Annotated in this window: 40 protein-coding genes, 7 tRNA genes and 1 pseudogene; 5 read left to right on the top strand and 43 right to left on the bottom strand. The window is 41.6% G+C overall.

Going from position 1 to position 45,085, the window contains the following annotated elements:
- The first annotated feature begins 297 nt into the window (after positions 1-297).
- Positions 298-1,317, top strand: a complete 1,020-nt coding sequence (locus BET01_RS07860; RefSeq protein WP_120196254.1) for a right-handed parallel beta-helix repeat-containing protein — start codon at positions 298-300, stop codon at positions 1,315-1,317.
- Positions 1,318-1,399: 82 nt separating this feature from the next.
- Here the strand turns inward: BET01_RS07860 and yicI are convergent, their stop codons facing one another.
- The 33 genes and pseudogenes from yicI to hypB form a co-directional block, all read right to left on the bottom strand.
- On the bottom strand, positions 1,400-3,652 hold the full coding sequence (yicI, locus tag BET01_RS07865) for an alpha-xylosidase (RefSeq protein ID WP_120196255.1): 2,253 nt from the start codon (positions 3,650-3,652) through the stop codon (positions 1,400-1,402).
- Positions 3,653-3,740: 88 nt separating this feature from the next.
- Positions 3,741-4,568, bottom strand: a complete 828-nt coding sequence (locus tag BET01_RS07870; protein ID WP_120196256.1) for a carbohydrate ABC transporter permease — start codon at positions 4,566-4,568, stop codon at positions 3,741-3,743.
- A complete protein-coding gene (locus tag BET01_RS07875) occupies positions 4,568-5,446 on the bottom strand; it encodes a carbohydrate ABC transporter permease (protein ID WP_120196257.1) in 879 nt (292 codons plus the stop codon). Before BET01_RS07875 ends, BET01_RS07870 begins: the two co-directional genes overlap by 1 nt.
- A gap of 94 nt (positions 5,447-5,540) precedes the next feature.
- Positions 5,541-6,860 carry an ABC transporter substrate-binding protein gene (locus BET01_RS07880; RefSeq protein WP_120196258.1) on the bottom strand — a complete coding sequence of 440 codons (1,320 nt, stop codon included), beginning with the start codon at positions 6,858-6,860 and terminating at the stop codon, positions 5,541-5,543.
- A gap of 222 nt (positions 6,861-7,082) precedes the next feature.
- Positions 7,083-7,706 carry a nucleoside recognition domain-containing protein gene (locus BET01_RS07890; RefSeq protein ID WP_120196297.1) on the bottom strand — a complete coding sequence of 208 codons (624 nt, stop codon included), beginning with the start codon at positions 7,704-7,706 and terminating at the stop codon, positions 7,083-7,085.
- 142 nt (positions 7,707-7,848) lie between these two features.
- Positions 7,849-10,548 carry a cation-translocating P-type ATPase gene (locus BET01_RS07895; RefSeq protein ID WP_243117155.1) on the bottom strand — a complete coding sequence of 900 codons (2,700 nt, stop codon included), beginning with the start codon at positions 10,546-10,548 and terminating at the stop codon, positions 7,849-7,851.
- 15 nt (positions 10,549-10,563) lie between these two features.
- Positions 10,564-11,205: a helix-turn-helix transcriptional regulator gene (locus BET01_RS07900; protein ID WP_158585006.1), complete on the bottom strand. Its 642-nt coding sequence runs from the start codon at positions 11,203-11,205 to the stop codon at positions 10,564-10,566.
- 151 nt (positions 11,206-11,356) lie between these two features.
- Positions 11,357-12,478, bottom strand: a complete 1,122-nt coding sequence (locus BET01_RS07905; protein ID WP_120196261.1) for a sialidase family protein — start codon at positions 12,476-12,478, stop codon at positions 11,357-11,359.
- Positions 12,479-12,806: 328 nt separating this feature from the next.
- Positions 12,807-13,928, bottom strand: a complete 1,122-nt coding sequence (locus tag BET01_RS07910; protein ID WP_120196262.1) for an NAD(P)H-dependent flavin oxidoreductase — start codon at positions 13,926-13,928, stop codon at positions 12,807-12,809.
- The gene (locus tag BET01_RS07915) at positions 13,928-15,652 is read right to left on the bottom strand and encodes an acetyl-CoA carboxylase carboxyltransferase subunit alpha (protein WP_120196263.1); all 1,725 of its coding nucleotides are present in this window, start codon (positions 15,650-15,652) and stop codon (positions 13,928-13,930) included. Before BET01_RS07915 ends, BET01_RS07910 begins: the two co-directional genes overlap by 1 nt.
- Before the next feature lie 21 nt (positions 15,653-15,673).
- Complete coding sequence (locus BET01_RS07920; RefSeq protein WP_120196264.1) at positions 15,674-17,026, bottom strand: acetyl-CoA carboxylase biotin carboxylase subunit; 1,353 nt, start codon at positions 17,024-17,026, stop codon at positions 15,674-15,676.
- An 8-nt stretch (positions 17,027-17,034) separates the two neighbouring features.
- Positions 17,035-17,457, bottom strand: a complete 423-nt coding sequence (fabZ, locus tag BET01_RS07925) for a 3-hydroxyacyl-ACP dehydratase FabZ (RefSeq protein WP_120196265.1) — start codon at positions 17,455-17,457, stop codon at positions 17,035-17,037.
- A 65-nt stretch (positions 17,458-17,522) separates the two neighbouring features.
- Positions 17,523-17,999: an acetyl-CoA carboxylase biotin carboxyl carrier protein gene (accB, locus tag BET01_RS07930; protein WP_120196266.1), complete on the bottom strand. Its 477-nt coding sequence runs from the start codon at positions 17,997-17,999 to the stop codon at positions 17,523-17,525.
- A 10-nt stretch (positions 18,000-18,009) separates the two neighbouring features.
- The gene (gene fabF, locus BET01_RS07935) at positions 18,010-19,248 is read right to left on the bottom strand and encodes a beta-ketoacyl-ACP synthase II (RefSeq protein ID WP_120196267.1); all 1,239 of its coding nucleotides are present in this window, start codon (positions 19,246-19,248) and stop codon (positions 18,010-18,012) included.
- A gap of 83 nt (positions 19,249-19,331) precedes the next feature.
- Positions 19,332-20,072 (bottom strand): 3-oxoacyl-[acyl-carrier-protein] reductase, encoded by a 741-nt coding sequence (fabG, locus tag BET01_RS07940; RefSeq protein ID WP_120196268.1) that lies wholly within the window; start codon positions 20,070-20,072, stop codon positions 19,332-19,334.
- A gap of 16 nt (positions 20,073-20,088) precedes the next feature.
- A complete protein-coding gene (fabD, locus tag BET01_RS07945) occupies positions 20,089-21,006 on the bottom strand; it encodes an ACP S-malonyltransferase (protein ID WP_120196269.1) in 918 nt (305 codons plus the stop codon).
- Between the two features lie 16 nt (positions 21,007-21,022).
- Complete coding sequence (gene fabK / locus BET01_RS07950) at positions 21,023-21,946, bottom strand: enoyl-[acyl-carrier-protein] reductase FabK (RefSeq protein WP_120196270.1); 924 nt, start codon at positions 21,944-21,946, stop codon at positions 21,023-21,025.
- On the bottom strand, positions 21,946-22,179 hold the full coding sequence (gene acpP, locus BET01_RS07955) for an acyl carrier protein (protein ID WP_120196271.1): 234 nt from the start codon (positions 22,177-22,179) through the stop codon (positions 21,946-21,948). Before acpP ends, fabK begins: the two co-directional genes overlap by 1 nt.
- A gap of 69 nt (positions 22,180-22,248) precedes the next feature.
- Positions 22,249-23,214, bottom strand: a complete 966-nt coding sequence (locus BET01_RS07960; RefSeq protein ID WP_120196299.1) for a beta-ketoacyl-ACP synthase III — start codon at positions 23,212-23,214, stop codon at positions 22,249-22,251.
- Positions 23,215-23,354: 140 nt separating this feature from the next.
- Positions 23,355-24,212 carry a 16S rRNA (cytidine(1402)-2'-O)-methyltransferase gene (gene rsmI / locus BET01_RS07965; RefSeq protein ID WP_120196272.1) on the bottom strand — a complete coding sequence of 286 codons (858 nt, stop codon included), beginning with the start codon at positions 24,210-24,212 and terminating at the stop codon, positions 23,355-23,357.
- A 38-nt stretch (positions 24,213-24,250) separates the two neighbouring features.
- Positions 24,251-24,988: a tRNA1(Val) (adenine(37)-N6)-methyltransferase gene (locus tag BET01_RS07970; RefSeq protein WP_120196273.1), complete on the bottom strand. Its 738-nt coding sequence runs from the start codon at positions 24,986-24,988 to the stop codon at positions 24,251-24,253.
- Positions 24,978-25,886 carry a PSP1 domain-containing protein gene (locus BET01_RS07975; protein ID WP_120196274.1) on the bottom strand — a complete coding sequence of 303 codons (909 nt, stop codon included), beginning with the start codon at positions 25,884-25,886 and terminating at the stop codon, positions 24,978-24,980. Before BET01_RS07975 ends, BET01_RS07970 begins: the two co-directional genes overlap by 11 nt.
- Before the next feature lies 1 nt (position 25,887).
- Positions 25,888-26,877, bottom strand: a complete 990-nt coding sequence (gene holB, locus BET01_RS07980; protein ID WP_120196275.1) for a DNA polymerase III subunit delta' — start codon at positions 26,875-26,877, stop codon at positions 25,888-25,890.
- Between the two features lie 127 nt (positions 26,878-27,004).
- Positions 27,005-28,078, bottom strand: coding sequence for a dienelactone hydrolase family protein (locus tag BET01_RS07985; protein WP_243117156.1), 1,074 nt, complete (start codon positions 28,076-28,078; stop codon positions 27,005-27,007).
- An 81-nt stretch (positions 28,079-28,159) separates the two neighbouring features.
- A complete protein-coding gene (locus tag BET01_RS07990) occupies positions 28,160-29,782 on the bottom strand; it encodes an extracellular solute-binding protein (protein WP_120196276.1) in 1,623 nt (540 codons plus the stop codon).
- 40 nt (positions 29,783-29,822) lie between these two features.
- Entirely contained in the window at positions 29,823-30,734 is a 912-nt protein-coding gene (locus tag BET01_RS07995; RefSeq protein WP_120196277.1) for a carbohydrate ABC transporter permease, read from the bottom strand.
- 11 nt (positions 30,735-30,745) lie between these two features.
- The gene (locus BET01_RS08000) at positions 30,746-31,702 is read right to left on the bottom strand and encodes an ABC transporter permease (protein WP_120196278.1); all 957 of its coding nucleotides are present in this window, start codon (positions 31,700-31,702) and stop codon (positions 30,746-30,748) included.
- 157 nt (positions 31,703-31,859) lie between these two features.
- Positions 31,860-34,049, bottom strand: coding sequence for a helix-turn-helix transcriptional regulator (locus BET01_RS08005; protein ID WP_120196279.1), 2,190 nt, complete (start codon positions 34,047-34,049; stop codon positions 31,860-31,862).
- Between the two features lie 289 nt (positions 34,050-34,338).
- Positions 34,339-35,391 (bottom strand): DUF5692 family protein, encoded by a 1,053-nt coding sequence (locus tag BET01_RS08010; RefSeq protein WP_120196280.1) that lies wholly within the window; start codon positions 35,389-35,391, stop codon positions 34,339-34,341.
- A 15-nt stretch (positions 35,392-35,406) separates the two neighbouring features.
- A complete protein-coding gene (locus BET01_RS08015) occupies positions 35,407-35,751 on the bottom strand; it encodes a hydrogenase maturation nickel metallochaperone HypA (RefSeq protein ID WP_120196281.1) in 345 nt (114 codons plus the stop codon).
- A 26-nt stretch (positions 35,752-35,777) separates the two neighbouring features.
- Positions 35,778-36,395 (bottom strand): annotated as a pseudogene (locus tag BET01_RS08020) (FAD-dependent oxidoreductase); the annotation flags it as partial.
- A complete protein-coding gene (locus tag BET01_RS22220; RefSeq protein WP_279221927.1) occupies positions 36,355-36,480 on the bottom strand; it encodes a hypothetical protein in 126 nt (41 codons plus the stop codon). The pseudogene BET01_RS08020 and the gene BET01_RS22220, both read right to left, overlap by 41 nt.
- A gap of 33 nt (positions 36,481-36,513) precedes the next feature.
- Complete coding sequence (gene hypB, locus BET01_RS08025) at positions 36,514-37,176, bottom strand: hydrogenase nickel incorporation protein HypB (protein ID WP_120196283.1); 663 nt, start codon at positions 37,174-37,176, stop codon at positions 36,514-36,516.
- Positions 37,177-37,377: 201 nt separating this feature from the next.
- Between hypB and BET01_RS08030 the strand changes: the two genes are divergently transcribed.
- A complete protein-coding gene (locus tag BET01_RS08030; protein WP_120196284.1) occupies positions 37,378-38,088 on the top strand; it encodes a FadR/GntR family transcriptional regulator in 711 nt (236 codons plus the stop codon).
- 362 nt (positions 38,089-38,450) lie between these two features.
- On the opposite strand, the gene BET01_RS08035 is transcribed toward BET01_RS08030, so the two are convergent.
- On the bottom strand, positions 38,451-39,047 hold the full coding sequence (locus tag BET01_RS08035) for a hypothetical protein (RefSeq protein ID WP_120196285.1): 597 nt from the start codon (positions 39,045-39,047) through the stop codon (positions 38,451-38,453).
- A gap of 215 nt (positions 39,048-39,262) precedes the next feature.
- On the opposite strand from BET01_RS08035, the gene BET01_RS08040 reads away from it, so the two are divergent.
- The gene (locus tag BET01_RS08040) at positions 39,263-39,976 is read left to right on the top strand and encodes a response regulator transcription factor (RefSeq protein ID WP_120196286.1); all 714 of its coding nucleotides are present in this window, start codon (positions 39,263-39,265) and stop codon (positions 39,974-39,976) included.
- The gene (locus BET01_RS08045; RefSeq protein ID WP_120196287.1) at positions 39,957-41,348 is read left to right on the top strand and encodes a HAMP domain-containing sensor histidine kinase; all 1,392 of its coding nucleotides are present in this window, start codon (positions 39,957-39,959) and stop codon (positions 41,346-41,348) included. Before BET01_RS08040 ends, BET01_RS08045 begins: the two co-directional genes overlap by 20 nt.
- 152 nt (positions 41,349-41,500) lie before the next feature.
- Here the strand turns inward: BET01_RS08045 and BET01_RS08050 are convergent, their stop codons facing one another.
- Together BET01_RS08050 and BET01_RS08055 are read right to left on the bottom strand one after the other, a co-directional pair.
- Complete coding sequence (locus BET01_RS08050; RefSeq protein WP_120196288.1) at positions 41,501-42,082, bottom strand: guanylate kinase; 582 nt, start codon at positions 42,080-42,082, stop codon at positions 41,501-41,503.
- Positions 42,083-42,127: 45 nt separating this feature from the next.
- Positions 42,128-43,627 (bottom strand): aminotransferase class I/II-fold pyridoxal phosphate-dependent enzyme, encoded by a 1,500-nt coding sequence (locus BET01_RS08055; protein WP_120196289.1) that lies wholly within the window; start codon positions 43,625-43,627, stop codon positions 42,128-42,130.
- A gap of 419 nt (positions 43,628-44,046) precedes the next feature.
- Between BET01_RS08055 and BET01_RS08060 the strand changes: the two genes are divergently transcribed.
- Positions 44,047-44,277 (top strand): hypothetical protein, encoded by a 231-nt coding sequence (locus tag BET01_RS08060; RefSeq protein WP_120196290.1) that lies wholly within the window; start codon positions 44,047-44,049, stop codon positions 44,275-44,277.
- An 89-nt stretch (positions 44,278-44,366) separates the two neighbouring features.
- Here BET01_RS08060 and BET01_RS08065 read toward each other — a convergent pair.
- The 7 genes from BET01_RS08065 to BET01_RS08095 form a co-directional block, all read right to left on the bottom strand.
- A tRNA-Lys gene (locus tag BET01_RS08065) sits at positions 44,367-44,439 on the bottom strand.
- Between the two features lie 3 nt (positions 44,440-44,442).
- Positions 44,443-44,515, bottom strand: a tRNA-Phe gene (locus tag BET01_RS08070).
- A gap of 43 nt (positions 44,516-44,558) precedes the next feature.
- Positions 44,559-44,632, bottom strand: a tRNA-Met gene (locus BET01_RS08075).
- 51 nt (positions 44,633-44,683) lie between these two features.
- Positions 44,684-44,765: transfer RNA gene (locus BET01_RS08080), tRNA-Tyr, on the bottom strand.
- Positions 44,766-44,785: 20 nt separating this feature from the next.
- Positions 44,786-44,858 (bottom strand) — tRNA-Thr (locus tag BET01_RS08085).
- 31 nt (positions 44,859-44,889) lie between these two features.
- A tRNA-Val gene (locus tag BET01_RS08090) sits at positions 44,890-44,962 on the bottom strand.
- A 23-nt stretch (positions 44,963-44,985) separates the two neighbouring features.
- Positions 44,986-45,059 (bottom strand) — tRNA-Asp (locus BET01_RS08095).
- Between the last annotated feature and the right edge of the window lie 26 nt (positions 45,060-45,085).

Here is a 45,085-nt window from a genome sequence, read left to right on the forward strand (position 1 = left end):
GGATACATTCCGAATCACAGCGCTGTAAGGCATCTGTTAATAACAGAAATCTTGCGGCGCTGTTTTAATTTTTTTACGTTTTTTTAACAAGTGTATTCCATTTTTTCATAATAGGTATGATTTTACAATTAAATATTGACAATACCATCTATTTATTTTAGTATGAAACTATATATTTTGCACAAACACGGACATCTCAGGGATTCTCAGGCTAACTTATGTTTTTTTATGTTTTTGCTGGATCTTCTTGATCAAATAATTGGTCAGGAATCTAGATATAAAGAAAGGGGTTATTATATGAGAAAGAGAAAAAGCATCATCAGTGTTGTCACTACCTGTTTTATGGTAGCAAGTTTAGCGTACTTTAGTCCGCTCCCAGCAAATGCAGCATCTGCTGCGTATTATGTATCCACAAGCGGCAACGATTCAAACAGCGGACAAACAACAGACAAGCCTTACAAAACCATTGACAAGGCCATTTCTAAAGCGTCTGCAGGCACCACCATTTACTTAATGGGAGGAACCTATTCCTCATCCACTACATTTAAGCTGAGCGCCAAAGGAACTTCCGGTGCCCCAATTAAAATTGTAAACTACAATGGCCAGAAGCCAGTTGTAGACTTCTCCAGTCAGCCATATGCTGACGGCTCCCGTGGATTCCAGATTACTGGAGATTACTGGAACATTTCAGGTGTTAATATTCAAAATGCTGGAGATAATGGCATTCACATCAGCGGCAGTAACAATCAGATCAGTGACTGCTTTATTACCAAATGCGGAGATACTGGTCTTCAGATGAGCAATGGCGCATCCAATAACAAAATCGTTAAAGTAACTTCTACTTACAACTACGACAAAAAGACAAACGGCGAGAATGCAGATGGTTTTGCAGCCAAATTAAGCATCGGGCCTGGAAATGTATTCCAGAACTGTATTGCTCTAAACAATTCCGATGACGGATTTGATTTCTACTCTGCTGGAAATGCCGTTAAGGTATATAACTCCGAAGCTTCCTATAATGGGAACAACAGCGGAAATGGACAGGGCTTTAAGGTTGGTGGTAATTTCACAGCTGACAATCATTATCTAGAAGGCTGTGTTGCAACCGGCAACAAAGCAAGAGGATTTGACCAGAATAATAACACGGGTGCCGTTACCCTTAAAAACTGTACCGCTAATAACAATAACGTAAACTTTAATTTCCCCAAAGCTCCTAATTCTGGTAAGCACAACTTTACTGGATGTATTTCAAACGGTGGAAAAAACAAAGACGTAATTGTTGGTGCTAATGTGGTAAACTGTTCCTTTAAGAATTAAGTAGCTTTTAATATCAAAAAAGCAGTGCATGTAGTAATATATGCACTGCTCTTTTTTTGCAACGTTTCATGCAATATGGTCATTATTCAATCACCACTATGACCGCTTTATCTCCAAGGGTTTCATAAGACCAATTTCCATTCCCCCCCTCCACATGGAGGAAGATGACGTCGCCCTCTCTCCTTGCTTTAGCCGTCATAACAATGTTTCCGTCCAAATCTGTGACCGACGTACTTGTTTTCGCTCCGTCCTCAAACACGGACAGATACAAGGTCGCTCCATTGCTGTAATTATAATCTGGCCTGTCATCACAGCCACCCATTGCCAGTATGGAATTTGGTCTTACCAGAAGCGGCATGGTAAAAAAGTCATGATGCTCTTTCTGCCATCCTCCTCCCTCAATGAACTGATCGGTCAAAAGATTATACCATTTGCCCGCCGGAAGATAGTAATCCACTTCCCCACTTTCCTTAAAAACAGGTGCTATGAGCAGGGAATCTCCCATCATATACTGCTTATCCAGAGCATCACACCCACGGTCTTCTGGAAATTCCACAAACATGGGCCGCATCATTGGGATGCCCTCCTCATGAGACAGCACCGCCTGGCGGTAAAGGTAGGGCATGAGACGGCATTTTAGCTTCACAAATTTCCGTAATACTTCACATGCCTCATCGTCAAACAGCCACGGCACCCGGTAGGAAGAAGAACCATGGAGACGGCTGTGGGAACTCATTAGACCAAACTGGCACCATCTCTTGTAAACATCCGCCGAAGCAGTGGATTCAAATCCGCTAATGTCGTGGCTCCAGAAACCAAAGCCTGCACAGGAAAGAGACAAACCGCTGCGTAGGGTTTCCGCCATGGAGGGATAATTTGCAGAGCAATCACCACCCCAGTGAACAGGGAATTTTTGTGACCCTACGGTTGCAGAACGGGCAAACAATACAGCTTCTCCCAAGCCTCGTTCCTTTTCCAAAAGTTCAAACACTGCCTGATTATAAAGATAGGTATAGTAATTATGCATTTTTACAGGATCAGAACCATCAAAATAAGCAATATCCTTAACCGGAATCCTTTCGCCAAAATCGGTCTTGAAGCAATCTACTCCCATATGAAGAAGTATCTTTAACTTTCCCTGATACCAGGAAACAGCATCCCTATTGGTAAAATCCACCAGCCCCATCCCTGCCTGCCATAGGTCTGTCTGCCAGACATCTCCATTGTTTTTCTTCAAAAGATAACCTTGTTTCATTCCCTCAGCAAAAAGTGGTGACTTTTGGGCGATATAAGGATTGATCCATACACAGATTTTAAGCCCCCTGTCATGGTAGCGCTTTAGCATTTCTTTCGGATCCGGAAACGTCTTTTGATCCCAGGTAAAGTTACACCATTCATATGCCTCCATCCAAAAGCAGTCAAAGTGAAACACATGGAGCGGAATGTCACGGTCTGCCATCCCTTGAATGAAGCTTGATGTAGTTGCTTCATCGTAATCCGTTGTAAAGGATGTGCTCAGCCAGAGCCCAAACGACCAAGCCGGAGGCAGAGCCGGTTTCCCGGTCAGTTCTGTATATGTTTGAATAGTCCCTTTTGGAGTTCCACCATTAATCACATAATAGTCAAGGCGTTCTCCTTCTACTGAAAACTGAACCCGTTCAACCTTTTCACTGGCAACTTCAAAGGATGCATCCCCCTCATTGTCCAAAAGGATGCCATAACCTATATTGGTAATATAGAAGGGAACATTTTTATATGCTATTTCGCTGGCAGTTCCCCCGTCCTCATTCCACATCTCAACAGTCTGACCGTTTTTAACAAATGGTGTGAACCGTTCTCCTAAACCATACACAAACTCATCTACATCAAGTGCCAACTGCTCTACCATAAAACGGCGCCCTGAGTCTCCATTTGACATACAGGCTATATTGTGAAATCCGGTGTTCGTCAGCTTCCGGTCCCCGTCATAGAAACAAATTCCCCAGGAATCCGGCCTCTTATCAATTACAGCCTTGGTTTTTCCAGTCCTGTAGATGATTTCTTCCTCCGTCTCTTCCATGTGAATGACTGGATTCTCGTCGGTTATTTCTGCAAATGGTCCCTTGTACTGCGTTCCTTCAAAATGGCTGACAGAGACCTTAATCACATTTTCCATTGGACTTGACAGACGCACGGTCAGCATCCCCAGGTTTAGACAATCTCCTCTTTTTTCTATATGTCTTGCTGGGGCATACACCGTCAAGCAATTCCCCAGTATTTTGCTGTCCCCATATTCAATTGCATAAAGCGGAGTAATCTCATCACGTATCTGCCAGTACCCCTTCGTAAACTTCATATTGATTCCCCTTTCCCACATAACCTTATACCAACTATGATTACACGATCTTCTCTACCTATGAATCATGTTGATTTTCTTCTGTCACTCACCCTTTTACAGACCCTGCCGACACACCGCCTACGATGTATTTCTGCCCGATGATAAATACCAGTAGTACGGGAGCCAGAGTGAGAATAATATCTGCCGCCACCAGATTCCAGGAATATTCAAACGCTCCAAAGAAATTATAAACTGCCAAAGTCATAGGCCATTTTCTAGAGTTGTTCAGATAATAAAGAGGCATGGTAAAATCATTCCAAACAGACATAAAATCAAGCACAAATAAGGTGGATACAATGGGTCTTAAAAGCGGTGCTATCACCCTAAGAAACAACTGACTGGGCTTACATCCGTCAATGACCGCAGCTTCATCAATTTCTCTTGGTATTGTCCCGATAAATCCATAGGCTAGAAACAGGCTTAAGGGAATGTTAATAGCTGCATAAAGTAAGATGATGCCTATCTGAGTATTCACCAGGTGAAGTGCCTGCAAGACCTTCATAAGAGCTACATTATTAATGGGCAGGGCAATTCCAGATATAATGAAATAATAGAGAAACCGATTGATTCCCTTGGGATTTCTTGATATAACAAAAGCCGCTGCCGACACCACGATTACTACAATAAGTACACTAAATACTGCATACAAAAGTCCATTAAAGAAGGAAGAAAGCAGCTTCCCCTGTTCAATTACCGTTTGATAGTTTTCAAACATCCATTCCTTAGGTAGGGATAAGGTCATCCGGTTTGCCTCACCAGAGGTCTTAAAAGAATTTAGAAACAAAACAACAAGAGGGATGATAACAATCAAACTGATGAGCATAGCCACAACATTGCCCAATATGCGGCCTATGATTTTCCCTGTTTTTCTCATTATACTTCCACCTCCTTATGTTCCATGGACTTAATAATAAAATATAACAAGGCTAAAACCACAAAGAACAAGACGCTTGATAAGGTAGTTCCCATCGCCAGATTCCCTTTGGAAAACTCCTTGTAGACCGCCGTGTTAATTACGCCGGTTGCATTACCAGGGCCGCCGTTTGTGAGGGAATAAATCATATCAAACACTCTTAACCCATAGGTCACATTTAACACGGTAATATTAACTAAAACCGGTTTTAAAAGAGGTAGGGTAATAGACCAGAATTTCTGGAAAAAGCTTGCGCCGTCCATGCTGGCTGCTTCGTAATATTCTGGAGAAACCGATAATAATCCAGCAATCACTACCACCATGATATACCCCATGCCTTTCCAGGTATCAACGGTCATGACGGTAGGAAATACCATAGTAAGATCAGTCAGCCAATTTTTTGCCAATCCATTTAACCCAAGGCTTCTTAAAAAGTTGTTTAAAAAACCCGTAGTGGGATGCAGCATACTTCGAAATACAAGACCTGCCACCAGGTAAGACATTACCTGAGGGGAAAAGATAATCATGCGGTGAAAATTCTTAAACCGGATGAAATTCTGGGTCAGCAAAAGTGCCAAAGCAAGGCCAAATAACGTTTTCATAATGGTTGTGACAACGGTAAACAAAATAGTATTGCCGATATATTTTAGATATTCAGAATTTCCCTGAAACACTGCTTTATAATTGGCAAGTCCCACAAAATTAATTTCCTTGCTGAAATTATTCCAGTCCGTAAATGAATAAGCAATTCCTAAGATACCAGGAACAAAACACAGCAGAAAAAAAAGAAAAGCAGCCGCTCCTGCAAAATACCATGGATATAATTTCCTTTTGTTCATCATTCCCTCCATTTCGTGTTTGTTGAAAGCACATTCAAGTAAGGGGGATCTGATCTCTCCCCCTTACCCCTATCTCCCACCAAGAAAAGGAGTACTACTTCACCCAGCCAGGATCTTTTTGTAGTTTTGCCTGTTCCGTACGTCTATCTTTTAAGGTCTTTAAAACCTCCTCAGGCGTCAAAGCCCCTGTATACATGGCCTCTAAGTCCTTTCCTACATCCATCCACTGACTATCAATATAATTTACAGAGGTCTGCACCACATTAGCCTTTTTCAAAGAATCTAAAAATGCCTGATCCTCTTTTGTGTATTTACTTGTGATCTCCGGCCAACAGAGAGCACTTAATTCCGGCTGTCCTATCAGTCTTTTTTTCAGGTTTTCGGGCCTTGCAAGGAAATCAAAAAACTGCTTGGCTTCTTCTGAATATTTGCTGTCTTTGTTAATAAAATAAGCATTGCTTGCAGGGTTCACACCAATTACATGGTTATCTCCCCAAGGCATAACAAAGGCACGTAATTTTTCCGTTGCTTTAAAATCTGGATATTCCTTTTCAATCTGTCCACGGAATCCAAGTTCTGCAATGGTCATGGCGCAACGTTCCGTTGCCATGGCTTCCTTGGCATTTTCCCAGGCATTGCTCAAATAATCATCACCAAAGTACCCAGCTTTCGCGCATTCATCTAATTGCTTAATAATTGTTAGAAGGGCTGGAATTCCATCCAAATCGATTTTATTATCATTTAATTTATCATACATATTAGGGTCCTGATTAAGCCAAAGCCCCCCGGTTTCAAATAGCGGAAGCACCTGATGCCAACCATTGGTGGTTGCCTCATAAATTGGTGTATAACCTGCCTCCTTAATCTTTTGGCAGACCGTTTTAAATTCACTATATGTAGTTGGAACAGAGAGCCCCAGTTTGTCAAAGATATCTTTGTTATATAAATAAAAATACATCTTTGCCCCTGGAAATGTAATACCGTAAACCTTATCCTTTACGCTAACGGCAGCAAGCGTGGTTTTCTCAATGCGGTTTACCCACGGCTGCTCTGTAAGCTCCACACTATACTGATCCATATGAAGACTGGAAGCCAGACCTATGGGAGTGTCTACACAAATGATATCAGGGGCTTCTCCGGAATCTAACTTAACTTTAATTAAATCCCTCCACTGGGCATCCGGGGAAATCTGAAAGTCAATTTGAATTCCCGTTTCATCCTCAAAGTCTTTTGCAAGATCTTGTACAATGCCAGAGGTTGGAAGTCCACTTTGATGGCTTCCAAAGGTTAATGTCACATTCTTCTTCCCATTTGCGCCAGAGCTTCCCTCTTTTGTCCCGCACCCCGCAATCATTCCCACAGCCAGCCCTGCCGCCAGTGTAAGGCTTACGATTTGTTTCACTTTCTTTTTCATCGCTTCTTCTCCTTTTGGCTTAATTCTCTCATGAAAATCGCTAATATCTTACTCATTAAATATGTTCCTTTTGAAGGAAGAGCACGTTCCAGGTTTGGTAATCACAGACAGCCGTATGTCTCATCCTGACGGTCTGGAGCTTGCCCAGTATTTACAGAAAAATCACCCCGGTATTAAAACCAAGGTAATTCTCCTGCTGCCTAAGTATTTTTCTTTTCCTTATTAACGGTCCAGAATCTTACATGCCGCAATTCCCACCAGTGTAGAGAAGAGAGTGGCAGCCAAAGCAGGACCTACGATTGCCGTGGGATTGGCACTTCCATACTGACTGCGGTAGGCAATCATGGTAACGGGAATTAGTTGCAAAGAAGAGATATTAAGGATTAAAAAGTTGCACATCTCATTGCTTGCAGTTCCCTCAGGGACAGGTTTTCTCTTTCCCGTCTTTTTTCCCAGACTTTCATCCCTTCTCCTGTCATCTTCAAGTTCCTTTAAGGATTCCATTGCCTTTAGTCCTGCAGGCGTCGCAGCCCAGCCAAGCCCCAATATGTTAGCTATGATATTGGTGGCGATATAGGTCAACGATTTATGGTTTTCTGGTATTCTTGGAAAAAGGAATCGCAACACCGGTCCCATTTTTTTTGACATTCGTTCGATTAAACCAGATTTTTGCCCAATCTCCATAATTCCAGTCCAAAAGGACATGATCCCAAGCATGGTAATGCTTAACATGACGGCTTCCTTTGCTGAGTTTAAGGCTCCGTCTGTCACTCCACTTAGATTTCCATTAAATGCCCCCCACAAGACCCCTACAAGGATCATAAACGCCCAAAGATAATTTAACATCAGTTTTTCCATCTACTTTTATTCCTTGATTTATCTTATTCCTTCCAGTTAATCCTTATGTATCTTAAAATAAATGAAACAAGGGTCCAGCTCTTAATAAGAGCTGGACCCCAAATCACGGAATCTCTATTATATAATTAAATTAGAAAGAATCATCACGTCTGATCTTATGACGGATCACTCGATGTTTGTATTCACGGTATTCCCTGATGTTTGTCTGGTTATCAATCAATTTTCCAATCTCAGCTACTATGGTAGGGATAAGAGAAAGTCCAGCTGCGACCAGCCAATGATATCCACCAATTGCGGTCAGATTAAAGATCTTTCCAACAGAAGGAACAGCTACCAGGAAGCTGAATATAGCGATCATAGCAACGGTACTATACACGACAGGAGGATTATCCCTAAGTGTTCTCTTAAAGATGGATTGTCTGCTTCGTACGGTATATAAGTGAAGGATTGAGGTCCAGCCTAAGATTAAGAAGGCTACGGACTGACCCACTGCCTGAGATGGTCCCATGTTACCCGGAAGCACCCAGAAGGTTGCAATATAATATCCCACTAAAACAACGGCTGAACAGGCGATGGTCTGCTGAATAATAACAGACAGAAGTCCTCCGCTTAAAAAGCCTTCATTCCTACGAATCGGTTCCCGGTCCATAAGACGAGGATCAGAACGTTCTCTGGATAGGTAAAGTCCTGGAATACCGTCACCCAAAACGTTGACCAAAAGAAGCATGATCGGGGTAACTGGAATTCCCCAGCCCTTTAGCTGAGCAACTAACATAATAACAATCTCAGAAATATTGCAGACTAACAAGAAGTAAATAGTCTTTCTAATATTGGAATAAACATTTCTTCCTTCGGATACTGCGTCAATAATGGTTGCAAAGTTATCGTCTGTTAAGACCATATCAGAAGCACTCTTAGCCACCTCTGTTCCGGTGCGTCCCATGGAAATTCCTACATCGGCAGCCTTTAGTGCAGGAGTATCATTCACTCCGTCTCCAGTCATGGAAACGACTTCTCCGTTCTCCTGCCATGCCTCTACAATACGGATCTTATCTTCTGGAGAAACTCTGGCATAAACGGAATAATGATGAATATCCCTACAAAGCTCCTCATCGGAGATGTCCTTTAACTGCTGTCCGGTTAGAACCTTTTCATTCTCCCCAAGAATTCCGATGTTCCTAGCGATCGCACTTGCTGTCACTGCGTGGTCTCCAGTGATCATAACGGTTCTGATTCCTGCCATCTTAGCTCGTTCTACCGCTACGGCTGCTTCCGGTCTGGCCGGATCAATAAGACCAATCAAACCGCATAAATGAAGATCCCGTTCGATTTCCTCCGGTTTATCCATGGAAGGAAGCTCATCCACATGCCGAAAGCCCAAAGCAAGTACTCGTAAGGCTTCCCCAGCAAAAAGCTCATGCACATGGGAAACTGCCTTTTCCATCCCCTCATCAAATGCATTGAGAGGCAGGCGGTCTAGGGCACCTTTGGTTAAAATCAAATATCCGCCGGCTACATCTTCTAAGACAATGGTCATCATCTTACGTTCCGAAGAAAAAGGTATCTCACCTACCAAACGGTATTGTTCTGTAATACTTTTCTTTGAGAGTCCCTTATCATGAAGCAGCCTCATAATGGCTTTTTCTGTTGGGTTTCCCATAATGGTCATGGTTCCGTCTTCTTCCATCTGAACCGTAGCATTGCTTGCAAGGGCAAATCTGGTGATAAGTTCTTTTTCCCTTTCACCAAACTCCTCATTAACTCCAAAGGGATCTTCTCCTGGTATCCAGAGTTTTTCGATGGACATACGATTCTGGGTTAACGTTCCCGTCTTATCGGAACAGATTACAGAAGTGTTACCAAGGGTTTCCACCGCAGAAATCTTACGAATCAAGGCATTTTTATTTACCATGTTTTTAACGCCCTGAGAAAGAGATAATGTTACAATTAGATTTAGGGTCTCTGGTACGGCTGCTACTGCTAGAGTTGCCGCAAGAGTGATCATAGTCCAGAAAGATTCTCCCTGTAACAGACCAATAAGAAGAAGAAAGAGTGCCGCTATAATGGCTATCATACTAATGGATTTAGCTACCTTTTCAAGACGTCTTTGAAGCGGTGTTTTAATCTTTTGTGAATTGTTAAGGTATCCTGCGATTTTCCCCATCTCACTGTGCATTCCGGTCCCGGTGACTACGGCCACTCCATGACCGGACGTCACATGACATCCGGAAAATACCATGTTAAGCTGATCTCCCAGCGGCACACCGCCCTGAAGTAGAAGATCTGCATTTTTTTCAGAAGGTTCACTCTCACCGGTTAAGGCCGATTCATCCACCTGTAAATTGGTGCTGATAATGAGTCTGGCATCGGCTGGAACAATGCTTCCAAGCTGAAGGAGAATCATATCCCCTGGTACCAGCTCTTCCGTGCTCATTTCCTTTTGTACTCCATCCCTTAATACCAAACAGTCTGGAGAGTTTAAACTAGTCAATGCTTCCAGTGCCTTTTCGGCGCTGCGTTCCTGCGTAATTGCAAGTACCAGGTTTAAAATTACAATTGATACAATTACCACAGGCTCTATAAAGCCATGCCCATCCTTAATAGCCATGCATAAGGACAGCAATGCTGCGAGTAACAGGATAATCGTTGAGATATCCTTAAGATGATGCAAAATGTCTTTGATCAAGCTTGTTTTTTCCTGCTTATCAAATTCATTCCTTCCATATTTCGTTTGGCGGTTTACTGCCTCTATTTCTGACAGACCTGTGTTTTCGTTTGCATTAAAATGTTCTAGTGTTTTGGACACACTGGCTTCATACCAATTTTCCACACCATCATCCTCCTTTTAATCAAGCGTTGCATTCACGGGTTTCTTAATCTCCTCCTCTAACACCTTTTCAAGTTTTCGCTCCATAACCTGTGCACATTGATTCAATTCTTCATCAATCCGCTTTGTTGCATGGAATGCGGCATCGTAAACCACTCTAGGCTTATAATGCACTGCCTTACGAATGACTTCTTCCGGCACAGAACTTTTTTTAAGCTCCTTTACTGGAACTGCGATATCTTCTTTCAGATTCTCATAACCGTATAAGATTCTTCTAACCTGTACACAACAATGATTCATCACGCGAACAATATCATCTGCCATTTCAAGCTCCACTGACTTTTCCAGGGTCTCAATCAGAGAAGATACCATCTCCTGGACCTCTGGCTGAGGAAGCTTTTCCATGATACGAAACAAGGTCTCCGATCGTTTTAACGATATGACCTCATCCCTTTTATAGCGATATTCGGTTCTCCCCATAAGAAATTCCACGGTCACACTGAAATAATCTGCCATTTGTCTGGCGAATTCAATATCAGGCGCTCGTTTCTCATTTTCATAATTATTAATCGTCATCCGGCTGACGCCAAGCTCTGTTGCCAGCTTTTCCTGACTAAAATGCCTCTCCTCTCGGAGGGTCTTTATGCGTTTACCTATCACGAGTCTCACACCTTTCCCATCGTTAATTATAAAGTAAAAAGATAACAAAGTAAATCTATTTTTTTATATGATATCAAACGTTATCATTTTTTAATAATATTTATACTTATTTTACAAAAAAAAACGCCGGATATCCATCCGGCGTTAAATTTTATTCTTTTTCTGCAAATCTCTTTTCACCTATGATATCAGCTTCCGTAAAACGCATGTATTTGATACATGCCCTGCCTTTATAGGAAAATACCAGATGAAGGTCCTCGTTATGACCCTGCATCAGATACGGGGTCTCGTACTGTCTGTTGTTGATCTGATTCTCTACTCCCACATAACCTTCTCCCAACTCCACATACCGGATTAACGGCCAGGTAATGCCGTTATCCTCTGACAGCGCCACCGCAATGGGGTAACCGCTTTCTTTTTTGTCAGCTTGGCTGTCCACGCCAATTTGGTTATAAGCAAGAGCAATTCGTCCGCTTTTTAACCGCAGTGCGCTGATACCGGTATTGTTGTTTGGAAGTACCGTCTTAACAGGTGCTGACCAGGTGCTTCCCCAGTCAAAGGATTCGCTGCGATAGATCACATCTGCAAGACGACTTCTCATAAATGAGATAAGATGTCCGTCCTCCAGCTCCACTACATTTGCCTGAATCCTTCCCTGGCTCTCCGGCATAAAAACCGTCTTCCAGGTAATTCCTTCATCATCGGAAATCCGAAAGATGGAAGGATCACCAGATAACCCTGTATTTGAATCTCTTGAGATCCAGTTTGAGAAGATCAACCTTCTGTTCTTAAGCATGAGAATGGGCTGGCTGCATAAGCTTCCGGTATCCGGAATAAGACCTTTTGGCTCTTCCCAAGTTTTTCCCCCATCAAAGCTTTTCTGATAACGAATCATGGCGGTGTGGTGCATATCGCTTTTTCCAGACACCTCCACGGACTGAGCGGTATAGACAACCCATACTGCATTGTCTGGGCCCAGGAATAAAGATGGATTCTGTTCACAACGTTTTGAATCTCTGGACACTTTAACCGGCTTATGCCAGTGATCGTCTCCTTTTTTTAGCTTCGCGCAGACAATACTCTCATCTGCACTGCCTTCTTTCGATCCGGCAGACCAAACACACAAAAGATCTCCTCCCGGAAGCTCCAAAATGGAAGGGGCTTTTACAAACTGATAAGAGCCTGAAGGGATCAGGGCTTCCAAGGTACCCATATTAACGTTATGATAGATGGTTCCATCCGGTGTAAGGCCCGGTAAATGTTTGAATTCCATTTGCTTAATCCTCCCTGTACAATATAATCCTTACCGGATTCTTCCGGTCGACTGCCAAAGGCTTAATAATCAGCCTGAAAACGGACAATTTGTGAATTGTTTTGAAACGAAGTAAACCTCCTCTATCTTTTATATGTAGATTTTGTAACCTTTTATTCTTAATGCTTCTATTGTAACTTATTGTTTTGGTAAAATGCAATAAAAAATACATTAAAACTTTTTATATTTTCGACATTTTTCCACATTTTATGATAATATTTTCACATACAAAAAAAAGAGAGGCTTATAATAACCTCTCTTTCCTTAATATAAGCTTATGGTAAAAGCATCAATTTTCGCCTACCAGTTCCTTCATAACCTCATCAACGGTCACAAGCTTTTCCGCCCGGTAGGCATTGCTTCCACAAAACAATAATCCCTCTTCGGTCCGACCTTCAGCGGAGTCCACCAAAGCCTTTGTAATACAGTAAGGAATGGTAGTTCTATCACACCTCTCCAGACACTGATAGCAGTGTTCCAAACGGAAGGGAATCTTTCCTACGCCATCTAAAAACGGATTAACAATGGCCCTTCCAGGCATTCCCACAGGACTTTTGGTGATAACGATATCTTCTTTTTTCGCATTGATGTAAGCCTGCTTATATTCCATGGGTGCATCACATTCAAAGGTGGTAACAAATTTAGAAGCCACCTGAACACCGTCAGCTCCCAGATCAATCTGGTGCAACACGTCTTCATGAGTATAGATACCGCCTGCAGTGACCACTGGAATTACCTTGTTATATTTATCACCATACTCTTTAACCAGACGTATGATCCCTTTTATTTCTTCTTCATATTCTTCACGCTTATAGGTGTGTTCCACATCATTCGTATCAGCCCCAAGCCTAGTTAAATCATCTTTGGAAAATCCAAGATGACCTCCAGCCAAAGGTCCTTCTATAACCACTAGATCCGGTGCCTGATGATACTTTCGGTCCCACAGCTTACAGATAACCATCGCTGATTTTACTGTGGAAACAATGGGTGCAATCTTCGTCTTAAGCTTGATCCCTGCCTCTTCCGCTGCTTCTGCCACATACTCAGGAAGGCCAACCGGAAGACCAGCTCCGGATATAATAAGATCCGCTCCAGCCAAAACGGCCTTTTTCACATAGCTGGCATAATTCATTGTCGCGACCATAATATTAAAACCAATAATTCCGTCTGGTGCGATTTCTCTTGCCTTTATCATTTCAGTTCCAATGGCCCGCAAATTCGCTTCCAGGGGATTCTTCTTAAAGTCTGGCTCCCGAAAACCGATCTGTGCCGTTGAAATAATTCCGATCCCTCCGGACTTTGCCACTGCTCCAGCTAAAGATGAAAGGCTGATTCCAACTCCCATCCCTCCCTGGATCACCGGATTCCTTGCCACTAGATCTCCTATTACCAAAGGTTTTAATGTTCCCATTACATTCTCCTAAATCTTTCATATCTCTGATTTGCAAGCTCTTCTTTACTTTTTAAAAGGTACGTGAGGAAAAATTCCTCCATGGCCTTATCCATTTCCTTTGCTACTATGGAGATGTTTTCTCCACTTGCAGGCTCTTCCTCTGGAATGACCCGTTCAATTAAGCCTAATTCCAAAAGATCCTTTGCGGTTATCTTCATGACTCTTGCCGCATCGTTTGCTTTTTTGCTGTCCTTATAAAGAATGGAGGCAAAACCTTCTGGAGAAAGAATGGAGTAAATGGCATTTTCCATCATCCACACTTCATTTCCAACCGCCAGTGCAAGAGCACCGCCGCTGCCGCCTTCTCCGATTACAATGGATAAGACAGGGACTTTTAAATCTGCCATCTCAAATAAATTCCTTGCAATGGCTTCTCCCTGACCTCTCTCCTCTGCTTCTAGTCCACAGAATGCACCAGGCGTATCCACAAGGCAGATAATAGGCCGCCCAAAGGCTTCTGCCTGCTTCATGAGGCGAAGAGCCTTACGGTACCCTTCTGGTGAAGGCATTCCAAAGTTGCGCTTAATGTTATCTTTTGTATTCTTTCCCTTTTCCTGGCCAATGACCGTGACCGGCATTCCATGAAAAGAGGCGATTCCGCCTATAATGGCACCATCATCCTTATAAAAACGGTCCCCTGCAAACTCCATAAAATCAGCAAACAGTGTTTTGATATAATCCGATGCTACTAGGCGGTCTGACCGCCTAGACAAAAGGACTGTGTCCCAGGCATTTCTTTTATTCTTTTTCAGACGAATGGTCTTCTTTTTTCCACCATCCTCTTCAGAAGAACTCTGTTTATCCACATAAAACTCTTTTACACTGTAAGGTTTGTGGAGCTTTAAGATCCGGGTTAAGGTTTCCTTCATCTCATTTCTAGGAACGATTTTATCAATAAATCCATGCTCAAGAAGAAATTCTGATCTTTGGAAGCCTTCCGGCAGCTTCTGGCCGATGGTCTGTTCTATGACCCTTGGGCCTGCAAATCCAATGAGTGCCCCTGGCTCCGCAAGGATTACATCTCCAAGCATGGCAAAGCTGGCGGTTACCCCTCCAGTCGTTGGATCCGTTAGAACACTGATATAGAGCTGACCTGCTTCATGATGACGCTTTAAGGCTGCTGAGGTCTTTGCCATCTGCATTAAGGATACGATTCCCTCCTGCATTCTGGCACCTCCGGAACAGGCAAAAAGCACAACTGGAAGCTTTAAAAGAGTTGCCTGCTCCACTGCTCTTGCAATCTTTTCTCCAACCACATGGCCCATACTGCTCATGATAAAACGGGCATCCATAACACCTAAGACTGCCTTAATTCCACCAATTTCACAGATTCCTGTGACAATGGCTTCCGAGAGACCAGTCTTATCCTTTGCTGCTGCCACCTTCTTCTCATAGCCAGGGAAATCTAGTGGATTGGTGAATTCGATTTCCTTATCCCATTCCGTAAAGGTTCCTAAATCTGCTGTCATATCAATTCTCTGATACGCATGGAGACGGAAATAACCGCTGCATTTGGAACAGATATAATAATTATTTTTCACATCCTCAGAATAGATCGGCTGATTACACTTATTACACTTCTTCCAAAGCCCTTCTGGGATGTTAGGTTCCTCTGTTTTATCCGGAGATTTGTATTTACTGTCAATCAGTGTATAGGTCTTCTTAAACATGTTTCTTAACATAAGATACACTCCTTTTTTTCTTTACCGGATATAATCTGGAAAATACTTGGGGATGAAATCCGTATCGATGTCTCCGTCACGGTAAGCATCGTGACTTAAGATATCGAACTGAAAATCCACATTGGTTTCGATCCCTTCGATAATTAGTTCCCCAAGGGCACTTCTCATCTTAGAAATAGCTTCCTCTCTATCTTTTCCATGAACGATGAGCTTCATCAACATGGAATCGTAATTAGCAGGAACTCTATATTCGTTGTAGATATGGGTATCGATCCTGACGCCATTTCCGCCAGGTGAATGTATATTCTTTATAAGACCAGGACAAGGCATAAAATGCTTCGCTGGGTTCTCTGCGTTGATTCTGCACTCGATTGCATGACCCTGTATGCGGATATCCTCCTGAGACACGCTTAAAGGCTCTCCTGACGCAATCCGGATCTGCTCCTTGATAAGATCAAGGCCCGTGACCATCTCAGTCACTGGGTGCTCTACCTGAATCCTGGTGTTCATCTCCATAAAGAAGAAGTTTTTATGTTTATCCAAAAGGAATTCAATGGTTCCTGCATTCTCATAATTCACTGCTTTTGCTGCCCGAACCGCTACCTCTCCCATCTGTTGTCTCAGCTCATCAGAAATTGCTGCTGACGGAGATTCCTCCAGCACCTTTTGATGGCGCCTTTGAATGGAACAGTCACGTTCTCCCAAATGAACCACATGACCAAACTTATCAGCCATAATCTGGAATTCAATATGACGAGGCTTTTCAATGTATTTTTCGATGTACATGGTATCATCGGAAAATCCCTTTATAGACTCCATCTGGGCGTTATTAAAGTTGGATTCAAAATCCTCCAGCCCATTGGAAATTCTCATGCCTTTTCCGCCACCGCCAGAAGATGCCTTAATCATAACAGGAAATCCAATCTTTTCTGCCATGGCTTTCGCTTCCTCTACGTGATGGACTGCTTCCTTGCCGCCGGGAACCACTGGAATATTTGCTTCCATCATGGTTTTTCTTGCTTCTGATTTGTTTCCCATTTTATTAATGACATGAAAGGAAGGGCCAATAAACGTGATGTTGCATTTTTCACATAACTCGGCAAATCTTGCATTCTCAGAAAGAAATCCAAAGCCCGGATGTATGGCATCCGCTTTCATGGCAACAGTAGCCGTAAGAATGCGTTCCATATTTAGATAGCTCTGAGTGGAAGGAGCTGGCCCGATACAGATAGCCTCATCCGCTAATAACGTATGAAGACTATCCCGGTCTGCTTCCGAATACACGGCTACCGTTTTAATACCCATTTCCCGGCAGGCTCTTATAATACGAACCGCAATTTCGCCCCGGTTGGCAATTAGAATCTTATCAAACATACATACACCTACCCAATCATAAATGTCATTTCTGCGATGGCTGCGACTTTACCATCCACGGTTGCAATTGCCCTTCCGATTCCTACCGGGCCCTTGCGCTTTATAATTTCACATTCCAGTTTCAACTTATCTCCTGGCAATACCTTGCGTTTGAATTTCGCTTTGTCAATGCCACCGAAAAATCCAACTTTTCCTTTATTCTCTTCCAGACTTAACATTGCCACGGATCCAACCTGTGCCAATGCTTCAAGAATTAAAACTCCAGGCATAACAGGCATTTCTGGAAAATGTCCCTGAAAAAATGGCTCATTATAAGTAACACATTTATATCCCGTTGCTCTTTCTCCTGGCACTAGCTCCTCGATGACGTCAACCAGTAAAAACGGATGTCTATGAGGTATGATCTCCTGAATTTCCTTTATTCCTAACATCTTATCTCTCCTTATGTTCAAAAGAGAGGCCAACACTCTGGGCCTCTCTTATATTTCACATCAATTTACCGGATACGGAACAGAGGCTGACCGTACTCTACCACATCTTCATTTCCTACTAGTACCGCTTCCACTACGCCGTCATATTCACATTCAATCTCATTCATCAGCTTCATGGCTTCGATGATTCCAAGGACCTGCCCCTTCTTCACCAAATCACCTGCCTTAATAAATGGATCTGCCTCTGGAGAACCGGCATTATAAAACGTACCAACGAGAGGAGAAGCCACTACTTTGTCAGAACTGATTTCGCCATCCATGGTTCCTTCTGTCATGCCATAGGAATTATCCGGAATCTTACCTCCTGGCTGACATACTCCCATGGTTTCTGGTGCCGCTGTAAGGAATGGAGCCCCGGTCACCGTAACGATCTCTTTTTCTTTTTTAATGGAGAGTTTTAAATCGCCCTCTTCCAATCGAAAACTGGTCAGGTCATGCTCTTTTACCGCCTGCATGAGCCTTATCATATCATTGATTTCCATTGACTGCCTCCTAAGCTTTATACTTTTTTACAAGAATACTGGCATTATGTCCGCCAAATCCAAGGGAATTGCTAATTGCATAATTTACGTCACATGCAACTCCGTCACCCTTTGTATAATTTAAGTCGCAGCCTTCTCCTTCTTCTACCAGTCCGGCTGTGGCATGAACAAACCCGTCATTGATGGATTTTACACAGACAATAAATTCAATACCGCCTGCAGCTCCAAGAAGATGGCCTACCATGGATTTTGTTGAGTTTATCTTAACATCCTTCGCATGATCACCAAACGCTGCTTTAATCGCCAGAGTTTCAAATAAATCATTGTGATGAGTGCTGGTGCCATGGGCATTGATGTATTCAATGTCTTTTGGTGTGATTCCTGCATCCTTAATGGCCTCGGTCATGGCTCTCGCCGCACCGCTTCCATCTTCTGCCGGAGAAGTGATATGGTATGCATCACAGGTGGAGCCGTATCCAGCTAACTCGCCATAGATCACAGCACCTCGATTGATTGCATGCTCAAGCTCTTCTAAAACCACAACACCTGCGCCCTCGCCCATGACAAAACCACTTCTGTCCTTATCGAATGGGATGGAAGCACGGAGAGGATCATCCGAAGTAGTCAGTGCAGTAAGAGCCGTGAATCCGGCTACGCCGATTGGGCATATACTGGCTTCTGCGCCTCCTGCTACCATCACATCCGCTTCCCCGTATTGAATGGACCGGAACGCTTCCCCGATGGAATGAGTTCCCGTGGCACAAGCAGTTACCACATTAATGCACTTTCCTTTTAGTCCGAACTGAATGCCCACATTTCCTGCTGCCATATTGGATATCATCATAGGAACCAAAAGGGGATTTACTCTTCCAGGTCCTTTTTCTAAAAGCTTTTTATGTTCCCGCTCTAAGGCCTGAAGGCTTCCGATTCCGGAGCCTACGCTTACGCCCACGCGATAAGGATCTTCCTTTTCCATATCAATGCCAGACATGGCAAGCGCTTCTTTCGTTGCAGCGACTGCAAACTGTGCAAATCGCTCCATTCGCTTGGCTGCCTTTACATCCATATAATCTTTTGGATCAAAGTTCTTTACTTCACCAGCTATTTTTGCTTTATAATCAGTGGTATCAAACTGGGTGATCTCTCCAAAACCAACCTTCTTTTCCTTAAGTCCATTCCAAAAGCTATCTACGTCATTACCAATGGGAGTAATGGATCCCATACCGGTTACTACAACTCTTCTACTCATACCAATTCACCTTTCCTTCATCTATGCCAGTTATTCGCATAAAGAGATACCCAAAGGGTATTTCTTTTCGTAAGTCAGTCACTTTACATTGCCATTCCGCCATCTACACAAAGCACTTGGCCTGTGATATATCTTGCTTGCTCTGACGCTAAGAACGCCACTGCTTCCGCAATGTCCTCTGATGTTCCAAACTGTTTTAATGGAATCTGCTCCAAGGTAGCTGCCTTTACGGAATCAGTGAGAACCTCTGTCATATCCGTCTGAATAAATCCAGGTGCTACTGCATTCACGGTAATCCCTCTGCTTGCTGCTTCTCTTGCAAAGGATTTTGTTATACCGATGACCCCAGCTTTTGCTGCACAGTAATTTGCCTGACCTGCATTGCCAAGAACTCCGGAAACAGAAGATAGATTAATGATTCTTCCCCCTCTTTGCTTGATCATCTGGCGGGAAACGTGCTTCATGCAGTTAAAAACTCCTTTTAGGTTGGTATGAATGACTGCATCAAACTCATCCTCAGACATCTTCATCAAAAGATTATCTCTTGTAATTCCTGCATTGTTCACAAGAATATCAAGTTTTCCATATTTCTTAATCACGGATTCAAAAAATGCACCGGCGCTTTCGTAATCGGACACATTGCACTGAATGGCCTCTGCCTTTCCGCCCTTCGCTTCGATTTCTTTTACTGCTTCCTGAGCTTTTTCCTCAGAGCCATTGTAATTAACAACAACCGTTGCTCCCTGCATTGCAAGCTTACAGGCAATTGCACGGCCGATTCCTCTGCTCGCTCCAGTTACTACTGCTATTTTACCGTCTAACATTTTTTTACCTCCTTCGTTATAAAACCGATAACTTATCTAAATCTTCCAGTTTTTCTATATTAAAGACGTTTGCATCTCTTTTAATCTTCTTCATAAATCCTGCCAGTGTCTTACCTGGTCCTATTTCAATAAACGTATCCACGCCGTCTGTCAGCATGGTTTCAACACTCTGCTGCCAGCGTACGGAAGAAGATACCTGTTTTTTTAATAATTCCTTTACCACTGATTTGTTGGTTACATACTGAGCGGTCACATTGGATACGTAAGGAATAACAGGGTCTTTTATGTCAACCTTGTCAAGTACCATACCAAGCTTCTCTCCGGCTCCAGTCAACATTTCTGAATGGAATGGGCCGCTGACATTAAGCATGATGGCACGTTTGGCACCTGCACTTAAAAGCTTTTCATTTGCCTCTTCCACTTTTTCTTTCACACCTGAGATAACAATCTGCCCGGGGCAGTTATAATTTGCGATCTGGACTCCCTCCATACCGCTTAATACTTCTTCAATTTCAGAAGCCTCCATAGAAAGGATAGCAGCCATGGCTCCCAGCCCATTAGGAATCGCTTCCTGCATGAGGATGCCTCTTTGTCTTACTGTCTTAATTGCGTCCTCATCGCTCATAACCCCTGCTGCTGCAAGTGCACAATATTCTCCCAGGCTTAAACCGGCTACTACAGAGGGCTTAATACCCTTTTCTGCTTCCAGAACCCGCATCATGGCAATACTGGTGGTAACCATAGCCGCCTGGGTATATTCTGTAATATCCAGACGATCATTTTTTTCAAAACACAGCTCTGGCATAGAAAATCCCAAAAGTTCTGAGGCTTTGTCGTATACTTCCTTGCCAATCTCTGTCTTTTCATAAAAATCCTGCCCCATGTTGCAGTACTGGGCACCCTGGCCCGGGAAAATAAATGCAATCTTACTCATAGTTTTAAACTCCTTATTAACGACCAAGCAACTTACTAGCCTGTTCCATCATCTCTTCCATCATCTCTTTACAAGTCTGTTCCTTGTTAATCAGCCCTGCAATCTGGCCAGCCATAACTGTACCATTTAAAATGTCACCCTCTTGAACTGCTTTTCTAAGGGCGCCAAGGGTTAAGTATTCAAGTTCCTCAAAAGATCTGCCTTCTTGCTCCAGTTTTACATAATCTCTGGTCATCTGATTTCTTAAACTTCTAACCGGATGTCCGTGACTGCGTCCTGTCACTGCAGAATCAATGTCCTTGGCCTTAATAATTCTCTGCTTATAATTATCATGGACTATGGATTCCTTGGAAACTACAAAACGGGTTCCAATTTGAACCGCCTCAGCTCCAAGCATAAAAGCGGCTGCAATCCCTCTGCCATCGCCAATTCCTCCGGCTGCAATTACAGGGATAGATACTGCATCTGCTACCTGAGGAACCAAAGTCATGGTAGTCTGCTCGCCGATATGTCCGCCAGATTCATTTCCTTCTGCCACAATTGCATCAGCTCCGTAGCGTTCCATACGTTTTGCTAACGCTACCGAAGCAACAACTGGTATTACCTTAATCCCTGCTGCCTTCCACATTTCAAAATACTTCTCTGGATTTCCGGCTCCCGTGGTAACTACACGGATTCCTTCCTCTACAATCACCTTTGCAATATCATCAGAATGAGGGCTTAACAGCATGATATTGACTCCAAGTGGTTTGTTTGTCAACGCTTTCGCCTTACGGATTTCCTCACGCACCACCTCACCAGGGGCATTGGCTCCGCCGATCAGTCCAAGGCCACCGGCCTCGGATACTGCTGCTGCAAGATGATGCTCCGCTACCCAAGCCATACCGCCTTGGATAATCGGATATTCCACTCCCAAAAGTTCGGTAATTCTGGTTTTCATTACGCTTCCACGCCCTTTGCTTTTAAATAATCCATAACCTGCTGTACCGTTGTGAGCTTTTCTAAATCCTCAGAAGGGATTTCAACGGAATACTCATCTTCAAGTGCCATTACAAGTTCAAATAAATCCAGGGAATCTGCTCCAAGGTCCTCTTTAAAAGAAGATTCTATGGTAATAACTGCTTCCTCTACGTTTAACTGCTCTGCGATAATTTCCTTCATTTTCTCTAACATATTATTAATCTCCTCTTTATTTCATATTATATGCTATTACTTTGATTTTCAAAGTATTAGTTAAAATCATTACCACTCTAATAGAGTGGCTCCCCAGGTAAGTCCTGCTCCAAAACCTGCGAGTATAATCTTATCTCCCCGCTGGATTTTTCCTTCCCGGTTCATCTCATCTAGTAGTATGGGTACCGTAGCTGCTGAGGTGTTTCCAAACCGTTCTAAGTTGGTAGGGAACTTCTCCATGGGTACTTTTAACCTTTTTGCGATGGATTCAAAAATCCGGTAATTTGCTTGATGCAGTATAAAATATTTAATTTCTTCTATCTGTATTCCGCTCTCTGACAGTACGGTATGAATTGCTTCTGGCACCGTCTTAACAGCGAACTTAAAAACTTCCTGTCCGTCCATTGTCATATATCCAAGCTCTGGTTTAGTTCCAGTCAGGAAATTCCCAGTGGTACGTGCTAGACACTCCAAGGCTTTTCCTCTGGTTCCATCAGAACCCATAGTCATAGTAAAGCTTCCGCTCTCCTCCGCTCTTACAACGGCTGCCCCTGCTCCATCTCCAAAGAGAACACAGGTGCCTCTGTCATTCCAGTCAATGAGTTTGCTTAAGGTATCCGCTCCAATGACAAGTCCTGTCTTATAAATTCCTGATTTAAAAAAGCTATGAACCGTATTTAATGCGAATACAAATCCAGAACAAGCTGCGCTGATATCAAAGGCCACAGCCCGATACGCCCCAATAGCCGCCTGCACTTCACAGGCTCCGCTTGGAAAACAATGATCCGCAGAAGAAGTGGCAAGAATGATGATATCTAAATCCTCTGCCGATATTCCCGCCTGCGCCAAAGCCTCTTTAGCCGCAAGAGCCGCCATATGAGAGGTTCCTGATTCTGCAGAAGCGATCCTTCTTTCCCGGATTCCAGTCCTCGACCGAATCCATTCATCATTGGTATCCACGACCTTAGATAGATCGTCATTGGTCACCACCTGTTCCGGTACCGCAGAGCCAGTTCCAATAATTTTAGTAGTCATATATTCCCCCATTCATGCCCCGGTCTTCCTGGTTAAAATACCATGCCCCGGTCTCATGCCTCGTTGGATTGTTTTATATTTTAAATAGTTTGAATCTCAAACTAATTTTATTAAAAGATAAGTAAATTGTCAAGAGATTTTTATAAATCATTATTTAGCAAGTGCTGATAAACCTCTCGTTTGCTGATTCCCCGGTCCTTTGCCACTAGTCGCATGGCCTCCTTACGGTCAATTCCCTTACCCTCAAAAATAGCCATATGCTCTTCAATTGTCATATCTTCAAAGGCTTTTGTCTCTTCAGCCTTTCTCTCTTGAATGCTTTTCCCTTCTATTACAATGACGCATTCTCCCTTAGGGTCTACTGTCTCATACGTTTGAAGAGCGTCTTCAAAGGTTGTCCGAAATGCGGTCTCATACCGCTTGGTCAACTCCCTGCATATGGTAATATTTCTATTTCCCAACGCACCCAATAGCTCTGTTAATGTTCTCACCAGTCTATGAGGCGCCTCATATATCACTATGGTTCTTGTTTCATTCTTAAGCTCTTGTAAAATCCACTGCTTTTCTTTCTTATCCGACGGGAGAAATGCTTCAAAACAAAATCTTCTTGTCCCAAGTCCAGAAAGAGTAAGCGCCGTAATACAGGCAGCCGGGCCAGGAAGAGAGGTAAGAGGAATCCCAGCTTCATAACACTGTTTAACAAGCTCTTCCCCAGGATCTGAGATGCCTGGAGTTCCTGCATCCGTTATGAGAGCTACCGATACCCCTTCTCTCATCTTATCTACCAGATATCTAGCCTTTTCCACCTTATTAAACTCATGATAGCTAGTCATAGGTGTCTTGATCTCAAAGTGGTTTAACAGTTTTATGCTGTGTCTGGTATCCTCCGCAGCTATTAAATCTACTTGCTCTAATGTATTTAAAACCCTGAGGGTGATATCATCTAGATTCCCAATAGGGGTTGCACACAAATATAACGTTCCCTTATTTACTTCCATTTCTCTCACTCCCGGTCCTTTTATTCCTTAGGTATCAACTAATACCCGTAAATCGTATAAATCTCATCCGCATACACACCCTGTTCCTTGTATACGATAATGGGAGCCTCTACTTTTATCATGGATTTACCACCTCGAACTGCTTCGATTAATACCATATTAGCTTCCCGGTCCACAAATGGGTGTACCATCTTCATCCGCTTAGGCTCCAGCCCGTACCCCTTTAGCGCGGTCACAATCTCAATCAAACGATGAGGACGGTGCACCATATAAAATCTACCGCCAGGCTTTAATAATCTGGCAGCCTCTCTCGTTACATCATCCAAAGAACAAAGTACCTCATGCCTTGCGATTGCCTTTGGAAGATCTGGATTCTTAAGACCATGGGCATCGTTCATATAGGGCGGATTTGACGTCACCACGTCAAAGGAAGCCGCACCAAATAAACGGCTGGCTTCCTTTATGTCTCCTGTCACAATGCTCACTTTATTTTCCAAATGGTTTAAAACCACGCTCCGCTTAGCCATATCAGCCACTTCTTCCTGAATCTCAAGACCCGTATAATGAATTCCATCATACTTTGCTTCTAGAAGAATGGGAATGATTCCGGTTCCGGTTCCTAGATCTACAGCTCGCTCTCCTGGCTTTACCTGAGCAAAACCAGATAAAAGAACTGCATCCATTCCAAAACAAAATCCATTTTGTTTTTGTATAATCTGATACCCATTACGCTGCAGATCATCAATACGTTCGTTGTCTTTTAAATCAATTATCATCGAGCTTGGACTTTCCTTCTTTCTTCTCCAGAGCTTCAAGTGCTTTTAATTCTGCATCTGTAACCTGGTTCTTATCTCTTTTGCGCCTTGGTTTGAACTTTAACTGTTCCACCTTATATTCCCGTATTTCTTTTTCATCCTTAATCGTAACGATGACCTTAACCAACTGTCTTAACACGCTAACAGAGAGAACTTCCCCTTTTATATTGTCATCTGTGGTCACAAAATCTCCTACGCTTGGAAGTTTGCTGTTAAGATCCTCGTAAGTCTCCTCTTCGTTCTTTAGACAACACATAAGTCTTCCGCAAACGCCGGAAATCTTGGTTGGATTCAAGGAGAGATTCTGTTCCTTCGCCATCTTTATGGATACCGGAATAAATTCAGAAAGATAAGAATGACAACAAAGTGTTCTACCGCATACGCCGATTCCACCTACGATCTTAGTCTCATCTCTAACGCCTACCTGACGAAGTTCAATTCTTGTCTTAAATACAGAGGCCAGATCCTTTACAAGCTCCCTGAAATCGATTCTTCCATCGGCTGTAAAGTAAAACAAAACCTTATTATTATCAAAGGTGTATTCCGCATCAATTAGCTTCATCTGAAGACCATGTTTGCGAATCTTTTCCTTACATATCTTAAAAGCATCTTTTTCTTTTTCGTGGTTTTTCTTTTCCACCTCATCGTCTGCCTTAGTAGCCAAACGTATCACTGGTTTTAAAGGCTGAACCACCTTTTCTTCTTCTACTTCCCTGCTGCCCAAAACAACATAGCCATACTCAACCCCTCTGGCTGTTTCCACGATCACATGATCCCCAGTCTTAACTTCCAGGCTCATGGGATCAAAATAATATATTTTCCCCGCATTCCGAAACCGAACGCCTATTACCTTTACCATTTTAGTTCTCCTTCATAACAAGCAGCATGAGTTCCATGGCCAGCTCCATATTCACGTTTGCATCAAGACGGATTCTTGCCTTATCAATGGCCTTTAAAATCGTCTCAATGCCGTCATAAGCGCTGGATGCACTCATCTCCTTCATTGTATTAAATTCTTCCCTAAAAATCAGAAGATTAATATCCTGTGTCACTTTATACATTAAAATATCCCGATACCACAACTGCATAAAATCCAGGCAGTCATAGATATCCAGATTTTCATCCTTCATCTTTTTGATATAAAAAAGCAGTTCCATAATATCCATTTCCTTCAAATGCTTCAGCATATGAAGTAGCTCCGAGTACAAAAGCTGGAACTCCTCAGAAGAAGCCAGATGAATGGCCCTTCCTAAATTACCTCTGGCAAATGCAGCATAAATGTCAGCTCTGCTTTCTTTTATTCCCAAAGATCCCATCAGATAAGATTTCACCACGGCATCCGTCTGCGGTTTTAGCTTTAGCTGTACGCATCTGGATAAGATCGTCGGGAGAAATGCTTCCTGATTGGTGGTAAGAAGCATGATAATGACATATGACGGGGGTTCCTCTATGGTCTTTAAAAGAGCATTTTGAGCTTGTACCGTCATTTTTTCTGCTTCATCCACAATGTATATTTTATAATAGCTGCTGTAAGGACGTATCATAATGGTATCATTAATCTGTCCCCTGATGTCATCCACGCCGATGCTACCCGGTTTTTCATGAGTAACAAAGATCAGGTCCGGGTGGTTGTTTGTCATCACCTGCTTGCAGGCATGGCACTCCATACAGGGATCGCTTTTCCCTCTTTCACAAAGAAGCGTCATGGAAAAGGCATTGGCAAGAGATTTTCTTCCCATTCCAGTTTCACCTGTAAGAATATACGCATGGGAAACATGATCGGACTCAATCGCTTTTTGTAGATGCTCCTTGATCTTTTCATGTCCAATTATATCTTTAAACCCTAGCATAAAGAAACCTCCTTACTGTGTTGTCCCATCCATTTTCCCTGTATATTTATGAAAGGAAAACGAATTACCAACATTATATCATAGAACTTTTCCCATCACAAGAAATAAGTATTGGCAAATGCGCCTGTTATCTCATTAAAAACCCCTCAATATGCTCCTGATGAAAGCAGTGCCCCCCATCCCAAACGTCATGGAAAATCCGGTCCTCCATTCCAAAGAGATTGTAAGCATCTTTTACCACCAAAAGCTGTTCCTCCACATTCTTTAATCCTTTTTCCCCGTTAAGATGGTCCTCTCTCCCAGACTGAATCATCAAAGGTCTTGGAGCTAAAAGCGCACCTAGATCTCCCATATCTACGTGTTCCCATAAATGAGGTACATAATTACAACTGCAATTGCCATTAAGTTTAAGGAGTGAATCCTCTATTCCGTAAAAATACCCGCTAATAATAATCTTCTTGACTCTATCATCAAGAGCCGAAAGCCACAGAGCCTGCATTCCACCACCGGAAAATCCCACGCAACCGATGGTATTAATATCCCATTCTCCTCGCTCCTCAACATAATCAAGAAGCCTCATAAGATCCCAGGTATTCATCCCAGCCAGCGTCATGCCAAGAGGTTCTGCCATATGAGCCAGGTGAAAGCAGGTAGAATTTATAAATTCATCTTCTTCGGCCCCTTGCAGCGCCTTTTCCCTTCGCTCCCCAAATCCTCTGGCATCGGGGCAAAGGGCCACATATCCAAGCTTTGCCATCTTAAGTCCATAATCATAGTGAAACAGCTCGATCTTATCTGCAACTGCCGGAATATCCCTGACACCTGCCACAGAATACTTTCCTGCCCCCATATGACCACAGGGAGCGAGAAAACAGCTTAACTTTTCTTCTCCCTTTTTGGGTGGAATTAAAACGAAGACCGGCATATAAACCTCTGGCTCCACTTGAATTAATATCTTTTCCCGTATGATTCCATCCTCAATTTCCACCCGTTCTAGACACTGGGGATTAAGAGAACAAGACTCCATCCGGTCAAGGCCAATCAGTTCCTTTAATATCTGTCTTACAGATTCTTTCCATTCCTGAAATTCTTCTACGGATTTGGCAGAGAACTTATTCTTTCTCCCCTGTTCTTTCCACCTTTTTTTTATTTGCTCCTCGCAGGTATAAAACATCTTAATTGGTATGGTTCTGCTTTCCATCGTCTTAAAATTCCTTTCTCCATATAGAAAAAGGCTGTTGCAAAATTAAATTTTACAACAGCCCATATTATGTTTATTTCATTACTTAGATGCCTTAAAGCGGTCATATTGCTGCTGTTTTACCTTTAATAAATCCTTTAACCCCATACTGTCAAGAGTAGAAAGATAAGAATCAAAGGAATCAAGGCTAGTGGTTCCAGTGATGAACGCCACATTGGTTTCTGCAACATAAGTTGTAAGATCAGTCTGATACTGAGCAATGATATTCTGCTCATCCTTAGTTGAATAAATAAATGGCCATGGATCTCTTATAGAGCTCTGTAACTCCTTATCAACATCTACATGCCATTTTGGTAAGAGTACATCTGTTGCTTCTACTGACTGCTGAGATGGCAGACATCCTGCATTAATTCCAAGCTGCTGCAGCCAGTTATTATCTGCTGCCTTTTCTGTATAAGCCTTTTTGCCATCAGCACCAACCGTGTAGCTCTCTCCTTCAATTCCCCATACATAATAATTCTGAGCTTCTTCGCTCATAGCGTAATCAAGAAATCTCATGGCAAGTACCGGATCCTTATCGCTGGTGCTTACACCAAATATTCCAGAAATTGGTGTTCTGCCAAGATAAACTCCTTTATAATCACCAGATAACGGTGGTATCCCTACCATAACTCCAGTTTCTCCATTATACTCTGGATACTGTTTGCTGTAAAGCTGAGACATCTGCCAGCTAAAATCAAAGGTTGCACCTGTACGGTTCTGAGCACATCGCTGTGTGATCTGATCTCTGGTTAAGGAAGTGTATTCTACCTCTAAAAGACCTTCCTTGTATAATTGGTTTAAAAATGTAACATACTTCTTATATTTTTCTGCCTCTGCTGGTGCGTAATGTACTTTTCCATCATCATCAGCATAGTAACTGCTAACTGGATCAAGACCAACAGAAGGACCAAACATAGCAGGAAGACCAAAAGCAGGGCCAAACATAGAAGAAAGTCTGTCTGCGGTTACGCTAAGAGGAATTTCATCATTGACATCCCCATCGCCATTCATATCATTGGCCTTAAATGCTCGAAGTACTTCTACAAACTCATCCAGAGTAGTCGGAACAGAAAGATTAAGCTTTTTTAACCATTCCATATTAATCATAATACAAGGCTGATAATTGTTCGTAACTGCTGTCTGAGGCAAGTAGTAGATATGTCCATCCTCCGCAGTCAAACTGGCTTTGATTCCAGGATTCTCATCCAGATACTTTTTATAGTTTGGCATATGATCCAAATACTGATCAAGAGGATAAAAAAGCCCTGCAGTGATATAGGTCATATTGTTATCAAGATCAGGAAGCTGGACAATGTTTGGAAGATCTGTTCCAGATGCAAGCATAGGGCTTACACTATCCTTATAATTGACTGGAGATACTAAGGTCCAGTCAACGGTTACACCAGCGTTTTCCTGTATTTTTTTAACAATGTCCGCATTTGCATAATCCACGGTAGAATACCAGGAATTCGGCGCCAGAATGCTTACCTTAGCACCAGGTGTTTTTGTTACAGGTGCGGCACCGGTATAAGTAAAATCTGCCTCCGCACTTTTTGCTGTTGTTGCTTCCTTTGGATCCCCCTTGCTACCGCAAGCGGACAAACCGGTTACAGCCAGAACCGCTGTTAACGCCAGTGCTGTGCTACGTAATCCTTTTTTCATGTAATTACCCTCCATTATATATTATTTCATCAAGGTTAGATTAACCCTTAACTGCACCAAGCATGGTTCCTTTTACTAAATACTTCTGTATAAACGGTGTGAGGCATAAGATTGGAACCATGGATAAAACAATGCACACATACCGGATCTGAATGGTTGACTGAGCCGCAGCACTGGCGGCCGTAGCACTTCCAGAAGACTGCATGATTTCAGAAGATGCCATTAAAAGAATTCTTCTTAAAAATAACTGTAACGGCTGTAAATTCTGCTTTCCAATGTAAAGGAGTGCGCTAAAAAAGTCATTGTAGCGCGCAACCGCATAATAAAGAGTTAAAACAGCCAAGGTAGGCTTAATTAAGGGAACCGCGATTTTCCAAAGCACGTGAAGATCATTAGCCCCTTCCAGATACGCACTTTCAAACAGCTCCTCTGAAATGGATTCAAAGGCCGACCGGCAAATCATAACATTGTAAGCACTCACAAGAACCGGAAGTATCATGGCAAGACGGCTGTTGTACAACCCAAGGCCGGTAACTACCACATAGGTTGGTATCAATCCGCCGGAAAAATACATGGTAAATGCCAAAAGAAAATTCATCTTTTTCCGAAGGAAGAACCGCTTTCTTGACAGTGGATACGCTGCCAAGCAGGTAAACACAATGTTTAAAAAGGTTCCCACAATTGTATAGTAAAAGGTATTTCCATAAGAAACCCAAAGGTCCTTATAATTCATAACCATTTTATACGTACTCAAATTAAAATCTACGGGAAACAGCGTTACCAGCCCTTTATTTACTGCCGCTCCTGAGCTTAAGGAAATACTGACTACATACATAAAGGGATAAAATGTCACACCGACAGCCAAAACAATCAGTAAAAAGACAAGGACATCAAAAAGCTTATCCGTAAGACATTCATTTTTAAATTCCACCCATGCACTTTTTTGTTCCATATCTCTTCTCCTTACCAAATAGATGTATCCGTCATTTTCTTACTCATACGATTTGCCAGGAATACAATTGCAAATCCAATGAGAGAATTAAACAGACCAACCGCAGTTGCATAGCTGTAATTTTGATTATCAATACCCTGACGGTATACATAAGTAGATATAACATCCGCTGTCTCATAAAGTCCGGAATTGTAAAGCAGGTAAACCTTTTCAAAGCCTACATTGAGTAAATTTCCAAGTGACATAATAAGAAGCAGTACAATGGTTGGCTTAATGCTTGGAAGAACAAGATAACGAATGGTCTGAACCTTCGTCGCCCCATCCACCTTCATAGCTTCATATAACTCAGGACCGATTCCCATAATGGCTGCCACAAAGATAATAGAGTTAAATCCAAAGGTCTGCCAGGAACCAGATATTACATAGATACCCCGGAACCATCTTGCTTCACCCATAAAGTTAATGGCACTGCCTCCAAGTTTTGTAATCAACTGATTTACAATACCGCTGGATGGAGATAAGAAGTTGGTGATCATACCACATATAACAACAGTAGAAATAAAATACGGTAAATAGGTAATGACCTGAGCACCTCTCTGCAACGTTTTATTTCTGATCTGAGTAATACAAACCGCAAATAAAATCGGAATTGGAAAACCAAAGATCAAAGAATAAAAGGATAACAAAAACGTGTTCCTTACCAGACGAAATGCGTAGGGCGAATTAAAAAACTGAATGAACCACTTCAGTCCTACAAATTCTCCTGAAAAAATACCAGCCATACCTCCCCCTGGCTTGTATTGCTTAAATGCCATTACCAGTCCTGTCATAGGTAAATAAGAAAATACCAGGAAATAAACCAATACAGGTGCAAACATAATGAGCAGGTATTTATCTCTTTTTATATACGAAATCAGTGACTTGCTCTTTTTCGTATTTGATGTCATAACACCATCAAAATTCTTCATTCTTACAATCCCCTTCCCTAAGCAATGTTGATAAGAGAATTGTACACATTGCACTAGTTTTTGTATAGTTTCACTTTGCGCATATGTATTTTGACGAAAAAAAATGAATGAATCAAAAAAAGACTGGTAAAATACCGTCTTTTTTTGATTCATCCCCCTATACTTCTACCCCATCTTGCCCCATTCGGTAATGACTGGGATTCTGTTCCATAATCGCTTTAAAGTTTCTGCGGAAGGTAAGCATGTTCGTATACCCACATTCCTCCGCAATTCGTTCCAAGGACATATCGGTTGTCTTTAGCAGATGAACCGCATATTCTACCCGACGTTCCTGAACATATTTTAAATAGGTTACCCCGAACCTTTTTTTCACAAGAGACGTTACATACTTGCAACTCACAAAGAAGTGATCCGCAATTTGTGCCAAGGACAAATCTGGATTGCGGTCGTTTTGATTGATATACTCAATCAACTCCACATCAAGTCCAGGAAGTTCCTCCTTAGACTCTTTCTTTTCCTCTGCCTCAACAAGCATCTCATAAATAATCGACTTATAATAAGAAATCACTTCCTCAATGGTCCTATAATCAGGACTTTTTTCAACCTTCCGAAATGGAATCCCATAGAATTCCCCAGTGATCTGAAGCACCTTCCCCACGGTAACATAAAGTTCACTCAACAAAAGCTGATTGGCCGTGACGGAATGATCGCTGTCTTGTTCATTTTTTTCTCTGATTTCTTCAAAGAAATGTTCAATTTCATCCAGATTCTTTTCCTTCACTGCCTTAATCAGTGATTTCACCGGATTCTTCGGGAAATAATAATTGAGTGAGAACTCCAATTCCGCATCGTAAAAATAAACACTTCCTCTATCCTCCCATAAGATCCGGTCCAAAGTCATAATAGCCCGGTCGCAGGAGGCATTAAGTTCCTCAAATTCTTCCCTAACATCATCAGCACCCATGGTTATCACCACGGTATCTGGCACCGCTTTATTAATCCGATCAAAAATTTCGTACAGCCTGTCCTCTAAAAGCTCCCCCTTATCACTATTAAGAATTAAAAAGAGATGGTTTTTATCCTTTTCATAACAAAGGATTTTATAATCATCATCACCTTCTGTTGCTGCCAGATTCTTAATCCGCATTTTTGCTTCCTTTAAGAGGTTTTTATTTCCCGTACTTTCCCATATATCAATGACCGCCGCCAGGAAAAACAACTTTTTAAACTCAAAAAAGTTCTTTAACCCTCCCTGGCTCAATCCCTCCTGATCAAAGTCCCCAGATATTAAACTATATAAGATTCCCTGACTGGCATAAGGAGAAATGGTATGAACCTGTTCCATGTAATCATTGCGTTCCCCTAAGAGATGTTCCACGTCCTCTACAATTCTCTCTCCCTCATTTTTCTCATCTCTTTTCCCTTTTCCCATGATATGACGAATCCTCTCAAAAGGAGAAGCATACCGGTAAGCAAAAAAGTAGGCCAAAAATGCATATAAAACAAAGATGAGAAACCCAAAAAGCAAGGCAAAAAGGGAAATATCCCCGATTCCAAAAGAAATCTTATCAGGTGAAGCAAAAATCTCATAGGAAATATTCTCATCTGCCCGTGACGACTGCGAAAAGACACTTCCTTGTGTACTTCCCGTCTGCAATACAGGTACCCCTTCATAATACATAAATAGTCCAGAACCATCCTCAGAAAGTGACTCTAAAAGCCTGGTTATTTTCTTATCTTCAAACAAAACGCATATCATTCCTCTGGCAGAACCCGACCCATACTTATACTTACTGGTGTAGATAAAGAATTTTTTATAAAATAGCAACTGGGCATTCTTCATTCCAAGTACAGAATTTAAATCCTGAACTACAATAGGCTCCATCTCTACATTGGATAAATCTATCTTCTCTGGAAGACGTATCACCTCATTGCTGGTATAAATTTTATCATACTGATTGATGATCAAGGCAATATCATAAATATTAAAATTATCACCCGCTGATTTTTGCAGGCGAATATCATTAAGCACCTGATAAAGTAAATAGGAATCAATGGGATTCTTCATCTGCACATTCACGTAAAGTTTATTAATCAGTGAAGAGGTATTTAGATCAGATACAATTCGTTGCGCACTAAATATCTGCTGATCCATGGCATTTGCAAAGGTCTGGATCTTTGCATTGTAATATGCAGCCGTCTGTTCCTTCTTCACCTTCATGGATTCATAGGAAATTACTGCTGAGTACACCAAAAAACTAAGTAATATAATAATGCAATAAGAAAAAAACATATTTCTAAAAAATTTGCTCTTTCTATAACCCGGTGATTTCCTAATATTTCTCATTCTGCCGCACCTCAAGCTCCCAAAATAACTCCTGTACACTTTACATAAATAAACTCCTCATGTTACTGATTAATATACCAAAAGTTCCAACAACAATCAAGGTTTAAAGTTTTTCCAATCGTAAAAGTACCTCTCTATAAATCTTATCTTATAAAATATCTCATAATCTTTCACAAATACCAATATACCTACTACCCCCTATTAAAACAGTGATAGGACGACTTTACCTTTTACATAAAAAACGCCTGGGAGCTCTATAACACCGCCCCCAGACGTAAAGTAAACTTCTTTATTCCGCCAAAACCTTAATCTCTTTGTATTTCTTATGATCTAAATAAATCTCTCCTGTGTAAGGATTCTTCTTTGTCTTAATAATTCTATATACCATATAACCAAACACCAAAACATTTGCAAGGAGAGCCAATAAACTCATAAGGAACATAAATGTAGTATTTGGTGAAGCCCCTGCCACCTGATAGATACCTGCACCAGTCATTACAGTATATCCATCGGAAGCCAAAAGGCCTTCCTTAATGGCTGCCTCCGCAATGGCCTTACTAGATCCAGAATGCACCAGAAAACGGCTGGCATCCTGAAATGCAGGAAAGGTCTGAGCAAACATACACCAAAGTGCCAGTGTCTGGGCACGATGTTGAAGCCACGCTCCCTTACCTAATGTAAAGGCACAAATTGTTGGAGCAAGTAAAAGCGCAAACCCGCAGTACCACGCATGGGTTGGCAGGCAGTTGTAAGTATAAGCAAAGTTCCATAGATCATAAGCAATGATCCAAAACCACATCATATCCGGCCAAAGCATATCCTGACTTTTGTCCTTACATGTTTTCTTACGGATACAAATGCCAAACCAGCCAGTGATGGTGACGATGTTTAAAATACCAGCGATTCCATTCATCACATTCCAAGATCCACCTATGTAGTATTGAACCTGATTGTTCATGTATTCCATAACCGGAGTCACATACTGGGAAACCTCAAAATCCCTAATACAAGCCTCCATAATGTTAATGGCTAAAATGAGGGGTGGAAAACAAAGGGCAATTTTATTATGACGCAGTTTCTTAATATGACGGATACACCAAAAACCAATACAGCCAGCTGTAGAAGAATAAACCTTAGCCAGATGAAACCAATCCATATAGGAAGTATCCCTTAAAACAGTAAGCCAGACAAACGTTAAAATAACCGGCAATACCACAAAGCATACAAACCCCACCCATTTAAAACGACGGCTTACTTCATTTGCCGCAAACAGAGAGATAAACACTCCAATCCAAACCAGTAAAACCAATATTGCAGGAACACCTTCTGTAAATACAAACATACTTAATCCTCCTTATTAACAAGCTTCTATTTCTTTGATATTAAATTCAGTCCCCGTTTTCAGGTACGTGGTTCCACTTCCGCAATGGGGACAAATCTTTTTATATTTCAATGTGGAATATGTTCGATTGCAATCCTCACAGATTGTCACTGCGGGAATCATAAAGATCTTTAAATCTGCTTCCTTTAAAAGTTCAGATTTTACCCTAAAATACTTCCAGCAGTCCGTTAGATAATCAGGAATCACACCGCTAACTTCCCCAAGCTCCAGCGTAACAGAGGACACATTTGTAAGCTGTACCTCTATTGAGATGTCTTCAATCGTCCTAACAATGTGAGTCACCAATCCCAGTTCATGCATGATTGCACCTTCTTTTCTTCCAGCTCTTACACAGATCTGTTTTTGTTTCGCATAATCTTAATCTGCCTTTTTAAAGCATAAGGCAATACCATTTTCATCTTATCCTCACTCTTAACCATTCTGCTTGCCTCCGGCAATTCTCGGAATAAACTTATGGCATCAATGGCAAACCTTGGCCCAGTGAATACGTCACCTCCCACAAATACATCCGGTTGCTCTGTCTGATAGGTCAATGAATGTGCTGCGGCACGGTCCCCACGTGCCAGTTGAACTTTACTTCCAAGTAATAAGTCCCCCCAGATGATACTCTGACCAATACTGACTATAACCGATTCGCATTCCACTGTCATACGCTCATTCTCATCATACTGTGGTTGAAAATGCCCCTCACTGTCTGTCACAGAGACACATTTTTTCAATATGACTCTTTTCACGTTCCCATCTTCCGATTGAATTTCACATGGCCCCCAGCTATTATGAATTTCAATTCCTTCTTCCAAAGCCTCATCCACTTCTTCTTTGGACGCTGGCATCATCAAGCGGTCTTCCAAGCAATACATGAATACCGAAGAAGAACCTGCGCGGATTGCACTGCGAGCCACATCAACTGCCACATTTCCGCCCCCGATCACCACCGTGCGTCCTTTTTAACTCTTTTTTACATTTCTTGGCCACATCTTTGGCAAACATAGGCTTACGTACCTTCATCGCCAGTGCTACCCCTGCCATCTTCTTCTCCTTTTCCCCCTGATATTATTACTGCTACCAATTTCTCACTTCTTTACTTAACCACTGAACCCATTCTTCTATTCCCTCCCCTGTACAGGCCGAAATGGGAATAATTATGGCGTTGGGATTCCTCTTTAAGATATAAGATTTACACACTTCCAAATCAAAGTCAAAGTAAGGAAGAACATCAATCTTGTTAATTAAAACGACATCGCAAATGGTAAACATCAGTGGATATTTCAATGGCTTATCATGACCTTCCGGTACACTTAAAATCATAACATTTTTCACTGCTCCAGTATCAAATTCTGCCGGACAGACCAGATTCCCTACATTCTCAAGGATTGCTAAATCCAGACCATCTGCCTCCAGACCTTTTAGCCCCTGCCGGGTCATCTCCGTATCCAAGTGGCACATTCCACCCGTATGGAGTTGAATCGTCTTAACGCCAAGCTCCGAGATGCTACGAGCGTCTACATCTGAGTCGATGTCTGCCTCCATGACTCCTATGGTAAGTTTGTCTTGCAAGCATCTAATTGTTTTTTTCAGAGTCGTTGTTTTACCAGCTCCTGGCGAAGACATTAAATTTAACAAAAAAAGTTTTTTTGTCTTTAACTCTTTTCTTAATTCATCAGCCCTACGGTCATTGTCCGCAAAAATGCTCTGTTTCACTTCCAGAACTCTAAATTCCCCCATTGCTGTATCCCCCTCTTCAGATTATTCTCTGGCTATACCACAATATGTTATGTTTTTAACATTATACCTTTTTGCACAAATTAAGTCAACTTTACTCCTTATTTCTATACATTTTATTAACAAATATCTTGATTTAAAGGAATAAATAAGTTAAAATAATAACATGGTATCTGGTATAGCCAGTTCCAGGGAGGGTTTTATATGGAATTTACAAAAATAACAGCACCATCGCTAAAAGATTTGTTCGTACAACAAATAGAAGAAAAGATTTTATCTGGTCAACTTCCAGTCGGATGTAAGATGCCACCGGAGAGAGAGATGGCGGAACAGATGAAAGTAAGCCGTGCAGTCGTAAACGGGGGAATCAATGAATTAAAAAGAAAAGGATTTTTAGAAGTACTGCCCCGACAGGGAACATACGTTGCCGATTTCAGCAGAAACGGCAATCTGCAAACCTTGATTGCCTTATTAGAATACCGTGGCAACAAACTAGATAAAGCTGGAATACGGGCCATTTTGGAAATACGAACCGCCCTGGAACAACTTGCCGTCGGCCTGGTTATTGATTCCGCCTCTGCAGAAGCTATTAACCAGCTTGAATTAACCGCAAAAAAACTCAAAAGTACTGACTCCATACAAAAGGCTGCTCAGATTGCCTTTCAATATCACCATGACCTTGCCTACCATGCTGGTAATACGGTACTGACTCTGATTTACTCATCCTTTAAAGAAGTTTGCATCGTATTATGGGTTCGCTTCTGCAAGCTATATGGTATCCAAGCTCTCTATGGGCATGTCATTCATCTGCAGAGACTTCTAAACGACCGGGACAAAGAAGGCGCTAATCAATGGATTCAGCACTACCTAACAGAAACCATTGAGGGTTCTCAGCAAATTTATGAGGAGTCATGAGATAAGACTTACTATGAATCCAGTTTTGTTCTTGTAACTAGAACACAATTAACTTCTTTATAATTTAAGTAAGTTCTAACACACGAATGATTAGTATGAAAAACCACGTGTAATACTATTTCATTAAACGCAAAAAAGGATGCTTCCAATGAAGTATCCCTTTTTTAATATACCAATCTAACAGCAGTTTGCAATAACGATTTGCGTTGCTACCTTTGCTACCGTCCCTACCTCTACCTTTCACTTATATTATCTATCTGCACTGCTACAATTTATGTTTTAGCCCTTACACCACACATTTGTACTACTACCGCCTCTGCCTTTATAATATGATTACATTAGCTGGTTTACACTGCTATCTCTTATTTTTTTACTACACTGGTATTTTTAGCAGCTACCTTCTTATGCCCTTTTGCAACTGTCTTACGAACCTTTCCAGTATGCTTTTTATTTGATTTTACTACCTTTGCCTTATGAGCTTTTTTAGCAGTTGTCTTTTTATGCTTTTTCGCAGCGGATTTCTTATTTGTCTTTTTCGTTACTGCCTTCTTCGTTGTTTTTCCTGCACTCTTTTTCGTTACTGCTGCCTTAGCTGCATCTGTTGTCTTAGCTGCTTCTGTTGTTTTTGCTGCAGTCGCCTCAGCTGCCTCTGAAGTCTTTACTGCTGTTGTCTTAGCTGCTTCCGTAGCCTTTGCTGCTGTTGTCTTAGCTGCCTCCGTAGTTTTTACTGCCGCCGCTGTTTTAGCTACCTCTGTCGATTTCACTGTTTCTTTCTTTGCTGCCTGTGTTGTCTTCGCTGTATTTGACTTACCCTTCTGTGTCGTAGAAACACTGCTGCTTTCTACCTTCTTACTCTGGCTGGAGACTGACTGTGCTGCCTGAGCTGGAACAGTTAAACTTCCTGTAATAAGCATAGCTGTAACCAATAGGGAGGTGATTGATTTAAATGATTTTTTCATAATAAATTCTCCTTTTCTATGTTGGGATTATATACTGAGCGAAATCATTCCTGTTATGCCAGTTACGCAACCATTGATTTCCTTCTCTGTTTCAAAGAATACTACTATTCCTGTACGCATTGCAAAGGTGAAACTATGGCAAAACTGTGGCAGCTATATCAATTGATAAAGTAAAATGATAAAATATACAAAACAGCCGAAAGGAAGCGTTACCAATGGATAAAAAGCTGATTTACCTTGCAGATGACGAAAAACCCATTAGAGATCTGATACAGCTATTCCTTGCTGCTGAGGGCTTTGAAGTTGAGACATTTCCAGACGGAGACAAATTATTACAAGCATTTGATAAAACCCCTTCCGATATGGTTATCCTAGATATCATGATGCCTGGTACAGACGGTCTGGTGCTGTGCAGTGAGATTCGAAAACGAAGCAATACCCTCATTATTATTGTTTCCGCCAGAGATAGCGAAACCGACCGTATCGCGGGAATAACCCTTGGCTCTGACGATTATATGACCAAACCATTTTCACCAATGGAGCTTGTGACCAGAGTAAAATCTCTTTTTCGAAGGATCGAGCTAGACCGAGGAAGCAATAAAGGCAAAATATACACCTATGGAAATATAAAAATTGATGTAAATAAAAGAGAGCTAACCATTAACACGAAACCTCTGGAAATCACTCCAACCGAATTTGCCCTTATGGTATACTTATTAGAACGGAAGGATCAGGCCGTATCAAGAGAAGAATTGTTAAAGCATGTATGGAAATTTGACTTTGAAGCCGATACCAGAGCTACCGATGACGTCATAAAAAGGCTTCGAAAGAAGTTAGTTGTGGCTGAAGCTGATATTAAAATTCAGTCAGTTTGGGGCTTTGGCTTCCGTCTGGAATTAGGAGACACCCATGAAGAGTATAAAAAATAAGATTCGAAAGCCATTTCTTATCCTGCTCATACTGATTCCTCTGGCAACATTAATACTATTTAACATATCCTTGCGAATCTATATCGATGCAGCCGCCAAAAATGAATTAAAAGCCACCATTCACGCAGTAGAGAAGGTAATAAAAAGTGAATTAGAAACAAGCGGAGGAAAACCTTCAGAGAAAGAAGCCCTGGGCATAGCCAGAAATATTCTATCAGCTCTTAAATCCTCTCATTTCTCCCAAGGAATGGATTTTTATCTTATTGCTGAGGACTCAACACCCGTATTTCCATCAAAATCAAAACTGACCGCCTCCCAAACCGCCTTTCTAAACGTCATAGACCCTAAGATTCAACAGATGAAAGAGAGAACCGTCTATACCATACCTGTAAATGGAAAAAAATATCTCACCATTGCTTATACCATGAACAGCGAAGATCTAAGTAATTTAGTTGCCGTATTTGCCCTTCCAACAGACCAGATCAATAAATATCTGGATGCTGTAAATCAAATTCTCATCGTCATCATGCTGTTAGGTATTATTATTGCAATATATCTATCCGGAAGAATCGCAACCCATATTACGAATCCCATCTCCAAGCTTAGCAGCCTTTCCTTACAAATAGGACAGGGAGATTTTGATACTAGCCACCTCACCATTCCACAAGACACCTTGGAATTTAAGCAGCTTTATGAAAATATGAGCCTCATGGTAGGACGGTTGGAAGCCTATGATAAAAACCAGAAGACCTTTCTGCAAAATGCCTCCCATGAATTAAGAACACCCCTTATGTCCATCCAGGGATATGCAGAAGGCATTGAAAGCGGAATCTTCCCGGATACAAAAGAAGCGGCACAAATCATCAAGCGAGAAAGCATCCGACTAAATGAGCTAGTAAGTGAGCTTCTAACCCTATCCAGATATGAAAGTGGCACTTATAAACCTCAATGGGAAGAAGTTAACCTCTGCCACCAGCTAAAGGATTATATTCAACGCCTTATGGGCCTGGCCACCAAATCAAATATAAATCTAAAGCTTAACCTCCCTGATTATGAGGTAATTGTCCAGATCGACGATATGCTCCTATCTCAAACCGTTATGAATCTTGTATCCAACTGTCTGCGTTATTCCAAAAAGGAAGTCACTATATCGCTTGAAAAGAAAGATAAAACTAGCATCCTTCGAATTTCAGATGATGGCGACGGAATACCAGAAAGCGATATCCCCTTTATCTTTGACCGCTTTTATAAAGGTAAAAACGGAAATTTCGGCCTAGGCCTCGCCATTGCTAAATCAGCCGCGGAATTGTTAAATGGAAAAATCATCGCATACAATCAGGAACAAGGCGCCGTATTCGAGATTATATTTTAAATAAATTCATATATACTTGGAAGCATAAAAGAGTCCTTAGGAAAGAAGCAATTACCTCTCTCCCAAGAACTCTTAATTTAACCGACACTAAAATAGTAATTTACCACTGTAAAAGCTATAAACACCTCCACAGAACAATTCGAATCTAATCATCACTCCACGACAACCGTTAAAATCTCCCTAAGACACTCTTCCAGATTATCATTCATAAATCTCCGATCAATCCCACATCTTCTTAAGCGTTCCTCATTGAAATCTTCTTCATCCGCCAGATACCTTCTGCATAGCTCTGCATATTTAGGATCCTTTTGCATAAACTCCCTCTCGAGTGCACGCTTAAGCCGCTTCCCATCTTCAACTTCGATGTATAAAGGAATTAATAAATCCACTCCATAATAATTTCTTGTTTTCTCATAAGATTCCAAAGTGCCAATCATCAAATAAGTGTCATCACTTTTCACATCTATCTGTCCGTCATCCACAGTAAAATAACTCCATGGTCCCAAAGCCGTCTGATAGGTTCTCTCTTCAATAATTTTACCTTCCACCCGAAGTTCATTTAACCGCTCTCCAGTCGTAAAGTAATATTCCTCGCCGTCCTTTTCTCCCTCCCGTATAGGCCTGGTAGTATATAGGACAACCTGCTTTAGCTGAGGTTGTCTTTCCGTCAAATTCTTATAAATAGTATCCTTACCAGAAGCACTTTTTCCCATCACATAGAAAATCTTTGCCATCTTCATCTACTCCAATTCATTAATTAAAACAAATAAATATTAACTTTACATCTCACCCAATACATATATAAACTCTGCCGCCTCATCTTCCATTCCCTGGACGTGAAGCCCTAGATCCTTATACTCTAATATAACCTCAATCATATCACCAGATAAAACCTCCCCCGGGACAACAATAGGAATTCCAGGTGGGTACAAATAAACAAATTCTGCCGACACTTTTTCCATTGCATCCTGAATCAGTACCTTATAACGTTTCCCATCCATTGCTTCACTAATGGAGCATCTACTTTCCTCTGTTAAATAAATCCCATCAAAAATATGGCCAGTTCTATTATCACTTATCTCTCTACTATCTTGCTTCGTAACGTCCATTCTAGAGCTTATCGAACTTACTCTCATATCAAGTTCTAACAATGCCAGGCAGAGCCTCTCAAGCCCCTCCTTCGTATCTTCTAATGTGGTTATGGCCGTCACATAGTCAGCCCCGCACATCTCCATCTCCAAATGGTACTTTTCACGCAATAACTGATCCAATTGGCTTCCTGACCATCCAGTATTTCTAGTAGACACTATAATTTTAGTTTCATCGTAATCAAATACTCCGTACTGACCAATGATGTCCTTCGACAACAACTTTAAATATTCCATTCCATTCAAACGCCTTCTAATATCCAACAAATATTCTGAGAATAACCCCAGCTTCTTCATTCCCTCTTCTTCCATATAACAAATACAATTCTCTATACTTGCCATAAACACATATGATGGACTGCTGCTCTGATACATCTGAGCGTAACGATCCAGCCTCTCTATATTAATAAAACCCTTTTTAACATGCATAATTGCTGTCTGCGTCAAGGAAGGAAGCGTCTTATGAAGACTTTGAATCACAACATCCGCTCCTAATTCCAGAGCAGATACCGGATATTCAAACTTCTTTCCAAATGCAAAGTGAGCCCCATGAGCCTCATCCACAATAAGGGGCAAATGAAATCGATGAACCACCTCAGCAATCGCCCTAACATCAGATACAATACCATCATAAGTAGGCGATACCACAAGCACAGCTTCAATCTCTGGATAACTTTTCAACAGTTCTTCAACATCCTCAGCCAATATTCCACCTTGTATCCCCAATTCCGGTATGATTTGTGGATAAATATACTTCACTTCCAACTGATTGAGGAAAACTCCATGATATGCAGACTTATGACAATTCCTACCCATCAAAATAGTCCCTCTGTTTGATACAGCTGCACTGATCGCACTTAGTATTCCGCAACTACTTCCATTCACGAGGTAATAAGTTTTATCAGAACCATATACACCAGCCGCCCACTCTAAGGAGTCTTTTAGAATCCCCTCCGGCCGATGAAGATTATCAAAACCATCAATCTCAGTAATGTCCATAGAAAAAGGATTAGGAAATTCATTTACCCCCTCATTCCTATACTGCCTTTTATGTCCAGGCATATGAAATGGATAAAAATCCGAATTACCATAATCCATCAATCTCTTTAATAATTTAGGTCTTTCTTTCAATTAACTTTCCTCTATCTTCTTATCATTTAACTTTCATCTTCCATGTTTTATATTCTGCGATTTATCTTTTATCTTTTTTATTATATATTCTAACCCTTGTATATCCGATTTATGTTTTAACCCTTTTATATCCTTGCTTTATCACGCTCTTGTTTTTCTCTTCTAACAATTTCCCTTTTTAAAATAATAAATTAATACATTACTCCTGTAATAATATATAAATCATATATACTTATGTGGTAAGTTGATATCTAATTACCATTAACTCATATAGTCTAATCTGACATAATTTATATAAACTTATATGAGTAGTATTTATATAACCTTATGTAATAGTATATCATCCTTATCCTTCCTTTACAATTTTTTCCCTGGAAGCTATAATAGTATTTTGAGCAAGAAAGGATGGAATCATTATTATGAGATTAATCGAGTTTAAAATGGAGCGACCTGGTTTAGTGAAAGCAAGCGATGAAGTTCATGTCATTGAAAGGGAAGGTGCTGGCAGCTACAGTTATATCATAGATCCTGCTGTTGCTATGTCTGGCTGTTATGCTGGTAGGGAACGCATAAAATCTGAAAAAGGGATGGTCAAAGAAGTAAAACATAATGACCGAGGATATTATGTAATTGTAGAGTTTGACGAATAACGAATCGCACAATGCATTAGAAATAGATAACGATAATATATCCAGACAATATAAAAAGCCCTGAAACATTTCTGTTTCAAGGCTTGTCCTGAGACACCGGGGATTCGAACCCCGGACAACTTGATTAAAAGTCAAGTGCTCTACCACCTGAGCTAGTATCCCATATGCCCAAAGCCGGAATCGAACCAGCGACACGTGGATTTTCAGTCCACTGCTCTACCAACTGAGCTATCTGGGCTCATGCAATCTTTAGTACATTTCGACCAAATTAAGCACAAAAATTGCGGGGGCAGGATTTGAACCTACGACCTTCGGGTTATGAGCCCGACGAGCTTCCAGACTGCTCCACCCCGCGCTATTAAATTATATTGTATTATATGCAGTGATTGATATTTTAATCACTGAATGGATGGAGATGGATTCGAACCATCGAAACGTAACGTAACAGATTTACAGTCTGCCCCCTTTGGCCACTCGGGAACCCATCCAAATTGAAACTTTTAATGCAAGCCGATGATCGGACTCGAACCGATAACCTGCTGATTACAAATCAGCTGCTCTGCCAATTGAGCCACATCGGCACAAATCTCATATATGCAGTTGCATATCGAATGGGACCTATAGGGCTCGAACCTATGACCCTCTGCTTGTAAGGCAGATGCTCTCCCAGCTGAGCTAAGATCCCATAAGCAAAATTCATTTGTAAAACGACCCGGATGGGACTCGAACCCACGACCTCCGCCGTGACAGGGCGGCGCTCTAACCAACTGAGCCACCAGGCCAAACCTTTGAAAGTAAATTATACATA

The sequence above is a fragment of the Lacrimispora algidixylanolytica genome (genome assembly GCF_003609635.1).
Taxonomy (GTDB): Bacteria; Bacillota; Clostridia; order Lachnospirales; family Lachnospiraceae; genus Lacrimispora; species Lacrimispora algidixylanolytica.

Bases quoted from the DNA above. Each gene is read 5' to 3' on its own strand.
- BET01_RS07910 (WP_120196262.1), bottom strand. From the start codon at position 13,928: ATGGGAACATTAAAACCTTTGGTAATAGGAGATCTAGTGGCAAGGAAT.
- BET01_RS07880 (WP_120196258.1), bottom strand. From the start codon at position 6,860: ATGAAAAAGAAAGTGAAACAAATCGTAAGCCTTACACTGGCGGCAGGG.
- BET01_RS22220 (WP_279221927.1), bottom strand. From the start codon at position 36,480: ATGGCAGGGGTAGCACTGGCGATGAAGGTACGTAAGCCTATGTTTGCC.
- holB (WP_120196275.1), bottom strand. From the start codon at position 26,877: ATGCTAGGGTTTAAAGATATAATTGGACATGAAAAGATCAAGGAGCAT.
- BET01_RS07920 (WP_120196264.1), bottom strand. From the start codon at position 17,026: ATGTTTGATAAGATTCTAATTGCCAACCGGGGCGAAATTGCGGTTCGT.
- BET01_RS08010 (WP_120196280.1), bottom strand. From the start codon at position 35,391: ATGTTTGTATTTACAGAAGGTGTTCCTGCAATATTGGTTTTACTGGTT.
- fabG (WP_120196268.1), bottom strand. From the start codon at position 20,072: ATGTTAGACGGTAAAATAGCAGTAGTAACTGGAGCGAGCAGAGGAATC.
- BET01_RS08045 (WP_120196287.1), top strand. From the start codon at position 39,957: ATGAAGAGTATAAAAAATAAGATTCGAAAGCCATTTCTTATCCTGCTC.
- BET01_RS08035 (WP_120196285.1), bottom strand. From the start codon at position 39,047: ATGAAAAAATCATTTAAATCAATCACCTCCCTATTGGTTACAGCTATG.
- BET01_RS08000 (WP_120196278.1), bottom strand. From the start codon at position 31,702: ATGAAGAATTTTGATGGTGTTATGACATCAAATACGAAAAAGAGCAAG.
- BET01_RS08060 (WP_120196290.1), top strand. From the start codon at position 44,047: ATGAGATTAATCGAGTTTAAAATGGAGCGACCTGGTTTAGTGAAAGCA.
- BET01_RS07985 (WP_243117156.1), bottom strand. From the start codon at position 28,078: ATGGAAAGCAGAACCATACCAATTAAGATGTTTTATACCTGCGAGGAG.
- fabK (WP_120196270.1), bottom strand. From the start codon at position 21,946: ATGAAAACCAGAATTACCGAACTTTTGGGAGTGGAATATCCGATTATC.
- BET01_RS08005 (WP_120196279.1), bottom strand. From the start codon at position 34,049: ATGAGAAATATTAGGAAATCACCGGGTTATAGAAAGAGCAAATTTTTT.
- yicI (WP_120196255.1), bottom strand. From the start codon at position 3,652: ATGAAGTTTACGAAGGGGTACTGGCAGATACGTGATGAGATTACTCCG.
- BET01_RS08040 (WP_120196286.1), top strand. From the start codon at position 39,263: ATGGATAAAAAGCTGATTTACCTTGCAGATGACGAAAAACCCATTAGA.
- BET01_RS07995 (WP_120196277.1), bottom strand. From the start codon at position 30,734: ATGGAACAAAAAAGTGCATGGGTGGAATTTAAAAATGAATGTCTTACG.
- acpP (WP_120196271.1), bottom strand. From the start codon at position 22,179: ATGTTAGAGAAAATGAAGGAAATTATCGCAGAGCAGTTAAACGTAGAG.
- fabF (WP_120196267.1), bottom strand. From the start codon at position 19,248: ATGAGTAGAAGAGTTGTAGTAACCGGTATGGGATCCATTACTCCCATT.
- BET01_RS08030 (WP_120196284.1), top strand. From the start codon at position 37,378: ATGGAATTTACAAAAATAACAGCACCATCGCTAAAAGATTTGTTCGTA.
- BET01_RS07960 (WP_120196299.1), bottom strand. From the start codon at position 23,214: ATGACTACTAAAATTATTGGAACTGGCTCTGCGGTACCGGAACAGGTG.
- BET01_RS07890 (WP_120196297.1), bottom strand. From the start codon at position 7,706: ATGTTAAATTATCTTTGGGCGTTTATGATCCTTGTAGGGGTCTTGTGG.
- BET01_RS07975 (WP_120196274.1), bottom strand. From the start codon at position 25,886: ATGGTAAAGGTAATAGGCGTTCGGTTTCGGAATGCGGGGAAAATATAT.
- fabD (WP_120196269.1), bottom strand. From the start codon at position 21,006: ATGAGTAAGATTGCATTTATTTTCCCGGGCCAGGGTGCCCAGTACTGC.
- rsmI (WP_120196272.1), bottom strand. From the start codon at position 24,212: ATGGAAGTAAATAAGGGAACGTTATATTTGTGTGCAACCCCTATTGGG.
- BET01_RS07970 (WP_120196273.1), bottom strand. From the start codon at position 24,988: ATGATAATTGATTTAAAAGACAACGAACGTATTGATGATCTGCAGCGT.
- fabZ (WP_120196265.1), bottom strand. From the start codon at position 17,457: ATGTTAGGAATAAAGGAAATTCAGGAGATCATACCTCATAGACATCCG.
- BET01_RS07905 (WP_120196261.1), bottom strand. From the start codon at position 12,478: ATGGAATTCAAACATTTACCGGGCCTTACACCGGATGGAACCATCTAT.
- hypB (WP_120196283.1), bottom strand. From the start codon at position 37,176: ATGGGGGAATTTAGAGTTCTGGAAGTGAAACAGAGCATTTTTGCGGAC.
- accB (WP_120196266.1), bottom strand. From the start codon at position 17,999: ATGGAAATCAATGATATGATAAGGCTCATGCAGGCGGTAAAAGAGCAT.
- BET01_RS07870 (WP_120196256.1), bottom strand. From the start codon at position 4,568: ATGAGAAAAACAGGGAAAATCATAGGCCGCATATTGGGCAATGTTGTG.
- BET01_RS07860 (WP_120196254.1), top strand. From the start codon at position 298: ATGAGAAAGAGAAAAAGCATCATCAGTGTTGTCACTACCTGTTTTATG.
- BET01_RS07915 (WP_120196263.1), bottom strand. From the start codon at position 15,652: ATGTTAAGAAACATGTTTAAGAAGACCTATACACTGATTGACAGTAAA.
- BET01_RS08050 (WP_120196288.1), bottom strand. From the start codon at position 42,082: ATGGCAAAGATTTTCTATGTGATGGGAAAAAGTGCTTCTGGTAAGGAT.
- BET01_RS07990 (WP_120196276.1), bottom strand. From the start codon at position 29,782: ATGAAAAAAGGATTACGTAGCACAGCACTGGCGTTAACAGCGGTTCTG.
- BET01_RS08015 (WP_120196281.1), bottom strand. From the start codon at position 35,751: ATGCATGAACTGGGATTGGTGACTCACATTGTTAGGACGATTGAAGAC.
- BET01_RS07875 (WP_120196257.1), bottom strand. From the start codon at position 5,446: ATGAACAAAAGGAAATTATATCCATGGTATTTTGCAGGAGCGGCTGCT.